We start from the raw sequence: 55,997 nt of genomic DNA on the forward strand, positions 1-55,997 counted from the left end.
CAAGGACAACCCCAAGATCCGCTTCGCGTGGAACTCCGCTATCACCAAGATCCACGGCGATGCCAAGGTCACCGGCGTGACCCTGACGGACACCCGCACCGGTGAAACCCGGGAACAGCCGGCCACCGGGGTCTTCGTCGCGATCGGCCATGTCCCGCGCACCGAACTGCTCACCGGCCAGGTGGACCTCGACGCCGAGGGCTACATCAAGGTCGACTCGCCCACCACCGTCACCAACCTTTCCGGCGTGTTTGCCTGCGGTGACGCGGTGGACCACCGCTACCGCCAGGCCATCACCGCCGCCGGGACCGGCTGCGCCGCCGCACTGGACGCCGAACGCTACCTCGCCGCGCTCGACGACGCCGGCAGCATCGCCACGGCACTGGTGGAAGAACCCACGCACTCCTGACCCCGAACGGAGAGGGGGTGAGCTGAATGAAGACAGGATGCTGCAGTGACTCCGGTTGCTGCGACGACTGCCCTGATGACATGCAGGGCTGCTGCTAACACCCTCCCGCCTGCCGGCCCCACCGGGGCCGGTAGGCACCTCCCAACAGAACCACCACACCTACGGATGAAACAGAGGACACCATGGATTCAGCGAAGAACCTCCCCGTTGCCGTGATCGGCGCCGGGCCCGTCGGCCTGGCCTCGGCGGCCCACCTGATCGAACGCGGACTCGAACCGCTGATCCTCGAGGCCGGCCCGACGGCGGGCGCCGCCATCGAGCAGTGGCGCCACATCCGTCTGTTTTCCCCGTGGCAGTACAACACCGACGCCGCCGCGGTCCGCCTGCTCGCCGCGACCGGCTGGGAAGCCCCTGAGCCGACGGCGCTGCCCACGGGCGGGGACCTCATCGACCAGTACCTCAGCCCGCTCGCCGCGGTGCCGGCGATCGCGTCCCGCCTGCACACCGGCGCCCGAGTCGTCGCGGTTACCCGGCAGGGCATGGACAAGACCCACAGCCGGAACCGTGACATCACGCCCTTCGTGGTTCGTGTCGAACACGCCGACGGAGAAATCCGCGACTACCAGGCCGCAGCTGTCATCGACGCGTCCGGCACCTGGTCCACCCGCAACCCGCTCGGCACCTCGGGCCTGCCCGCCGTGGGCGAAGCCGCCGCCGCCGACAGGATTTCCGCACCGCTGCCGGACGTGCTGGGTCGCGACCGCGAAGCGTTCGCCGCGCGCACCGCCGTCGTGGTCGGCGCGGGCCACTCGGCAGCCAACACTCTGCTGAATCTCTCCGAGCTCGCACCCCAGGCGCCGGGGACCAAGATCGTCTGGGCGATCCGCGGCGCGTCGGCGGCCAAGGTCTACGGCGGCGGCGACGCCGATCGGCTGGCCGCCCGCGGCCAGCTCGGCAGCAGGCTGCGCAGCCTCGTCGAGTCCGGTGCCGTGGAACTGCACACCGGCTTCGGGATCGCCTCTCTCGCAGCGTCCGACGGCGCCGTCACCCTGACCTCCACGGACGGCCGCACCCTCGACGCCGACGTCGTCGTTCCGGCCACCGGGTTCCGCCCCGACCTGGACATCCTCCGGGAACTTCGGCTGGAACTGGACCCGGGCGTGGAAGCCCCGCGTGAGCTCGGCCCGCTGATCGACCCCGAATTCCACTCCTGCGGCACCGTGGCACCGCACGGCGCCAAAATGTTGGCCCACCCTGAACAGGACTTCTACATCGTCGGCATGAAGTCCTACGGCCGGGCCCCGACCTTCCTGCTCGCCACCGGCTACGAACAGGTCCGCTCCGTTGCCGCGGCGCTGGCCGGGGACCGGGAAGCGGCCGACGCCGTCCGGCTCGAACTCCCCGAGACCGGTGTCTGCTCCTCGGACATCGGCACCAGCTGCGACGTCCCCGCGGCCGTGCCCGCAGGTTTTGTGGCCGAAAGCTCCGGCGGATGCTGCGGAGCCCCTGAACCGGTCCTCGTGGGCTTTCCCACCGGACTGGCCCACGGTCGCTCCGGCGAGAACTGACCTCGATCACCTGCCTTCGTCACCCAACCACATTGGAGTGCTGACATGACTGACCACCCTGAACACGGACTGAGCCTGCAGGACAACACCGAACTCCTGCACCGGATCAGCGCGCGCCTGGCAGACCGGTTCGCCGGCGTCTTTGCCGCAGAAACGGTCGAACGCTACGTCTTCGAGTCGTACACCGCACTGGCCCGGACCGCGAAGATCAAAACGCATCTGCCCTCCACCACTGAGCACTTCGCCAACGACCGGCTCAACGCCCTGGCCAAATCCAAGGGCGCCGTCACCAGCGACGTCCCGGAGGTGCTGTTTGTCTGCGTGCAGAACGCCGGCCGCTCCCAGATGGCCGCAGCACTCCTGAATGTCGAGGCCAAGGGCAGGATCCGCGTCCGGTCCGCGGGCTCCCTGCCGGCGGCCGAGCTGGACCCGGCCGTCGTCGCGGCGATGTCCGAAATGGGCCTGGACGTGACCAGGGACTATCCCAAACCCCTCACCGACGATGTCGTGCGTGCCTCGGACGTGGTGATCACGATGGGGTGCGGGGACTCCTGCCCGATCTACCCTGGCAAACGCTACGAGGACTGGGAACTGGCAGATCCGGCCGGCCTTCCCGTGGCGGCCGTGCGGATCATCCGGGACGAGATCCACGATCGGGTCAAGGCACTCGCCGCATCCCTGCTCCACGACCCCAGCTCAGACAAGGAAGTATCCAACGCATGACCGAGACCACGAAAACACCCGGCGTCCTGTTCGTCTGCAGCAAGAACGGCGGAAAATCCCAGCTCGCCGCAGGGCTGATGAACCAGCTCGCCGGCGGGGCCGTCACCGTCCACTCCGCCGGAACCAAACCCGGGAAGTCACTGAACCCCCAGGCCGTGGATTCCTTGGCCGAACTTGGTATCGCCATCACCGGCGAACACCCCAAACCCGTCACCGACGAAGTGCTGGAAGCGGTCGACGTCGTGATCGTCCTGGGCAACGAGGCAAAAGTCGAAGCCCCCGAGGGCAAGCGGCTCGAGGTCTGGGATACGGACGAGCCCTCCGAGCGCGGCATCGAGGGCATGGAACGCATGCGCCTGGTTCGGGACGACATCAAGGCCCGGGTCCAGAAGCTGCATGCGGAGCTCACCGGGAACTAGACCGTGCCTGCCCAGGCGCTATCCCGGACACTGGTCGCGGAGGGTTCACCGCGCGGCGGCCTCGCCGCGCTGTGCATCACCCAGACCACCGGGTGGGGCGTGCTCTACTACGCATTGATCGCGGCGGTCCGCCCCATCAGCGAGGACACCGGCTGGGACCCGGCCCTCGTGACCGGAGCGTTTTCGGCCGGCCTGATGGTCTCCGCGGCGGCCGGCATCTTCGTCGGCAGGATTCTCGACCGGACCGGGCCTCGTAGGCTGATGATCGGCGGTTCCCTCGTCGGAATACTGGCCCTGGCCATGGTGGCGACGGCAGCAACCCTGCCGGTGTTTTTCGCGGCCTGGCTGCTCGCCGGCACAGCGCAGGCCGCCGTGCTTTATCAGCCGGCCTTCACGGTGATCAGCCGCTGGTACGGACCCGCCCGCATCCGGCCGCTGACGGTTTTGACCCTCGTCGCAGGGTTCGCTTCCACCATCTTCGCGCCCCTTACCGCAACCCTGACATCCGCGTTCGGCTGGCGAGGCGCCTTCCTCATCCTCGCCGGGATCATGGGACTCATCACCGTCCCGTTGCACGCCCGATACCTGAACCGGACCTGGGCCCAGACTGCCCCCGGCGCTGCCGCGACAGACCACCGGGAGACGGTGCGGGCCGTCCGGCGAAGCCCGGAATTCCTTGGCCTGCAGGCGCTCATGGTCCTGCTCTGCCTCGGGCTGTACACCGTGACGCTGAACATCATTCCTGTGCTGATGGAAAAAGGTTCCGACTACACCACGGCCGCGGTCGGGCTCGGCCTCATCGGAGCCGGACAGGTCGGCGGCCGCCTGCTGTTCGGCGCCATCCCGCCCGGCGCCCGGCTGTCGGTCATTGCCGGAACGGCAGCCGTTGCCGTCCTGTTACTGGCGGCGCTGCCCGGCCCGGTCCCGCTGCTTATCGCGGCAGGAATGCTCGCTGGGGCGGTCCGTGGGTGCCAGACGCTGTTGCAGGCCACGATCGTAGGCGACCGGTGGGGAAGCCGGAACCTGGGCACTCTGCAAGGCATCTTCGCGGCCCCGCTGACAGCTGTTACCGCCCTCGCCCCCGCAGCCGGCCCGGCAATCGCAGCCTGGCTCGGCAGTTACACCGCCATGGCCTACGCCGCGGGGGCCGCCACCGGGACAGCCGCACTCATCGCCGTCGCCGGGAGGCTCTCCGGAGGCCCCCATTCCGGGTGAAGCTGCATCGGAATCTGGCAGCCGTGCTCGGCAGGCTAGGTGGCCGGACCCTGCGTGGGAACGGTCTTGAGCAAAGGAATGAAGGCGATCAGTGCCACTAGCTGAGTGCCAACGGTGAAGAGGATGAGGCCGGTGAGGGAGGCTGAGTAGAGGGCCCCGATGATGGTGGAGCCCGTCAGCCAGGCGATGCCGTAGATGGCGGTAAAGATGCCGTATCCGGTGCCTCGCGTGGCGGCGGGGACGAGGTCTGCGACGGCGGCGCGGAGGGTGGATTCGTGGATTCCCAGGGCTGCTCCCCAGACGACGGCGCCGGCCCAGACCAAGACAGGGGTGGTGCTGAATGACAGGAACGGGACCGCCGCGGTCAGCGGCAGGGCGATGAGCAGTCCGCGCAGCCCGATGCGGTCATAAAGGACCCCGGATGCCAGGGCTGCGAGGGCGGCTGCTCCCATGGAGACGGCGTAGGTGACCGGAATCAGCGCCGAGGGCATCACGCTCTGGACTTCCAGATGGTATGAGATGACCCCGAAGGTGGAGAAGCCGAACATCGACACGGCCGTGAACGCGCTGTACCACCAAAACCGTGCTGGCAGCGGGACCCGGACGCGTGCCCGCCCAGGTGCGGGGGCCGCTTCGTTGACAGAATGTGTGTCATAGCGTCCAGGATCGGGTGCGGACCGGCGGAGCAGGATTACGGCGACGAGGGCCGCTGCGCCCGGGATGGCGAGGACACCGAATCCGAGCTGGAAACCAGACACGGCGACCATCAAGCCCACGAGCAGCGGGCCCAGGAGCGCGCCGGACTGGTCGAGGGCTTCGTGGATGGCGAAGGCCTTTCCGCGGCCCATGTCGGCCCCTGCGTGGGAGAGCATGGTGTCCCTGGCGGGGGTGCGGACGGCTTTGCCGAACCGCTCCATGATCACCAGCGCCGACGCCTGCCAAAGTGAGCTGGCCAGGGCCATGAGTGGGACGGCGATCACGGTCAGGGCGTATCCGGCGATGGTCAGCGGCCAGTATTTGCGGGTTCTGTCGGCCAGGGGTCCGGTCCCCAGGCGCAGGACCAGGGCCACGGCTTCCCCGAATCCGGTGATGAAGCCAACCATGACCGCGGACGCGCCAAGGGTGGCCAGGAACGGTCCCGTGATGGACCTGGCTCCTTCGTAGACGACGTCGGCGAGCATGCTCACTACGCCGAAGGCCAGTACGAAGCCCATGGGTCCGAGCCTGTTCGGGCGGGTTTTCTTCGTCCCGTCCGTCGTGACGTGTTCTCGATTCATGTCCGGCACTGCCGCTCCCTGGTCTGGTTCGTGGGTGTGGTTCGGTGGCTGGCCCGTCTCATAGGAGGCTAGCCAGGGCGAGGCCTGCGGCTGCGGCGCCGATCGCGGCCGCGGCGGTGCCGATCCCATTCAGGAGGGCAAGACCGGTTCGGCGGGCCTGGATGAGCCGGACGGTCTCGAAGCTGGCCGTGCTGAAGGTCGTGTACCCGCCCAGGAAACCGGTCCCAGCGATGGCCTGCAGCTCTGCGGGTGCGGCGTGGACGATCACGGCCCCGGCGACCAGTCCCAGGAGGAACGAGCCAGTGATGTTGATGGCCATGGTGCCCAGGGGCAGGGCGGTGCGGAGTTTGGAGCGGACCAGCCCGTCGACGACGAACCGGGTTCCGGCACCGAGGCCGCCGGCGAGTCCCAGCAGCAGAACGGTCAGTGGGTTCACTTCTTGTCCTCCTGCCGTTCGGAACGGAGCGTCGCATCGCGACGCCGAACGGTCCTCCGGGTGTGGTGCCCGGCGGCAGCCCGGATCCCTGCCACTGTTGCGATAGCGCCGCCAACCAGTGTGGCGGCAACATAGATCAGCGCGTCCGTGGTCCGTCCGGCCCCGAGCAGGGTGTTCGTTTCCAGGGCCAGGGTGCTGTAAGTGGTGAAGGCGCCCATGAAACCGGTCCCGGCGAGCAGGCGGACCACCCTGAGCCGTCCGGCGTCGGGGCCGCGGCGGACCAGGGCCTCCAGCAGGAACCCGAGTAGGAACGCCCCGGTCAGGTTGATGATCAGGGTCGGTGCCGGCCATCCGGCCGGGGCCGGCAGGACTCTGCTGAGGCCGTAGCGGGCCAGAGCACCGAACACACCTCCGGTGACAACAACCAGTACAAACCCGGGGTGCAGGTGCACCGGGCGGGGCGCGCGGGCTGCGCCGAGCGTCCCCGCGTCCGTGTCCGCCGAGGCCTGTGCCTGGTTGCCGTCGCGGAAGAGGCGGTCCGTTCCCGCGGTGTCGGGTCTTGCCGAAGGGGGGATGCCTGGTGTGGCCGTCTGGGGGGTGGGCGGTTCCATCAGTGGCCCTCCTTCGGATGGTGTTTGGCAAGAGGGACGACAAGGACCGGCCGGTGCTGGCGGTGGGTGAGATGGACCGCGACGGACCCGACCAGCAGTTCTTCGAAGCGGGCTCCGAGGCCGCGTTCGCGTGTGCCGACGACGATGACGGAGGCGTCCGTAGACTCGGCCAGCCGTCCCAGTGCCCGGGCCGGTTCCCCGGCCAGGGTTACGAAAGACCAGCGGATCGGGGTGCTGTCCAGGGCATCCCGGAGGCGCTCCTTGATGTCGGCGCTGATTCCTTCGATGTCGTCATCGATGCCGTCCGGATCAATCGGCCGGGCCTCGGTCCGTCCGTCGGGCTCTTTGGCGGGGTAGGTGGTGACGTCCACGTAGGCGCAGATCAGTTTCACGTTCAGGCTGTAGGCCAGTTCCGCGGCACGGTGGGCCACGGCCAGGGGCTGGCCGGGCACCACCCCCATGAGCACCGGCCCGGTGATCTTCCGGGGGACGTAGACGACAGGCCCTGTAGCGGGCCGGGTTTCCTTCGCGGGCTCATTCATGGGCGCTCCTGTCATGTCGCTTCTCTACTGGTCGTTGAGGTGGGTGCCGGTGGGCCCGTAGGGCAGTTCCGGATGCTCGTCGGTGATCTCGAGGAGCCGGTTGTATTTGGCGACACGTTCCCCACGGGCCGGAGCCCCGGATTTCAGCTGCCCGCAACCGGAGCCGACGGCGAGGTCCGCGACGAAAGTATCATCGGTTTCCCCGGATCGGTGCGAGACCATCGCCCCGAAGCCTCCGGCGGAGGCGACGGTGAGGGTGTCGAAGGTTTCGCTCACGGTTCCGGCCTGGTTGGGTTTGATCAGCACCGCGGTCGCGGACGCGGTCCGGATGCCGTCCCGGACCCGGTCCGCGGAGGTGACGAACAGGTCGTCCCCGACCACCTGTACCCGGCCCGCGAGCGCCGCGGTCAGAGCCGGCCACCCTTCCGTGTCTTCTTCGGCCAGGGGGTCTTCCAGGCTCCAGACCGGGTAGTCGGTGATGAGCTTGTCGTAGTAGGAGATCATCTGCTCCGGGGTGTAGGCGCGGCCCGCGACCGTGTAGGTCCCATCTGCGAAGAACGAGTTCGCGGCCGGGTCCAGGGCGATCGCGATCCCGTGCCGTCCCGGGGTGTAGCCTGCGTCCTCGATGGCGGCCACAATCAGGTCCAGGGCCTCCTCGGGACGGGCGATGGCGGGAGCGTAGCCGCCTTCATCGCCCAGGCCGGTCGCGAGGCCTTGTTTGTGCAGCCGCCGGGACAGGGCGTGGTAGACATCCGATCCCCAGCGAACCCCTTCGGCAAAGGACGGGGCGCCGGCAGGGGCGATCATGAATTCCTGGAACTCCAGCGGGTTCGCGGCGTGCTGGCCGCCGTTGAGGACATTGAAGTGTGGGACGGGCAGGCGTCCGCCCCGGCCCAGGGTCTGGCCGATCCAGACATGTAGCGGCGTTCCGACCGCGGCGGCGAACGCCCGCGCGGCGGCCATGGACACCGCAACGATCGCGTTCGCCCCCAGCCGGGAGCGCCCGGGGGTGCCGTCCAGGGACACGAGCGCATGGTCCAGATCTGCCAGGGTGGCCCAGGTCCGGGAGGTCAGCAGCCCGGCGATTTCGCCGCGGACGTTGGCCACCGCCTTCTGAACACCGCGGCCGGAGTATTCCTGGCCGCCGTCGCGAAGCTCGACCGCCTCGTGAGCCCCGGTGGATGCCCCGGACGGGGCGGAAGCGACCGAGACCGTGCCGTCAGCTGATGTGAGCCAGACTTTCACCGTGGGGTAGCCTCGGGAGTCCAGGATCTGCAGGGCGCGCACCCCGGTGATCTGAAGTTCATTCATGATGACTTTCTCCATTTCCTCGTCCTCATCTCAGGTCCCGCCGGCGGCAGCGACCAGGGCGGCGGCGGTCCGCGCCGCCAGCGGATTCAGATACTCCCCGCCCGAATCCTGCGCCGGAGATGCTGGTGCCAGAAGATACGGACCCGTTTGACCACCCCGCTGAGGGATTCGGTGGCCTTGACCGCTTCATGAGTCAGACCGGCGAAGGCCGGACTGCGCCGAAGTGCGGCCAGCTGGGATGATGGCATCGGCGGGGGCGCCCCGTAGTAGGAGCGCCGCCAGAAGTGAAGAACCTCCGGCCCGAGCTCGCTCAGCAGTTCCTGCCGCGATCCTCCGGTGAAGGAACCGTAACTGCGCTCCTTCAACTCCCAGGCAGGTATGGCCGGCACGTCGGGGCGTCCAAGCCCGTCCAGGACGATGCGGGCGGTGTCCCGGGTGCGAGAGAGGGTGGAGGTGAAAACGACGGCCGGGAAAGAGGAAGCTGAAGCTAACAGCGCCCCTGCCTCAGCGGCCTCGTTTTCACCGGTCCCGGTCAGGGGCGGGTCCAACAGGCCGGTGAACCGGTCCTGAGCATTCAGGACGCTCTGGCCGTGGCGGAGCAGGAGGAGCGTGCCGGGTGCGGGCATGAGTAACCTACCTTCGGATCAGCAAAGGTAGGAACCATTAGCCAGGAGGCGGTTCGAACGTCCCGCACCTTAGGTGCGGGTTGTTCCGGCGGGATCCATCACCGTGAACAGAGACTACAGGCACAGCGGCGAGGGACGCCACCATATGACGGAGTCATTCGGCGGGCTCTGCACCTTGGACGTCCGGTTCGGACTCAGTTTCGGTGGCCGTCGCCGCCAGGTACAGGGGCGGGCCCCAGCCGGCGAAAAAGCCAACCGCCTCAATCCAGGACGCATTCTCCTCATCTCCGACCGGGGCGCCATAGTCCGTCATGGATTCGGTCAGGCGCCTCATTCGTCCCCTGATCTCCCGCAAGCGCGAGGCCACCCCATGCCGCAGCGGCTCCGGCAACGGGCGCCGCGACACGAGGTGGAAACGACACAACAGCACCGGATCCCCGGCTCCCTCCGGCGTGTCAGGATCACAGGCGGGGCAGACCCTGACTCGCCACAGCTGGGTTGTCTCCCTGCACCAGGCTGTGGTGTGTGCCAGCCCGTTTGCTTCAATCGTGAGGGCCTCGGTGTTGGAGTTCGCGTAGCCCATCCGCAGACCCGTTAGGGACGGGGAAGCCATGTCCTGACAGATCCGGCACGGCCCCGCCGGCAGGAGCACATCGTCCGGATGGCGGTGCAGCAACGAGCCTTTCCGGTCGAGCCCGTCGGCGACGTGTTCGAGGAGGTCCTCGTAGAGGACCGTGACGTCGAAGGGCTGGTGCCCTCCCCGGGCGCCGGCACCGGCCTGCCACAGCTCAATCTCCACGACCGCGTAGGCCCAGGAGTGCCGGGGACACAACCCGAGGGAAGCCCGCAGAAGACGGCGCATGCTCCCGTCCATGATGTCCCCGTGGATGAAAGACCAGAGCTGGCGCACTTCCTCCGCTGAAAGTTCCAGTGGGCCAACCGGTAGCAAGACGCCGGTGAGCCTATCCTGTGCGCGCGGCCCCGGGGTGCCGGGCCCGTTTCGATGTCCAGTCATGGTCATTCCTGCCCTTCACAGTCGGGGCAGGACCCATCAGCCACCTCGGCGGTCCGGACCGGCTCGTCGGCCGGCCCCGGTGGGATCCATCACCGTTAGAACAAGGCTAAACCCGCCGGCTTCGTCCGGCACCAGGTCAGGGCGGCATTCTTCTGCCCGGCGTCCACGCACAGGCATGGCAGTCATCCGGGGTCATTTGTGAGTGTGTGGAGGACGTATTCGAGCTGCTCGGCGCTGAAGGTTCCCGGGTGTCGGACCGCCAGTGTGCCGTCCGGGGCAATGATGCCGGCGAAGGGCAGGCCGGGGATCCGGCGGGCCCCGGCAGTGGTGGCATTGGTGTCGGTCAGTAACGGGTGCGTTTTCGTGGTGCGCCCCGTGCGGTGGCTCCTGGATTAGGCGGCTTTGACGAGCGGGAGTTCGTCCCAGTGGGTGGTGTAGCGGGGGGGGAGAGCATGTCCCGTTTCATGGTCCAGTCCGGCCCGCCCCGGATTCCCGCGTGGCCCAGGCCGATGGAGCCGCGCCCGTACCGGCGGGTGACGTCTTCCAAGAGAGTGCCGATGTGGCGTTCCTCGTGCGGGTTTTCGAACAGGGTCAGGGGTGCCTGGTTGCCGGCGGGCCGGAGGTCGGTGACCATGATGCCGGCCTTGGCGTACCTGATGCCTTCGTGGATGTGGGGGAGGAGGGCATGGGCAGCCCGGGTCAGCAGCACGGGATCTGCGGTGGGCATCGGCAGCGCCACGCAGACCGAGGGGTAGGCGGTGTCGTACGGGTTGAAGTGTGAGGTGCCGGCGAACGCGGTGAGGACCTTGGCCTGGAGCCCGTGTTTGGCCAGACGCGCCGCGGCCTGCTGGCCGTAGACGCTCATGACCTGCCGCATCCCGCCCGCCGTGGTGATGGGGGTGGCGAAGGAACGGGAAAAGATGAACTGGTCCCGGCCGATCCGCTCTTCCTCCATCGGGATGCAGGGGGTGCCCTGCAGTTCCAGGACGGTGCGCATCATCACCACGGAGAAGCGGTCCCGGATCATGACCGGATCGGCCCGGGACAGGTCAAGAATCGAATGGACGCCTAAGGCGTTGAGCCGTTTGGTCAGCCGGGTGGCGACGCCCCAGATCTCAATCACCGACAGGCGGCGCATGAGCGACTCCCGGTCCGCGGCCGGCACGGAGTCCCAGTGGCAGACGCCGTCGAAGGCGGGGTTGTTCTTGGCCCATTTGTTGGCCAGCTTCGCCAGGGTCTTGGTCCCGGCGATCCCGACGCAGACCGGAACCCCGACGTTGCGCCGCACGGCGGCCTTCATGCTCCGGCCCAGGGCCAGCAGCTCATTCGGGGTGCCTTTGACGCCGAGGAACGCCTCGTCGATGCTATAAACCTCCAGCCACGCCGAATACCGGCCCAGCAGTGCCATGACCCGTGCGCTGATGTCCCCGTAGAGCTCGTAGTTGCTGGACAAGGCAACGAGTCCCCATTCCTTGGCCCGCGGGGCGAGTTTGAACCACGGCTCGCCCAGGGGGATGCCGAGGGCTTTGGCTTCGGGGGACCGGGTGACGGCGCAGCCGTCGTTATTGGACAGGACAACGACGGGCCGGCCCTCCAGGGAGGGGTCGAATGCCCGTTCGGCCGACGCGTAGAAGCAGTTCACATCCACGTGCGCGATCTGGGGCATGTGTCGCATCGGGGCGGGATTAGACATGGCGGTTCTCAGATATGGTGCAGGCACCGGTTCGCGACACCCCAGATGACCAGATCCGACAGGGACGGGACCCGGATGTCCGGGTACGCGGGGTTCTCCGCCTGCAGCACGACGCCGGTTCCGGTGACCCGCAGCCGTTTGATGGTCAGTTCCCCGTCCAGGACGGCAATGACCACGGACCCGTCCTTGGGTTCCAGCGCACGGTTGACGATCAACTCGTCGCCGTCGCTGATGCCGGCGCGTTCCATCGAGTCCCCGGACACCCGCACGACGTAGGTGCTGGTGATGTCCTTGATCAGGTGCTCGTTCAGGTCGATCCGGCCGTCAAAATAGTCCTGCGCGGGCGACGGATACCCGGCCGCGACGGGGACGGGGGAGACCAGCACCGACAACAACGACATGCCCGCATCGATCACCCGGGGACCCACAACAACGCCCACAACACACCCTCATTCGAATATATGTTCGATTCATTCAGTGTAGCGGTGTGGGCGGACAAAAGAACGGCCGTGCTGAGGTGCCTGGCCGGCGAGGCCCCCGCCGGCCGGGCCGGGAGCGGTGACGCCGTCGATGTCGACAGGGAGGTGGGAGGGGCCGCGAAGGAACGGGCTCGGGCGGTACGGGGGCGGGTCGGAGACCAGCCGCGGATTCTCCAGCCTCGTGGCGAACGCGGTGAGCGCGATCTGGGCTTCCAGCCGGGCCAAGGGCGCCCCGAAGCACAGATGGACCCCGCCGCCAAAGCCGAGGTGTTGGTTGTTCTGCCGGTCGGGAATGAAGAGGCCGGGGTCAGTGACGTGCGCGGGGTCCCGGTTGCCCGCGGCCAGGACCAGGGTGAGGGAGGCGCCGGCGGGGATGGTGGTCCCGGCGATGTCGATGTCGTCGAGGGCCGTGCGGAACGGGATGAAATGCACGGGCGGCTCGTAACGCAGCAGCTCCTCGACCATCGGGATGACAAGGTCGGGATCGTTGCGCAGCCTTTGCAGCTCCGCCGGGTGGCGGAGCAAGGTCAGCGCACCATTGGAGATGAGGTTCACGGTGGTTTCATGTCCGGCAATGAGCAGAAGGAGCCCGGTGCCCACCAGCTGCTCATCCGGCATCCGGCCTTCCGGGCCGTCGTCGGTGGCCAACGCTGAGAGGAGGTCACCGCCCGGCGCTCGCCGGTGGGCTTCAACCAGTTCTTCCATGAAAGCGCGCAGCTCCCTGCCGGCTTCAGCACGCTTTTGTTGTTGTGTTTCGGGATCAAGGCCGGGATCCGTGGATTGCAGGGCGACGTCGACCCAGACCCGGAAGCGTTGTTCGTCGCCCGGGGGCACGCCAAGCAGTTCGCAGATCACCGTGACGGGCAGCGGATACGCCAGATCATCGACGACGTCGATCCGGCTGCGGTCCGCCATCTCGTCGACCAGGCCGGTGACAATTTCCGCCATCCTCGCCTCCATCCCGGCCACCCTGCCAGGCGTCGTGGGTGGTCCGAAGTGCCGCATGGTGATCCGTCGAAACTTGTCGTGATCAGGAGGATCCATGCTGAGGAAGGTGGGAGTCATCCCTGCTCCGTCCCCCTCCTCGCCGGCAGCGGCGCGCATCGCGGCGGCCGCCGGGTTCCGCTCAATGTCGGAACTGACCCTCGGGTCGTGCAGCAGGGCGGCAATCTCCGCATAGGTGCTCACGAGGTAGCTGCCGTCCTCGAGGCGTGTCACCGGGGTCTTGCGCAGCTCGTCGTAAAACGGGTATGGGTTTGCCCGGTTGGAGTAGTCGAGGATCTGCTCCCAAGTGCTGGGCTGGGCCATGGTGAAGGCTCCTTGGGTCGTGGGGCCGGCTGCCGCCGGGCTCCCGGACGGCGCGTTATGGCAGGCGGCGATCGGTCAATCTGGCGCGCCGCTCATTGGGATAGTGACCGGTCACGACGACGGTCGCGTCCTGCGTGGGGCTCACGGCGGGCTGGAACCCGGCCGGAACCGGCTGGGCGTCGGCCGGTTCGTCGACACGCTGGAAGGACGGCGGGAAAGGCGCCGCCTGGTCGATCAGCGCTTCATAGTAATCAAGCCATTTGTTCTGGTTGAAGGCCACCGCAGCCACGATGCGGCCCTTGTAGCCGTAGACCGCGAGGAACCTCCGCAGGGCCACCGATCCTTGCACGATGGCGACCTGGTCGGCGACCGAGGGCACGCCCACGCTCTTGATTTCTGTGCCGAACTGGACGGACCAGAATTTCGGCACACCAAGATGCGGCCATCGCTCCGTCTCGCCGCTGACCATGTTGTGCGCTGCAACCTCGGCCTGGGAGACCGCGTTGCCCCAGTGCTCAGTGGCGAGGAATTGGTAGCCGAACATCGGCTGCGGGGCGCGGGCCACGTCCCCGGCGACGAAGACGTCGTCGGTGACCAGCCCGTTCACGTCAAAAGCCCGGCAGCCGGCGTCGCACGCGACGCCCCATATGCCGCTTGCGAGCCCGGAACCGGCGAGCCATTCGACGTTGCGAACGGCCCCCAGGGCGGCGACCGCCACGTCCACGTCAAGTCTTGTGCCGTCGGAGAGGAGGGCGCTGCGGAGCTTTCCGGTGGCGTCGCCGTCGAGCGAAACCACCCGGACGCCGCAGCGCAGGTCCACGCCGTTCTCAATCTGCAGCTCACCGGCGATGGCGCCGATCACCCCGCCCAGCGCCGCGCCGAGCGGCGCCGGTCCACCCTCCGCGACGGTGACCGCCAGGCCGAGTTCCCGGCAGACCGAAGCAACTTCGCAGCCGATAAACCCGGCGCCGATGACCAGGACCCGCCGAGGATGGCCCGCCAGGAGCCGCCGAAGCGTTGCCGCGTCCTCCCGGGTACGCAGTGTCAGGACTCCGGCGAGCGCCGCCTCCGCGGCGTTGGGCCAGGACCGGGCCCGCGCACCGGTGGCGATCAGCAACTTGTCGAATCCGATCCTGCTGCCGTCCGCCAAGTGGACCTGCTTCGCGGCCAGATCCAGACCCGTGGCCGCGACGCCCAGGCGCCAGTCGGCGTCGATTGCCCGGCGGCGCGGCAGCGACGTGTCCTCGGACGGTACCGATCCTGCCAGGACCTGTTTCGACAGCGGCGGCCGGTCGTACGGCGCATGCGGTTCCTCTCCGATGAGCGTCAGCGGGCCGGTAAACCCTTCCTCCCGCAACCGCTCCGCTGCGCTGAGCCCGGTCAATGACGCGCCCACGACGACGATCCGGCCGGTTTGTTTGAACGTGTCCCCGTTGAGCGAGAAAGCGCCGGCCGTTCCCCGAGCGTCTTTCGGATGCCGCGAGCCGTCCGGGCCGTCCCGCCGGTCGAGCTGGATGGCCTGCACCGGACATGCGGCGGCGGCCCGCCGGATCCTCGTGCGCTGCGCCTCGTCCGGGTCCGGATCGTACGTGAGGGCCTCGTCCCCCTGGATCGTGAAGACGTCCGGGGCGAGGAAGGCGCACTGGGCGTAGCCTTGGCATTTGGTGAGATCCACGACGAGCCGCATGCCGAACTTCTCCCGGGTTGAGGGACCCTGACGGGCTGAACCCACCCTCCGCCGGTGAGCTGGCGGCCCGTTCGTGAACCGGGCGGCTCCGCGCATGGCCGGACTTCCGGGCCGGCGCGCGGGCATCGATTCTTGCTCAAGCGAATCGAGTCTAGGCCTCGGGCGCGGGCCGCGGAAGAGGCTTTCTGCCGGATCAGGCGAGGCTGGGACTGGCGACGCAGGCTGCTGTGCGGGGAATACGGCGGACTTTGGCCGTCTGGGTGCATGAGCTGCGATTTCGTGCAGAAGAACCCTCAGACCGTGCAAAAGGTCGTCAACGCCTTCGTGGGTGCGCTCCGCTTCATCAACAGCCACACCGCCGCGGAGATCGCTGCCAAGATGCCGAAGGAATACGCCAACGCGGGCCGGGCCCTGTACGAGAAATCCATCAACGACACCGAGACCGCGTTCAACAAGGACGGCATGATGAACGCCGAGGGTGCCAAGAGCGTCCTCAGCATCCTCGACAAGTACTCAACAAACGTCAAGGGCAACGCCTCGACGATTGATCTGTCAAAGACCCGCCGTCCCCTCCGACGGCGGCGCTCGTTTTAGCGTGACGACAGCGTCACGACCGCTTCGCGAATCGCTGGGCGCCTTGCTCTGTCGAAGAATAAATCCAGTGTCTATTCTGTTGGTAAAGACCGCCAGGAACGCGGTCCACAGGCCGCCGGCACATCCCGGGAAGCCTTCCCGCTCCGGGGCCGTCTCGATGAGGAGGCGTCGATGTCCAGTCCCGATGTACCCACGCGCGGTCCAGCCCGATCCGGTCCGTATGTCATCACGGGAATCCTCTTGGCCATCGCCATTGTGGTTCCGTTGTTTGTGCCTGCGTACTCGCACGATGAGCCGCGCCTGGCCGGTATGCCGTTCTTCTACTGGTATCAGATGATGTGGATTCCGATCACCTCGGGGCTAGTGGGGATCTCCTTCTGGTTGGTCAGCAAGGAGGACCGCCGCCGGCGCGAATCCGTGCGCGGCCTCACGAGCCCCGAGGAGGAGCCATGAGCGCCGGCGCCCTTCCGTTGGCGGCTCCGGACCGACCCATTAACGGCGTCGCACTCAGCATTGTGATCATCCTGTTCATCCTGGTGGCAGTCTTGGGGTTCTTTGCTGCGCGGTGGCGCAGGGGAGAGGCGACAGGACTGCACAGCCTGGACGAGTGGGGCCTCGGGGGCCGGGGGTTTGGAACATGGGTGACCTGGTTCCTGCTGGGCGGTGATCTCTACACGGCCTACACGTTCGTGGCCGTCCCGGCGGCAATGTGGGCCACCGGAGCGGTGACAGGTTTCTTCGCGGTTCCCTACACGATTGTGCTGTACCCGATTGTCTTCCTGCTGATGAGCCGGCTGTGGTCTGTCTCGCACCGGCATGGGTTCGTTACGCCGGCGGACTTTGTTGGCGGCCGCTATGGCAGCAGGGCTCTTACCCTTGCCGTGGCGGTCACCGGCATCGTTGCGACCATGCCTTACATCGCGCTACAACTGGTCGGCATCAAGGCCGTGCTCACGGTGCTGGGCCTGGGCAGTCCAGAGAACGTGCTGCTGACGGACCTGCCGCTGATCATCGCCTTCGTGGTCCTGGCCGCCTACACGTATACGTCCGGCCTGCGGGCTCCGGCCCTGATCGCCGTGGTGAAGGATCTGCTGATCTATCTGGCAGTGATCGTTGCGGTCATCTACCTGCCGATCAAGTTCGGGGGCTGGGGGAATATCTTCGACTCGGCTGAGACAAAAATGGGTGCGATCAACCCGGCCACCGGCAAACCGACGGGGATCTTCATACCGGGCGCGGGCAGTTACTCCGCGTACTGGACGCTGGCTCTGGGATCGGCCCTGGCGTTGTTCATGTATCCACACTCCATCACCGGAGTCCTGGCGACCAAGAGCAGAAACACCATCCGGAGGAACGCGGCCGTGCTGCCGCTTTATTCGCTGATGCTGGGGTTCCTGGCGCTGCTGGGCTACGCCGCCATCTACGCAGGGACCAAGCCCATCGACCTGAATGGCGCCGTGAACCCGCAGCTGGTGGTGCCGCAACTGTTCCTGGACTATTTCCCGGCCTGGTTTGCCGGCATCGCCCTTGCTGCCATCGCCATCGGGGCTCTGGTCCCGGCCGCGATCATGTCGATCGCGGCGGCGAACCTGTTTACCCGCAACATTTACCGCGATCTGATCAGGCCTGAGGCCACACCCCGGCAGGAAGCAAAGGTCTCCAAGATCGCGTCGCTTGTGGTGAAGTTCGGCGCACTGATATTCGTCATTGCCATGGACCAGTCGGCGGCCATCAACATGCAGCTTCTGGGCGGTATCTGGATCCTGCAGACGTTCCCGGCGATCGTGGGCGGGCTGTACACCCGGTGGTTTCACCGGTGGGCCCTGTTCGGCGGTTGGGCAGCCGGGATCATCTACGGGACCGTCGCGGCCTACAACGTGGTCAACCCGGTCACGAAAGCCAACTTCGGCGGTTCCATCGCAGCCATCCCGGGAACCGACATTCCGGTCTATATCGCCGTTGTGGCGTTTGCGATAAACCTGATCGTTGCGGCAGCTTTGTCTCTGCTCTTCCGTGCCATCAAGCTCCCTGGTGGCACGGACATCACCCGCACTTCGGACTACGGGGCAGACGAGAACGATCCCAAGGTAGCCCAAATCCAACGCGAACTCCCTGTCGCCGAACCCGGAGGACCCACATTTTAGGCACGTAGGATGATGTCCGGCACGGACTGGCCGTGTCCGGGGCGTTTGGCCAGGGAGCGGGATTCCGTTGAGCGGATTTGTGGACAACATCTTGAACGTCAGTCCGCTGCTGGCGCTGCTTATCGTGGGCCTGCTGGTGTTCGCCGAGGATGCCCTTTTCATTGGCTTCATTGTTCCCGGCGAGACGGCGGCGATCCTCGGCGGGGTCGTGGCGAGCCGCGGGAACGTGCCCGTGTCGTCAATGATCGTTCTCGTGGTCCTCGCCGCGGTCATCGGGGACACGGTCGGTTACGAGGTGGGCAAGCACCTCGGGCCCAGGTTCTTGGATCTCAACGTCCTTAGCAAGCGTCGGGCAAAACTTCAGCGGGCGCAGGACTTCCTGCGTCGCCGCGGCGGCATGGCGGTTTTCCTGGGGCGGTTCGTCGCGTTTTTCCGCGCCGTCATGCCCGCTCTGGCGGGGACCTCCGGCATGCACTATCCGAAATTTCTGGCCTTCAACGTCGCCGGCGGTCTGGTGTGGGGTGCAGGATGTGTCCTTCTCGGATTTGTCGCCGGGAACTCCTACCAAGCGGCAGCCAAAACCGTAGGGCGCGACGTGACCGCCGTCGTCGTCGTGGCAGCGCTGGTTGTGGTGATCACCTGGCGCATCCGCAAGGCCCGCGCCGCACGCGCCGCGGGCACGGGGCCCGGTACTGGCCGGGCCGAGGGCAGGGCGGAACCCTGACCGAAGAACCCCGAACGGAGGGAAGCGGCGGGCGGGCAGCGCGACGTCGGCGGTCCCCGCAACTTCCCCGGCTGGCTAATTCGGAGCAGGATGGCATGTCCGTCGGGTGCAGGGAAACGCGCGCAATGGTGTACGTTGGCTTCCCATCAGAAAAAACATTAGGAATGAGAGTCACCGCAGTGGCAACCGATTACGACGAAGTCCGATCCGACGTCAAGGAGTCCCAGGAGCATTCCCTGCAGGCTTTGCAGTCTGCCAACGCTCCGGACGCCCGCAGCGTTGTCCGTGAGCTGGATGAAGCTGATGCTTTTGACGATGCCATCGTGCCGGGCGGGGAATTCGTCTCCGAGGAACTCGTTGTACAGGTCATCCCGCAGGCTCAGGACGAGTTCACGTGTCACTCGTGTTTCCTGGTCCGGCACCGGTCCCAGCTGGCGCTCGAGAAGAACGGCCACGCTTACTGCGTCGATTGTGAAGGCTGAGACCATGGCCTCCCTCATGTCCGGCCCCGGCGCGCTATTTCATGTGCCCCGCGACGGGCGGTTCACCAACGCCCAGGGCGGGTCCGCCTAGTCCATGCTCCGCGTGAAACGCCTCGCTGTGCTCGGCCTGTTCGTGTTTTGCGTGATCACCGGGTTTATCTTTTGGGCCCTGCCCTTGTCCGGCGCTGAAGCCCGCGGTGCCACGCCGCCCCCGCCGCGCGCGGAGGCGAAACTCCACACGCTGTCCAGCGGCATCACCTCCGCCGTGAACATCACACGAAGCACGGACGCCCAGTGGCTTACCCATGCCGCCGCGCAGACCGGCATTCCGGCCCGCGCCCTTGAGGCCTACGTGGCTGCGGCCGGTGCGGCCAACAACTCCGCGCCCGCGTGCGGGATCGGCTGGAATACCGTCGCCGCCGTCGGCTTCGTCGAATCCGGCCACGGGACTCATGGCGGGGGAGGCCTGACGCCTACCGGCCAGGCGAGCCGGCCGATTGTCGGTCCGAGCCTCAACGGCGACGGTTTCGCTGCCATCCCCGATACCGACGCCGGCGCCCTGGACGGCGACGCACATTGGGACCACGCCGTCGGCCCCATGCAATTCATTCCGTCCACCTGGCGGCTCTTCGGGCGGGACGGAAACGGGGACGGGAAGGCCGACCCGTTTAACATCGACGACGCCGCGCTGACTGCCGCCTCCTACCTGTGCGCCCACGGCCGTGACCTCACCACCGCAGAAGGCTGGACGGACGCCGTCTACTCCTACAACCAGTCTGATTCCTATGTGGGCCACGTACGCGACCGGGCCACCGCCTACGCCGCGCAGGCGGGCCCGGGGGGATAACTCCTTGTGCTGACCTTGCTGGTGGCAGGCAGTCCACCAGAAGGGGCAGACCGGCGGTGAGGCCGTCGGCTCCCATCTAGCCTTGTTTGGCGCCTGCCGCCGGTTTGTCGTCCCCGGCGGCTTCCCCGCGGTTGACCGGGAGGCCCAGGGCCAGGTCTGGGGCCGTGGTGTATCGGCGCAACCGGCGCTGTCCGGCCTCCTGGCTCCCGGCCTCGGCGGCCACCTCCGCGCCGGAACTGGTTCCGGGCATGCCGCGGGACTCGCTGTAGGTCTGCAGGCCGCCGTCGCGCTGGTAATGGCGGTAAAGGCGGTCTTGTTCGTCAGGTTCGAGTTCGCCTTCGGGTTCGATGCGGGGCGCGTCCTTGACGAGGGCCTTGTTGTACGGGATGACGAGGTCGGAGCCGTCGATCCGCGCTCCTTCGAGCGGGAAAAAGGATTCATGGGTGCCAAAGAGACCGGTGGCCACGGTTGCCCAGCTAGGCCGCTCTGTCGCGTCGTCGACGTAGATCTGGCCGATGCCGCCGATCGTGTCGCCGTCGACGCTTATGACATTGCCTTTGCTCTGGATCAAACCGTTAATATCTTCCCTGTTCAGCATGGTCGTATTTCCTTGGGTTCCGGAGGGCGGATGGTGAGTGTCGGCTGCCGCCTGCGACTCGTTGCCTGGCGTTGGGCTCCCCGTCGCGGCCTCGAGGTCGCGGGCCGCTTCGGTGTTCTCGTTTGCCGGCCGATTCCAGGTGGCGCGGATGCTGACCCCGCCCCGGTCATCCCGTTCGGTCTCGACGGTGATCTGCCCAGACGGCGCTCCCATCCGCAGCAGCTCTTCCCGGAAGTTCGCCGCGAGCGCGGGCAGAGTATCCTCTGTCCATTCCCCTGGCCTTATTCGGGTGGAAATTTCAACGGGCTCTGGCTGATAAAGCGTCACCGAAGTGACCTCCTTGTCGGGACGGCGGCCGTCGGATTGTTCCTTTGCTGTCGTTCGCCGATCACCGTTTGAGGTTCGCGGCGTTAACGATTCCAGAATTATCAGCTTGCTTACAGATAGTCCAGAGCAAGGCCCACCTCTCCAGCCCTCCTGCGGGTGCTCCGCGGTCTCAGCTTCCGCGGGGACCTTGCTTAGTCGACCTGTGCCAGCGTCTGCGTGAGACGCGGGAGTATCTGCCCCCGCCAGCCGCCGCCCATAATGCGGTGGGCGATCACGTGGCTGGGCTCCTGCGGGTCGAATCCTTCGTGAGCGAGGAACAAGCGTGTACCCGCGCCCTCGGGGACGAGCGTCCAGGTGACGGTACTGCTCAAGTTATTGCCGGCGTTGGCGTCCCGCCAGGAGATCCGGAGGAGTCTTTCCGGTTCGATTTCGAGCACTTCGCTGGCGACCAGGCCGCTGAAACCGGCGGCCGGCACCGGCGTTCCCTGCATCGTGTAGCGGTGACCGACAACCGGCTGGAAGTCGTTGTCCATGAGCCATTTTGCGATCAGTTCCGGCTCCGTGAGCGCACGCCACACCTTCGAAGGCGGGTGGGGGAGAAATTCGTCGAGTTCGATGGCGGTCAATGTCGTTGACATCAGGAGTCCTTGAGGTTGTCGAGAGTGGTGTTGAGGTCTTTGAGACGTCCGCGCCAGAAGGTTTCAAACGGAGACAGCCAGGACGCGACGTCGGCCAGGGGCTCGGGCGTCAGTGTGTACCGGATCGTCCGGCCATCGCGTTGCTCGGCAACTAGGCGCCGGTCCAGGAGGACCCTCAAGTGTTCGGAAACGCTGGGCCGTGCCATGTCGAACTGCTCCGCGATTTCGCCGGCAGTGCGCGGGCCACCGAGCAGGAGGAACAAAATGTCCCGCCGGGTCGGGTTGGCCAGCGCTCCAAAGAGCAGATCGGCAGGGGAGTCTTTCGTTCGGACGGGCACGCGGACAGCATATGTAGGATAAATCCTACGCGTCAAGTTCTGCTTCTCGCCTTCCCCACGACGCCCAAGACGAGGGTGCTCACCCAGCCGCCGCCGCACAGCACGATGCCGCCCTTCATGCGTTATTTCCAGACCAGCCAGCCTGTCAGCCCGCCACGGTCAGGGCCTGCGGGGCTGCCTGCTTCATGCGGGTCTGGAGCCAGCGCAGCTCAATGGACGTTTCGCCCTCGCGCTTGGAGACGACGTCGAGCAGTTCACGGTTCCATCACCCAGTTCCGGATCTCCTCGGGGTCCTCACCGTGCTGACGGGTGTGCTCCCGCGCCCGGATCCTGCGGTCTTGAAGGGATTGGCGCAGCAGCGAATAACGTTCCTGCTGCCCAGGGAGCCGGTCGAGAACGTCGAGGGCCAGCTGAAAGCGGTCTATGCCGTTGAGCATGGCCATATCGAACGGCGTGGTGGTGGTGCCCTCCTCCTTGTAGCCGCGCACATGCAGCCGGTCTTGGGTGCCGTGCCGGTAGGTGAGCCGGTGAATCAACGCGGGATAGCCGTGGTAGGCGAAGACGATCGGCACCTCCGCCGCAAAGATTTCCTCGAAGTCCGGCGTTGATAGCCCATGCGGGTGCTCGGCCGCTCCCTGGAGGCGCATGAGGTCCACCACGTTGACCACCCTGATCTTGAGCCCGGGCAATTCATCGGCGAGGAACCTGGCCGCGGCAACCGTTTCGATCGTGGGAACGTCCCCGGCGCAGGCCATCACGACGTCGGGTTCTTCGCCCGGTACTTCCGAACCTGCGAAGTCCCAAATACCCAGACCTCGCCGGCAGTGCCGGGCCGCCTCATCCGGGCCGAGCCAGGTGGGGGATGGCTGTTTGCCGCTAATCACGATGTTGATGTAATCCCTGGATTCCAGGCAGTGTTGCATGACGGCGAGGAGGGTATTCACGTCCGGTGGCAGGTAGACACGGATGACTTCGGCCTTCTTGTTCACGGCATGATCGATGAATCCGGGATCTTGGTGAGAGAAGCCGTTGTGGTCCTGCTGCCAGACATGGGAGGAGAGCAGATAGTTCAGTGACGCGACGGGCTGCCGCCACGGCAGGTCCCGGTGCACCTTCAGCCATTTCGCGTGCTGGTTGAACATCGAGTCAACTATGTGGACGAATGCTTCGTAGCAGTTGAAGATTCCGTGCCGGCCCGTGAGGAGGTAGCCCTCCAGCCAGCCTTGGCACAAGTGTTCGCTGAGGACTTCAAGGACCCGGCCCGCCCGGGCCAGGTGCTCGTCGACGTCGTCGATCCTGGACTGCCACACCTTGTCCGTCACGTCGAAAACATTCTGGAGACGGTTTGACGCTGTCTCGTCCGGGCCGAAGAGGAGGAAGTTGTCCGGGTTGCCGGCAATGACGTCTCCGAGCCAGCTTCCCAGGGTAGTCATGGGGCTGACGAGCTCAGCGCCTGGCCGGGGCACCTTGACGGCGTGATCGGCGTAGTCGGGCAACGCCAGCGGACACAGCAGTTCGCCGCCGTTCGCGTGGGCCGTGGCGCTCATGCGGAGCCGGCCGGAGGGAGCGTTGGCAGAGACCTCCGGACGGAGCCGGCCGCCGTCGTCGAAGAGTTCATCCGGTCGGTAGGACTTCAGCCAGCTTTCGAGTTGGGCGAGGTGCTCCGGGTTGGCACGGACTTCGGACAGCGGCACCTGGTGGCTTCGCCAGGTGCCTTCGACCGGCAGACCGTCCACCGTCCGGGGGCCCGTCCAGCCTTTGGGTGAACGCAGGACGATCATTGGCCAGCCCGTAGTGCCACCGGACGTTTCTCCGGTAGCGGCGCCGGTAGCGTCGCCGGCGGCCCCGCCGCGGTGCCGGTCTTGAATGGCCCGGATTTCAGTGAGGCACTCGTCGAGTGCTGCGGCAAAATCCTGGTGCGCGTCGGCGGTCGCCGCCGGGTCGGTCACTGTCACGAAGTGCGGCACGTGGCCGTAGCCCCGCAGGAGCTGGTCGAGCTGGGCCTCCGGCATGCGGGCCAGGATGGTGGGGTTGGCAATCTTGTAGCCGTTCAGGTGCAGGACGGGAAGCACGGCGCCGTCCGCCACGGGGTCCAGGAACGTGTGCGAGTGCCAGCTCGCGGCAAGAGGCCCGGTTTCCGCTTCGCCATCACCGATCACGACGGCGGTGATCAGCTTGGGGTTGTCAAAGACCGAGCCGTAGGCGTGGGCCAGCGAGTAGCCAAGTTCGCCGCCCTCATTGATGGACCCCGGGGTTTCCGGCGCAGCGTGGCTCGGGATCCCGCCCGGATAGGAAAACTGCCGGAACAGTTCAGCCATGCCGGCTTCGTCGGGCCCCACGTGCTCATAGATTTCGGTATACGTGCCCTCCAGCCAGCCGTTGGCCACCACCGCCGGGCCGCCATGACCGGGGCCCGCGATGAACAGCATCTCCTGCTCATCCCTGCGGATGACGCGGTTGAGGTGGGCGTAGATGAAGTTCAGCCCCGGGGTTGTTCCCCAGTGCCCCAGCAGCCGCGGCTTGGTGTCCTCCGCCCGAAGGGGCCGGCGCAGGAGCGGGTTGCTGCGCAAGTAGATCTGGCCGACGGAGAGGTAATTGGCAGCCCGCCACCAGCGGTCCACCAGGCCCAGGCCCTCATCGCAAACCGGGTTCCCGGGGTAGTGACCTGCGGTGGATCCGTGAATTTGAGCGTTCGGGCCCTGGTCCGGATGCTTCATGGGCAGAACTCCGCTTCGTCGAGGCTAGTTCGGGACATGGTCAGTGAGCTTAGCAAGTCCGGTCGCGTTTCTGGGTGCCCCCACGCGTACCTCAGCTACCGTTTCACCGTGTCTGCTTAGTCCTTGTCCAGCTCCCGGAGGAGCGACTTCGCTGCGTTGGCGATGTCATCGTGGTCGTTCTGGGCGGCCCGGCTCTCGATGGCAAGGATTGCGCAGCGGTGCAGCCGGCGGAAGTCTCCGAAGGGAAAGCTGTAGCGCCCCTTCGTCTCGGGAGTCTTCTCGCTGTCCTCGCCGAGATGCCACTGGCCGTATTCCGCGTAACGGTGCTTGTCGATGAAGGCGTTTTCCTGGTCGGGGTCCGGGGCATGCTCGCTCCAGTCATCCCGGGTATCCCGGGCGATCCTGGCGTCCTTGATCATTTTCCGGGCATGACGCAACGCGGCGTCGTTGATTTTGATCGTCATGGATTGCCTCCCTGTCGTTGTCAGGTTCGGGGCGACCTCAAGAGTCGCGTTCGTGACCTCCTCCACCTGTCCTGGCGACAGGAACAGGCGTGTGCTTCGTTGCCCGATGCTACAACTGCCGGGTTTCCCGCACCAGCGCTGCGCCTTGGATGGCAGACGTGCAGGGCTGACCCGAGCTGTCGCTACCGGGTGGTTTTGAGCATCTCCAGGATTTCCTGCGTCGTTCCGGTCTCGCCTAGGCGGGGGAATATTGTTGTGACGGAGTTTTCGTGGGCGTTCAACGTCAAGTCAGTCATTGCGTCGAGGGCCAAAGTGACGTTCAGGCCAGCTTCATGGGCGCTCCGTGCAGTGGATTCCACGCCAATGCTGGTGGCGACGCCGCACAGCACCACCTGGGTTACGGCCAGGTCTTCCAGGAGGGCGCCCAGGCCGGTCCCGGTGAACGCCCCCCACGTTTTCTTTGTCACAAGGTGGTCCGCTGGCTGCTGGTTCAGTTCAGGCAGCAGTTCGGCAAAATCGGCGGGATATTCCCTGGCGCCGCTGTTGCCTTGATCCGTCCGGCCGGGAGCGCCGCCGGTGACGTTGACCAGGACCACTGGCAGTCCGCGACGACGGAAGGCGTCGGCCAACAGGGCAGCATTCCGCACGACAGGCTCGATTGGATGGGCTTTCGGGGAGGCAACAATTCCCCGCTGCAGGTCAACAACGATCAGGGCGGTCTTCGCGTCCAGCGTGGTGATGGTCATGATGTCAGGGCTCCCAAAGACGATTGAGTAGGCGAGGGCGCCAAGGAGTCTTTCCCGCTCCCGTGGCGTAAGTACTCTATCGCCGGCCACGCCCCCGGCGGCGTCCACGGGCTCGGCTGCGGGGCGCTCCCGTTGTCGTCGCCTCCTGCATGGGAGGCACGGCCCGCGACCGGGAACAATTTGCCCCTGCTGTGCGTTGCAGTTCCGTCAGACAAAGAACACCAGAAAAGAGATTAGAGCCCAGTGGCTACCGATTACGACGAAGTACGTTCCGACGTCAAGGAATCACAGGACCGTTCCCTGGAGGCTCTGCAGTCCGCGAACGCCCCGGACGCCCGCAGCGTCGTCCGCGAGCTGGACGAATCCGACGCCCTGGATGAGGCGATGACCCCCGGCGGCGAGTTTGTCGCCGAAGAACTCATTGTCCAAGTCATTCCCCAGGCCGAGGACGAGTTCACCTGCTACTCCTGTTTCCTGGTCCGGCACCGGTCCCAGCTCGCGCGCGAAAAGAACGGTCACTCGTACTGCATCGAGTGCGAGGGCTGAGGCGCAGGGATATAAGGAAAGCAGGGCCGGGCCTGGGCGCCGCGCCGCGTTCATGGAGGGCCACGTTGCTGCGCAGGCTCCAGGGTGTCCGGCCGGATATCGAGCGGGAAATCGGCTACAGTGAAATTCACCAGGTTCACAGAATACACAACCGTTCACAGGAGCCGCAGTGGAGAATCCTTTTCGGCCGACAGCGGGAGCGACGCCGCCTGACCTGATCGGCCGCGGGGGAGTCCTCGACGAGTTTGCCTACGGCTTACGCATTGGATCAGGCGCGCCAGGATTGCTCACCATCTTCACCGGCGCCAGGGGCATCGGCAAGACTGTCATGCTGGGGGCCGCAGAGGATCTGGCGCTCAGCAGCGGTTGGGCGGTAGTTTCCGAAACGGCCACCGGGGGATTCGTGGGGCGGATCGGCGAGTCAATGCGCCTGCTCACGAATAATCTGGGGGAAGGGCCCACCGGCCGCAAAGTCACGGCCGTGTCCGTTGCCGGATTCTCCGTCACCACCCAGCTCGCCCCTGAAGAGCAGGTCGACTGGCGGGTCCGCGGTGCAGCACTTCTGCGCCTGCTGGCTCAGGGCGGCACCGGACTGGTCATTACGGTCGACGAAATTCATGCGGCAGACCGGGCAGAGTTGTCCCGGCTTGCCGCAGACGTGCAGCATTTCATTCGCGAAGGGCTACCCATCGGCCTGATTTTCGCCGGTTTGCCCGCCGCGGTGTCCGACTTGCTCAACGAAGGCGTGGCCACTTTTCTGCGGAGAGCCGACCGCATTGATCTCCATGCCGCTTCCATCGTTGAAGTGGAGCGCTCCTTCTCGGAGACATTCGCCGACGCCGGGATCACCCTGAGCGCTGAGCTTGCCGGAGAGGCGGCGCAGGCCACCGGGGGATACCCGTTCCTGATCCAGCTGGTCGGCTACTATCTGTGGCGCGAGGCGGAAATCGCCTCTGACAACTTGGACGCCGAAGCGGTGGCCCGGGCAGTCACGGCAGCTCGACGCCGGAACGAACGAGTGGTCATCGAAGCGGCACTGTCAACGACTTCCGGCAGGGACCGGGACTTCCTTCACGCCATGGCCGAGGACCGGGGACCGTCGTCGACCGCGAATATCGGAACGCGCACAGGAATGCGGCCGAATGCGGTGGGCAACTACCGCACGCGCCTCATCGACGCCGGGCTCATCGAGCCGGCCGGGCACGGAGTGGTGGACTTCGCCATCCCGGGACTCCGCGAATACCTGGCATCCCATCGGGCGGGCAGCTAGATCCCAGCTAAAAAAACGTGGCGGCCTCCAGCGCGGCTCGTGCTCGGGATGAATGGATGGCTGGCGCTACTTGGCAGGGTCCACGATTTTCGGCGTCCCGGTGCCGATCGGACCGGGCGTCGCGAATCCGGTCGTGGGGCGGTTCCTGGACGTCCCCAGGACCAGGCCCCAGTGGTCGTCGGTCCAGGAGATGTCGTATCTGATCGTGGACGGCTTCCCGGGCTGTGCCACGTGCACAATCGCGTATTCGGGGACGTCGTCGCGGATGCCGACCCTCCAGGCCGCCGGGTTCCAGCCGTGGGCCTGATCGACGAGCTGCTGCGCGCCGGCACGGACATCGATCCGGTCTACGGGCACCAGCTTCTCGACCTGCTCCACTGACCCCGAAGAGGCAGCCATCATGACACTCTTGGCGAACGCTTCGCGGGTGGACACGTCAGGATCCCGCGGCCCGGGAGAACAGGCGGCGGCGAAGAGCGGAACAACGAGGGCCAACACAGCGAGCTTAGGTGCGGGGTGCATACCAGGTTCCTGACGGGCTGTTGTTGGAATGGGTCCGGATCGAAATGTCCCGGGTGTCACGTGGATGGTAAATCACCCGCTCACACGGTCGGGCCGGTGCCGTTGGCTGCCCTGCCGCCGCGAGGCGCCACACTCATGGCGACCGTCACCGTGTCACCGTCGCCGAACCGCTCCTGCGTGCGGACGTCCTTCTTTACAGGCAGCAGGTACACCCCGTTGCGCGGCAGGAGCGAAGTCTCCCATCCGGTTCCACCGATCCGCACGGACACCGGGATGGCACCCCACCCGTAGGTGGCCGCCGATGCTTCGGCCCGGACGTAGTCACACACGTCTGCGGGCAACGACAACCAGTAGAAGGGCGCCGGCCCACGCCATTCGAACAATTCCGCGCTGAAGATTGTGTCCACGTGACGGAACGCTAATGGTCGAACGTCGCTTTATCAACGGTCTTTGCCGGCGATGCGGCTTCCACTCTTGGGCACCACGCGTCCGGCAGTTCGGTATCCAGGACACCACGGACGTGATGCCACGCCCCGGGGGTGTAGGTGATGGACCCGGCCGCCATCCACTTATGGTGATTATTCCGACCTGAAGGTGAGCGAGTCGGCGCCGCTCACCCAGAGCAGCTTGCCGTTTGCGTATGTCATTGCAATGGGCCGTTTCAGGAATTCCTGAACCCAGTTTCGCTGGAAACCGGCAGCGCCTATACATCCCTCAGCACCTGCCGCGATCTTCCCGGCGACGGTGAGGATGTTCCCCTTGATGACCACTGGGGCACCCAGGGGGCCACATGGGGTCCGCACGGTCAACAGCAGGGCACCGTTGATGGAGGTGAGCTGAGCCTTGACGGCTCCGTTCGCCGCCCAGGGGAGGGCTTTGCCGTTCGATGTCGCTGAGACGCTGTCGTAGGTGGCGCACGGCGCCCCGGGCAGGAACGGTGCGCACACTTCCTGCGGCTGGGATGTGATGGCCGGGAGGGGAGTGGGTGCACTCTTGTCAGCTTGAGCGGATGCTGAGAGGGGCGTCGGCGTGGACTGCCCGCCAGGTGGCGTCGCTGCACATGAGGTCATGAGCAATGACGCTAATAGAACGGAAGTTTTGATTGGCAGGAGCCTGGTGCGGCCCATTGTTTCCCCTTGAGAATGAATGCTGACCTGAGCCTAGACGTAGGACCTTCGATTGTCATTAGGTTTGGGGGGATCAATTTTTTGGTGCCACGTTTTTCCATAGGCAAAAGCGATGGGGGCGAAAAATTGACGACGAATTACCGGGTAGATCCAGCGGTAACTATCACCACTTGGCCGGGGGATGAGGAGGATAACGAAGCCATGGACACAGTTCAGGCAGTATTCGCGGCCTTTATGATCGCGGCTCCCTGGCTGACGAGGACGGCAAAGGGGAGTGCCACGAAGGTGACCGACAAACTTATCAACTCTTTTTACTGGTACCAATGAATATTTCCCTTTGGAATAAATCTGCCCACGGCTATGGAGTTCGCTTCGGCACTCTACGGGCATGGCAAAAGTGCAGCGTGAGGCAATGGGCCGCCGGGGTCAGCGGCCTGACGCGGCGCGATCGGTGAGGGCCCCTGAAATGGCGAAGAGAAAGATTCCAGCTCCCATCACCGCCAGACCGAAAAAGGTTCCGGGCGCCATGTGTGCTCCCTAACGCTTTTTGATGAGCGCACCGTCAGTGTGCAGCATATCGAGGCCACGGATCCGCTGCCGCAGTGGCGTGCTTCTGTTGCGCTTGGTCGCTGTAGCCGAGCATTTCGGCCACGAGCGGGGGAGGAACTTCGGTGACGAGCGCGGAGGGATGCGTTCCGTGTGTCAAGGAGGTGATCGTGCTTCAGATGCAATAATCGTCTTCTACTTGACATAATGTTGATTATCGGCGCTTCATCCCATCCGAACTAATTGCCACCCCCAGGACTGCTGCACGCACCCGGCCGGCCCCCGGCGCGCCCCAGGGACCATGCAGGCGCGTAGGGAGCCACCCGATGGGCACTGCCGTGGTAGTTGCCAGAAGTCCCGGACATCAGCACGGCCCATGGGCTGTCGATGAGCTGACACAGAGCCATCAGGAGGACCACGCCGCTTGCCGTCGTTTCCGGTCCCGGACAGTCCAAGCGATGAGAGCGGCAAAAACGATCACTGCCAGGGCGCCAGAGACTCCCACCATGACGTCAATAGGCAGCACATAGACCAGGACGGCCCGCGCGCTGGCCTCAGCAATCAGTACCGCACCCCAAACGGCAGAAATCTTCAGGTGCCAGCGGCGCACGGCCGGGTTGCGGTGGAATTCCCGGTCCATTTCCCCGGCGCGCTCCGGGCTCCAAGTCTTGGCTGCGTCCAAAGTCAGGGGATGTCCCAGAGCAGCCAAAACCAGGAACGAAACACCAATACCGCCGGTGATGGCCGAGTCCTTGAGCAGCAGAAACCGCGGGTCACCGGTAAGGAAAGACAGGCCCAGACCGAGTCCGAAGACGATGACCATCAGCATCGCAAACGGGTTCAGGAAATGTGCCTTGATTGCGGTCCACGACAGCCGGCAGGCAGCGGCTCCCGTCGCCGCCAACAGCGCGGCCCAGTCCGTGGCACCGGCCAGGTGCAGGACATAATAAGCAGCCAGCGGCACCCCCACGTCCCAAGCCAGACCGCGAACCAGCGCACGCGTCACCAGACCCGGACGCTCCTGTCCCGAAGACTGCTCAGTGTTCATCGGGGTACTCCATCCCTCTTCCGGATGCGGGTTCAAGATCTTGATCTGCCCATTATGGATGGATCCGACCGCCACACCAGCGGCGACGACCCTCGTCAGAATCTACTTTGCATGGGGGTAATCAATCCCTGGGGCAGGTCAAGGAGTCAAGCAAACCCGGGGCAGTCCCCGCTGCTTCCCAACGATGCGCTTGCTGATCACCTGGTGATGCGTGCATTCGCAGTAGGCTGAACCTCGAACGTGATGGAGAGGAGGGCTTGGGATGGCCGAGATCGTGGCCGAGGTGATGGCCGAGCTGGCCTCCCTCGAGGACCCGAAGGCGCGTGAAGTGAACGAGAAACACGGTGACGATCACGGTGTGAACCTCGGCAAACTGCGCGCACTCGCGAAACAGCTGAAGACACAGCCGGAACTCGCACGCCAGCTCTGGGAGACGGATAACACCGCGGCGAGACTGCTGGCGATCCTGATCTGCCGCCCGAAGGCGTTCGAGCGTGACGAGCTGGACGTTATGTTGCGCCAGGCGCGAACCCCCAAGGTCCACGACTGGCTCGTGAACTACGTGGTGAAGAAGAATCCGCACTCGGAGGAACTGCGCCTGGCTTGGTCCGCCGATCCGGATGCCGTGGTCGCCAGTGCCGGCTGGGCGCTGACGACGGAACGCGTGGCGAAGAATCCCGAGGGCCTCGACCTTGCGGGACTGCTCGACATCATCGAGGCGGAGATGAAGGACGCTCCGGATCGCTTGCAGTGGGCGATGAATCACTGCCTGGCTCAGATCGGGATCGAGCACGCCGAGCACCGCACCCGGGCAATCGACGTCGGTGAGCGCCTGGAGGTGCTCAAGGACTACCCGACTCCCCCAAACTGCACGTCTCCGTTCGCGCCTATCTGGATCACCGAGATGGTTCGCCGACAGCAAGATAGGTAGGCAGGTCCGCGCTCACGTTCGAGCCGCTAGTCCCCAAAACTTGGCACCCGATACGAACCGGCTGAAGGCGCGGCAGGTTACGAAACCCAATCGTCGTCGTCGTACGGGCGGCCGCGGAAATGAGCGCGGAGGTACTCCCCCACGACGGCAGCTCCCAGCTCCCCGGTCTCGGGTGCGACGACCCGGCCGTCGATTCGGCGGACCAGACGCTCGACGAACCGCTCCAGGCCGGGATCATCGCCGAGCCGGAAGAACGTAGCCTGGGTACCGGCACGCCCAAGCCGGTCGAGCTCGGCGACCGTGACGCGGATGGTCTCCGTGTCCGGCGGCCAGGAGAACCACGACTCGCCGTCGGCCAGCAGGTGCGCAGTGGGCTCGCCGTCGGTCACCACGAGCAGAACCGGCTGCATCGACGGGTGCTGCCTGAAGAAGCGGCCCGCCAGCAGCAGGCCGTGATGGAGATTGGTTCCCTGTTCCCGTAAAGCCGGCAGGGCCGTGAGCTCGCCGATGTCCATGGTCTGCGCGTACCGGCCGAACGTGATCAGCTGCAGACGGTCGCCGCGGAACCGGGTTGAGATGAGGTGATGCAGGGCGAGTGCAGTCCGTTTCATCGGCACCCACCGGCCCTCGGCGGCCATTGAGAATGACACATCAGCCAGCAGGACGACGGCGGCCTGGGTGCGCGCTTCTGTCTCCGTCACCTCAATGTCGCCGACACCGAGGCGCACCCCGCGGCTCGGGTCGCCGCCGTCGGCCACCGTCCGGCGGATCGCGTTTGTCATGGTGCGCGTGACGTCCCAGGGCTCGGCGTCGCCGAACTCCCACGGGCGGCTGGAACCGGTCTGCTCCCCGGCTGCGCCGGCGACGCGCGTATCGCGGCCCCCTTGCCGGCCGGAAAGTTGCTTGGCGGTGTCCCGCAACAGGGACCTGCCCAGCCGCCGCATGGCCTGCGGGGACAACCTGAGGTCGTTGTCGGCACCGCGGCGCAGGTAGCCGCCGTCCTGCATGGCCCGCTCGATCTCCCCGAGGGTACGGGCCGTCACTGAGGCATTCCGCCCGAGCTGGCGCGCCAGGGCGTCCAGATCCAGGTCATCGAGGCTTGAGCCGTTATAGGCCTGGGAGAGCTGTTCGGCCAGTTCGTCGAGTTCGGCGAGGTCTTGGAGCACGCCGGTGCCATCGCCTAGCCCGAGTCCCTCCTCACCCTCGAAGCGTTCGGACCCCGTCCAGTCCTCGCCGGGGCGCAGGGCACGCAGGCTGTCATCGAGTTGGCCGAGCTGGGCCATGAGTTCCGGCGAACCGAACGCCTGGGCGGAGAGCCGCATCAGTTCATCGCGCTGCTCGGGGGACATGGATTGCAGGAGCCGCTGGGCGGCGGCCGCGCGCTGGGCAAGCGCGTCCACCAGCTCCTCGACAGATTGCGGATTCTCTGGAAAAAAGGCGCCGTGCCGGGCCATGAACTCCTGGAAGTCCGCGTCGGTGTCCTCGCCGCGCCGGTGTTTGCCGAGGAGCTCGTTGAGATCACCCAGCATCTCGCTCACGGCCGCGCGGTCCTCCTCCGTGGCGTTCTCGAGCGCCTGTTTCATCCCGGCGAACCTCTGGTCCAGGACCTCCCGGCCCAGCAGGTCCTTGATCCGGTCGTAGGCTTCCCGGGCGGTGCTGGACTGCCAGTCATAGGAGGCGAGTTCATTGACCGCGGCTGCCGTAGAACGGGGCAGGTTCTGCAGCTGCATCTCCCGGATGGCGCGGTCGGTGTTGTCCATCGAGACGTCGCGGGCGAGTTGCTTGCGCTCCTCCAGCACCGCGGTGTCGAGTAGCTTCTGGACCTCCGTGAGGGTGCCGTCCAGCCGGTGCCGGCTCAGCAGTTCACTGCGGCGCTGTTGAACGCGGCCGGCGAGGTCGTCGAGCCCTTCATGGCTGCGGCCGCCGCGGCGCAGGAACTCCTGCAGGGCGCGCCGGGGTGAATAACCGGTCATGACGTCCTCTGCGATCGCGGCGAGCGCCTCCGCCAGGTCCACCGGCGGCGCAAGCGGATCGGGCCCTCCCCGGTACCGGCCATACCTGGACCGGTTGTGAACGCTCATTGGCCCTCCTGTACTCAGTCGTAGAACCACCACCTGGCCGCAGAACTACTCAGCCATTGATGTCACTAGCCGTAGATCGTTTCCTCGTCGTCGGACTCCTTGGAGATCCGCCGGGCGAGGTATAGACCTTCCAGCGCCAGTTCGACGGCGGCGGCGCGCTGCCCGTCGTTCGTGGCGCCCAGGCGCACACTGATTTCCTCGTAGAGGCTTGATCCGTTGAGGGGCGGGAGGTTTTGGAGGAATTCGCGCGCCGTGACCAGTTCCCCGGTGGTCACGGTGGAGTGACCGTCGAGTGCGGCCACGAGCGGACCCATGTCGATGCCTTGGAAGTGCGCCCGCACCGCTTCCGCGGTGGCCATGCGCAGGAGGTGCTCCAGGATGTCCTGCTCCCGTCCTTCCTCGCCGGACTCGAACTCAATCTTCCCGCCGAGAACCTCCACGGCCGCCTCCAGGTCGATGATCCGGGCGACGGCCTCGTCCTCTCCGCGCACGCTGGCGCGGCGCAGCGCCGCCGCCGCGACGGTTTCGGCGCCCGCAATGGCGAACCGCGCGGAGACCCCGGAGGTCTGGTTGATCGCCGGGGACTGCCGCAGCGCTCGGGTGTAGCGGGCCAGGATCTCGAGGATGACGGGCGGGACGCCCGCCACCAGCTGCCCCTCCTGCCGGATAACCGCGACCTCGTCGTCGAGTTCAATCGGGTAATGGGTGCGGATCTCGGCACCGAAGCGGTCCCTCAGCGGCGTGATGATCCGTCCGCGGTTTGTGTAGTCCTCCGGGTTGGCGGACGCGACGACGAGGACGTCGAGCGGCAGTCGGAGCACGTAGCCGCGGATCTGGATGTCGCGTTCCTCCATCACGTTGAGCATCGAGACCTGGATCCGCTCGGCGAGGTCGGGCAGCTCGTTGATGGCGATGATTCCTCGGTTGGAGCGCGGGACCAGGCCGTAGTGGATGGTTTCCGGGTCCCCTAGCCGGCGGCCCTCGGCCACCCGCATCGGGTCAACGTCGCCAATCAGGTCGGCGACGGAGGTGTCCGGCGTCGCGAGCTTTTCGACGTACCGTTCCGAGCGGTGGCGCCACGCCACCCGCAGCCGGTCCCCCTCGGTGAGGGCCCGGGCTCGGGAGTGCTCCGTGATCGGTTCGTACGGGTGTTCGTTCAGTTCCGATTCCTCGATCACGGGCGACCACTCGTCCAGCAGCCCGGCCAGGGTGCGGAGGAGCCGGGTCTTGCCCTGTCCCCGTTCGCCGAGCAGGACGACGTCGTGCCCGGCGAGCAGGGCCCGCTCGAGCTGGGGCAGGACGGTCCGGCTGAAGCCGTACATCCCGGGCCAGGGATCGCGGCCGGCAGCAAGCGCGGCGAGCAGGTTGTCGCGGATTTCGCGGCGCAGGTCCTTGTGAACGTGGCCGGAGGCACGCAGTTCACCAACAGTGAAGATTTCGGGGCGATCACTCACCCCTCTAAGGTAGTCCTCGCGCCCGGCCATGGCACCCCCTAGCGCTCCGCGGCTTTCTCCATCGCTCGCAAGCTCGGGCGGGGCCCCTGCCGCTACCGCTCCGCGGCTCCCCACCCCTCGCAAGCTCGGGCGGGGCCCCTGCCGCTACCGCTCCGCGGCTCCCCCATCCCTCGCAAGCTCGGGCGGGGCCCCTGCCGCTACGCTTAGATCCTGATGACTGCAGCAATGCCTGGACCTTCATCGGAGCCCCCACAACAGGGCACGCTCCTGCTTCTGGTGCGCCACGGGGAAACGCCGACGACGGGCACGGTGCTGCCGGGGCGGGCCGCGGGGCTGCATCTTTCCGATCGGGGCCGGGCCCAGGCAGAACGGGTCGCGGAACGGCTTACGGGCCTGTCGGTCAGCGCCATTTATTCGTCGCCGCTGGAGCGCGCCCGCGAGACAGCGGAGCCGACGGCGGAGCGTACGGGACTGGACGTAATCCACGACGACGGCCTGCTCGAATGCGACTTCGGCGACTGGACCGGCGCCGCGATCGCCGACCTGGCAGCCCTGCCCCAGTGGCACACCGTCCAGCACAGCCCGTCCGAATTCCGTTTTCCGAACGGCGAGAGCTTCACGGAGATGCAGGCGCGGATCGTCGGGGCGCTGGAGGTCCTGTGCACCGCCCGCGGCGGCGGCGTTCTCGTGTGCTTCTCCCACGCCGATCCCATCAAGGCCGCCGTCGCCCACGCCCTGGGCACGCCTCTGGATCTTTTCCAGCGGATCGTCATCAGCCCGGGTTCGGTGTCGGCCATCTCGGTTGTGGAAGACCACGCACCCACCGTGCTCACGGTGAATTCGACGTCGGAGCCTCTCAGTGGGCTGTGGGCGCCGTGAGGTTGCCGCTGAGTGTGTTGGGACCTTCGGCGAAAGGTGCCAGACTGTGTCCGGCAGGGAGCTGACGCTGCTCGCCGAGGGCCGCGTCGAGCTGCTCGGCCGACTCCCTCGCAGCAGCAACGAGACGTTCCTGGTCCAGGTCTCCCGCGGCGACGACGCAGCCTATGCGGTCTACAAGCCGGAGGCCGGGGAGCGGCCGCTGTCCGATTTCGCGCCCGGGCTCTACCGCCGGGAACGTGCAGCCTACCTGCTCAGCGAGTCCCTGGCGTGGGGGCTCGTGCCGCCGACGGTGATCCGCGAGGAGGCGCCGTTGGGGGTCGGCTCGCTGCAGTGGTTCATCGAGTGCGACTTCAGTGAGCACTATTTCACCCTCTATGAGGACGCCCCGGAGGTCCACCGGGACCTGGCCCGGATCGCCCTGTTCGACTACATCGCCAACAACACCGACCGCAAGAGCGGCCACGTGCTGCGCGGCCACGACGGACGGGTCTGGGGCATCGACCACGGGCTGTGCTTCTCGGCAGGCTTTAAGCTGCGCACCGTGATCTGGGACTTCGCCGGTGACCCCATCCCCGATGCCCTCCTGCGGGACATCGCTCCGCTCGCGGAGGCCGTGCCGCCAGACGTGGCGGAGCTCCTCGACGGCGGCGAGGTCACCGCCCTGCAGCGCCGGGTGCGGCGTTTGCTGCACGAGACGGTGCTGCCGGTTGACCGAACCGGCATGCGGTACCCGTGGCCGCTGGTCTAGGAGGTCCGCCGCCAGCGGAACGGCGTTCACGCCCGCCGGTACGCGCCGCGGGCCGGCTCCCTGGGGAGCCGGCCCGCGGCGCGTGACGAGTCATCCGATGACGGGACCCCGAGTGCTGGGGCAGGTCAGGCGGACATCCGCTCCGCGAGAATGGACTGGGCCTCGCGGACTGCCGGCACGCCGTCGCCGTCCTGGCCGTACAGCCAGTCGTTGTACTGGAAATCGTTGTCCTTCCGACTCTTGAAGAGCAGGTTGCGCAGCGTCCGGGCCAGGCCGGAGACGTGCCAGGATTCGCCCCAGACGCGGGCGGTGCGCTGGACCCGGGCGGTGCGGGCGGCGCGGATGCTGTTGAACTCCTTGATCGCACCGTCCCAGGCTTCAGGGTTCACGCCGTGATCGGTGAAGACCGTGCCCACGGTGGCGTCCTGCAGCGCGGCCGCGTCCTCGAGCGCCTGGCAGGCGCCTTGGGCGAGGTACTGGAGCATCGGGTGCGCGGCGTCGCCCATCAGCACCATCCGGCCGGCGACCCAGTTTTCGATCGGGTCACGGTCGTACATGGGCCAGCGGATGCCGGTGGCCAGGTTCTTCAGCGCCTCCTGGACGGCAGGGACGCAGTCCTTGTACGCAGCCTCGAGCTCGTCCACTCCCCCGTACTGTTCTTCGCCGCGCTCGAAGGAGGGCGACTTGAAGACGGCCACGGTGTTCAGCAGCTTGCCCTTGCGCAGCGGGTACTGCACCAGGTGGCAGTCCGGGCCGAGGTAGACAATGACGTCTTCGAGGTCGGCTTTGGGGGTGTTTTCGGTGATCGGGACCGTGCCGCGGTAGGCGACGTATGCCGAGGAGACGGGCTCGTCGCTGGTCACGAGCGGGCGCAGGGTGGACCGGAGCCCGTCGGCGCCGATCACGACGTCTGCCTCGAAGTCCACGCCCGCTGCGGTGTGGGCGACGCCGCGGCCGTTGACGGTTTCAACGTTCTCGACCATGACGTCGTTGACGAGCTTGACGCCGGCGGCTTCGCAGCCTTCGAGCAGGACCCGGTGCAGGTCGCTGCGGTGGATCACGACGTAGGGTGCGCCGTAGCGCTCCGCGAACTCCCCGCCTAGGGTCTGGCGGGTGAGCTCCTCGCCGGTGACGGCGTCGCGGAACACGAGGTGCTTGGGCTGGACACCGATTTCCAGCGCCTTTTCCAGCAGGCCCCAGCGCTTCAGGACGCGGGAGGCGTTGGGGGCCATCTGCAGCCCGGCGCCGACCTCGCCGAATTCGGGGGCCCGCTCCACCAGGGTGACGTTGGCGCCGTTTTCACGCAGCGCGAGGGCTCCGGCCAGTCCGGCCATTCCCCCGCCGATGACCAGGACGTCGGTGGACAGACCGTCGGTGGACAGGAAACTGGTGGACGGGACGTGCTTAGACATTGCTAGCTCCTGTTGATGAGGTTGACGTTGAGAGTTTGGAGTTGAGTTTGAGGCCGACGGCGGCCAGCAGGACCGCGGCGATGGCGGCTGCAGCGGCGAAGGCTAGGAAATTGGAATTGACGCCCAGTCCGGCGGCCAGCAGGAGGCCACCGATCTGGGGTGCGGCGACGGCGCCGATGCGGCCCGTGCCCAGCGCCCAGCCCAGCGCCGTGCCGCGCAGGTGTCCGGGATAGTGGCTCGCGACGGCGGCGATAATGAGGCACTGCGTGCCGTGGGTGCCGACGCCGGCGAGGACCAGCATGACGTAGACGACGCCGACGGGCGGCCCGGACACAAGGACCACGAGGGCACCGGCGGCGACGGCGGCCGCGGCGATCGCCGTCGGGATCGGCCCGAAGCGGGTTCCCGCCCAGGCTGTGATGACCGAGCCGGCCACCGCGCCCAGGTTGAGGGCCAGGGCGAAGGTCAGTGCGGAGCCCAGGTTGTAGCCGGCCAGCTGCATGAGGTTCGGCAGCCAGGTGCCCAGGCCGTACCAGGCGAACAGGGTGGCGATCGTGGCCACGGCGAACAGCACACTCACCCCCAGGTACGGGGCGCGGAGCAGGGACGAGAAGCCGGACGGCTCGTTGACCGCGGGCCGTTGCCCGGCTGCGTTACGGGCGTCCCTGCCTGCGTCGCTGGCCGGGGCCAGGGTCTCCGGAAGGTATTTCACCCCGAGCGGCACCACGACCATCAGGGCAACCGCCGCGACCAGGAACATGGACTCCCAGCCGAAGGCGGGGATCAGGTTGATCCCGATGAGGGCCGCGAGGGATCCGCCAATCGGGACACCGGACATCATCAGCGTGGCGACGGTGGACCGCCATTTGGCCGTGACGAGTTCTGCCACGAGCGCATTGGCCGAGGGCACCAGGCCGCCGAGACCGATGCCCGCGAGGAGACGCAGGGCGCCGAAGACGGGGGCGCTGGGGGCGAAAGCGCAGAGGACCGTGAAGACGGAAAAGACGATGGCACAGCCCAGGATGGTCCGGCGGCGGCCCCAGGAGTCGGCCATCCGCCCGGCGAAGATCGCCCCGAGCATCATGCCGACGAAGGCCATGGAGCCGATCGTTCCGGCGGTCGCTTTGTTCAGGCCCCAGCCGGTCTCAGAGATCAGCGAGGACTGGACGGTGCCGTAGACGATGAGGTCGTAGCCATCGAAGACCACGAAGAGCCAGCAGACGAGGACGGCCGCGGCCGAGCCTTTGGAAAACCGTGATGCAGGCCCATCAGCGGAAGTGGGGCCCGGAAGGCCCAGTGTTGGCCGCTCCGGCGCTGCAGCGGAAGGTGTGTGATTCATGCCACTACTGTCGTGGAGATTTCAGGCGAACAACAATACAATTCTGATGTGCAGAACAACCCGCCAGCCAAGTCCACCCGGAAACCCGTCCAGAAGCGGCCGACCTATTCCATCGAGGCGGTGGACAACGCGCTGCAACTCCTGCAACTGCTCCGCGACGGCGGCGCGCTGCGGCTCAAGGACGCCGCCGTGGAGCTCGGCGTAGCCCCCTCCACGGCCCACCGGCTCCTGGCGATGCTGGTCTACCGGGGCTTCGCCGTGCAGGATGAAACCCGCCGCTATGTGCCCGGGCCGGCCATGGGAGTCGGCCCGGCGGGTCTGAGCTGGACCAGGATGCTCCGCTCGCTCGCCCAGCCGCACATGGAGCTGCTCTCCGCGCAACTGAACGAGACTGTCAACCTCATGGTGCGGGTGGGCACGAAAGTGCGCTTCCTGGCCACGGTGGAAGGGAACAATGTCCTGCGGGTGGGCGACCGGCAGGGGACGGTAATGCCCGCCAGCCGGACGTCCGGCGGCAAGGCCATGCTCGCCGAACTGGAACCCCACATGATCGACCAGCTGTTCCGCAGCCACAATGCCGAAATTGGCGGCGACACTATCCCGGACGGCGAGTATCCGGCGTTCCTGCGCGAGCTCGAGTCCATCCGCGGCAACGGCTTCGCGGCCAACTTCGAAGGCACGGAGGAGGGCGTGAGCGCCCTCGGAATGGCCTTGCACAACCGGCACGGGCACGTGGTCGGCGCACTCAGCGTCGCCACGCCCGCGACCCGCTTCCGCCGGGTGTTCGACGCCGGCCTGGTCCCCGCCCTGCGGGAAACCTGCCGGCAACTGGAGATCGACATCGCCGCGAATCCGGCCGAGCCGGACTGAGCCCGGATGGAGCAGGGACTGAGCAATTCTGACTAGCAGAATATGCTGGATGTCACACTGCCGGCTCCGTATGGTCGAACTACGCCAAGAAGCTTTTCCGACCTACCGAGGAGGCCCACGTGTCCATCAGCGCCGAGAACACGACCCATGAATCAGTGGCCGCGGGACACACCGCTCCGGAGCCCACGCCCGAAGAGGCCGCCCAGCTGCAGGAGCTGTACCGCGACTTTGACCGGGAGAACCTGATCCCGCTCTGGACCGAGATCGCGGACCTGATGCCGATGGTCCCGAGCCCGAAGGCGGTCCCGCACGTCTGGCGGTGGAGTGATCTGTACCCGCTCGCGGCCCGCGCCGGCGACCTCGTCCCGGTGGGCCGCGGCGGCGAACGCCGCGCCATTGCCCTGGCGAACCCGGGCCTGGCCGGGACGCCGTATGCGACCCCGACGCTGTGGGCGGCCATCCAGTACCTCGGTGCCCGCGAGACCGCCCCGGAACACCGCCACTCGCAGAACGCGTTCCGCTTCGTGGTCGAGGGCGAGGGCGTCTGGACGGTCGTGAACGGGGACCCGGTGCGGATGTCCCGCGGCGATTTCCTGCTGACCCCGGGCTGGAATTTCCATGGCCATCACAACGACACCGATGAGCCGATGGCCTGGATCGACGGGCTGGACATCCCGTTCGTGCACTATGCCGACGCCGGGTTCTTCGAGTTCGGCACCGAGCGCGTCACCGACGAGGCCACCCCGGACATCTCCCGCTCCGAGCGGCTCTGGGCCCACCCGGGCCTGCGCCCGCTCTCCGGGCTCGATGACACCACGAGCTCCCCGATCGCGGCCTACCGCTGGGAATACACGGACCGCGCACTGCGCGAGCAGCTGCTGCTCGAGGACGAGGGACACCCGGCCACGGTGTCCCAGGGCCACGCCGCGGTCCGGTACACCAACCCCACCACCGGCGGCGACGTGATGCCGACCATCCGGGCAGAGTTCCACCGCCTGCGTGCCGGCGCCACCACCGAAACCGTCCGCGAAGTCGGCTCCAGCGTCTGGCAGGTGTTCGAAGGGACCGGCTCCGTGGTCCTGGGCGGCGAAACCCGGACCCTGGAGAAGGGCGACCTCTTCGTGGTCCCGTCCTGGGCAGCCTGGTCCCTGCAGGCCGAGGCTGGCTCCCAAACGGAGTTTGACCTGTTCCGCTTCAGCGACGCCCCCATTTTCGAACGACTGAACTTCAACCGCACCTACACCGAAGGACGCAAGAACGCATGAGACTTCTCACCCTCCGTACCGGAAACGGCACCGGCACCGGCACTTCCACCGTGGCTGTCCGCCAGGACGGCGACACCCTGACCGAGATCGACGGCTTCGCCAACGTCGGAGAGCTGCTGAAGGATGCCGGCTGGGAGGCCACGGCTAAAGCTGCCCGCGGCGCCACTCACCCGCTCGAGGGCGCCGACCTCGACGCCGTCGTCCCCTCCCCCGGCAAGATCATCTGCGTGGGCCACAATTACCGCAACCACATCAAGGAAATGGGCCGGGAAGTCCCCGAGTTCCCCACCCTGTTCGCCAAATACGCCGAGTCCCTGATCGGCCCGAACGATGACCTGGCCCTCCCGCAGGAATCCGACACCGTCGACTGGGAAGCCGAACTCGCCGTCGTGATCGGCAAGAAGGGCCGCCGGATCAGCGAGGCCGACGCCCCGGACCACATCGCCGGCTACGCCGTGCTGAACGACGTGTCCATGCGCGACTACCAGTTCCGCACCATCCAGTGGCTGCAGGGCAAGACCTGGGAAAAGTCCACCCCGTTCGGCCCGGCCCTGGTCACCCCGGATGAATTCACCGCCGGACCGCTGATGACCTCCGCAGTCGACGGCGACATCCAGCAGAGCACCCCGACCGGCGACCTGGTCTTCACCCCGGAGTTCCTGGTCTCCTACATCTCCACCATCATCACGCTGAACCCCGGCGACGTGATCGCTACCGGCACCCCGGGCGGTGTGGGCCATGCCCAGGACCCGAAGCGTTACCTGCAGGAGGGCCAGCTCCTGGTCACCACCATCGAGGGACTGGGACAGCTGAAAAACCGCGTGGTCAAGGAAGCCTGATGGTCGCCCGCCACGACCAGACGAGCGACCCGGAGCTGCTGGCGGCCTTGCTGCAGGCGCGGCGGGGCACGGCGTTCTTCGCCCGCAAGCTTAACGAGCTTAGTGACGCGGAGCTCGACGGCGACTCGCTGCTGCCGGGCTGGACCCGCCGCCACATCACCGCGCACATCGGCTACAACGCCCGCGCCATCGCCCGGCTCATCGAGTGGGCCGCCACCGGCGTCGAGACCCCAATGTATGCCTCCACCGCGGTCCGGGACCACGAGATCGACTTCGGCGCCACCCTGTCCCCGATCGCGCTGCGGCACCTCTTCGACCACTCCGCCGTGCACCTGAACGTCGAATGGCGGGACCTCCCGGAGGAGGCTTGGCACCACACAGTCCGCACCATCCAGGGCCGGGAAGTGCCGGCCACGGAAACGGTCTGGATGCGCAGCCGCGAAGTCTGGATCCACGCCGTGGACCTGGACAACGGGGCCGTCTTCCGGGACATCCCGGTACCCGTCCTGGAAAGGCTGCTGGCGGACATCACCGGAGCCTGGCACACCCGCGGCACGGATGCGGGCCTGCTGGTCAACGTCACGGACCGCGGCATCACGTTCGGGGACACGACGTCGGCGACCCCCACCGTCGTCTCCGGACCCCTGGCCGCCGTCGTCGAATGGGCCGCCGGCCGCGGCAACGGCGGCGTCACCGCTGCAGACCAGGATGGCGCAGCCCTCCGCCAAGTCCCGCCCGCACCCAAATGGATTTGAGCACCGGCTAAGCGGCCATAAAAGCGGTGGGCCCCCTCGGCGACGGGGCCTACCGCTTTCGTGCTCGGGTGCCTCCGTCCGGGGGCACTTTGGGGGCACTGTTCGACGCCGGCGCCCTGGTTCGCGGCGTGTCCGCGTCAAAGTGCCTCCGGACCGCAGCACCGGCCACACCGGAGTCATCCTTGGCCACGCCGAACAGGGCGAGGTTCTGCTTCAGCCTTCGTCGCAGAGCAGGTGGTACCAGTTGTCGGCCAGTACCTCCAGTGCGTGGTCGCGGTTGGGTTCCAACTTGCGTCGCGTCCAGAGGGTGGCAACGTAGTCCAGGGACGTGAAGGCGAGGGTCCCGCGGATGTGGCGCGTCTCCTCCCGGAAACGCCCGGCCAGCTCCATTCCGCGGACCAGGTCGGAAATGACCTCCTCGTGCCACCCCTCAACCATCGCGCGTACGTCACGGTCGACGGCGGCGGCCTCGTCGAGGACGTCCAGGTAGGGCCGGAAAACCGGCCAGAGCGCCGCCCTCGACTCGAGCCAGGCCAGGATCCCCGGCAATTCGCCTGCACGCACCACGTCAACCAGGTCGGCCGCGGTGGAACCGCTCTCCGGTCCGTCGGCACGGTCCAGCACCGCGTTGACTCGCGCCATGAAGTCCCGCATCAAATCGGCCCGTGAGGGGTAGTAGGCGTAAAAGGTCACCCTGGTGGTGCCGGCCGCCGCCGCGATCTCGTCGATGGTGGTCGCGGCGTAGCCCTTTTCGGTGAAGAGCTCAAGCGCCCGTTCCACGATCATGTCGCGAGTGAGCTTCTTCTGGGCTTCCCGCAACGACGACATGGATCAATCCTAACGCTGGTGTGGGATCAAACCCGGGCAGACGCCGCCGGGCGGAGCGCGGCCGGACCGGCGTCGGCCAGCCGGCGCAGTTTGGGCATCGGGATCCGGTAATTGATCGCGGCAGCGGTCCCCGAACCGTCCGGGTTGTCCCAGCGCAGGAGCGCCGACCCGTCCTCCCGGCCGGGCTCACTATAACCGGGTGCGCCCACAACCGGCGTGAAACCGACCGCCTTGAGCGACAGTCCGAAGCCTTCCGTCCAGAAATACGGCTGGAAGTTGAACTCGGGTGCGCCGTCGCCCTGCAGCAGGCCGACGGCGGCGACCTTGGCCTGGTCGATCGCACTCGTCCATAGGGGAACCCGCTGCACGCCGCGAAGGGTGGGGAAGAAGGCCACGTCGCCGGCGGCGACGATCTCCGGCCGCAGCCGGCCGCGCGAGTCCACGCGCAGCGACCCCTCGCTGAGCAGACCTGAGCCGGCCAGCCAGTCAATGTTCGGCTCATCGCCGACGGCGGTCACCACGAGATCCGCTTCGAGTTCCGTGCCGTCGGCCAGGACAACCGTTGCCCCGTCACCGTGATCGACCAGACGGGCCTTCCCGCCGCGGATCAACCGCAGGCCGCCCAGGATGGCGGCGGAGGTGAAAATGCCGGACAGATGGTCGCCGAGCTGGCGCGACAGCGGCCTGACATCTGAGACGAGGGTGACCTCGCAGCCCATGTGCAGGCAACCGGACGCGACCTCCATGCCGAGCGGTCCGCCGCCGATCACGATGACCGAAGGGCGCGAGGCGACACGCTCCTTGAGCAAGACCGCGTCCTCGATGGTGCGCAGGGTGAACTCGCGGAGGGGGCCGTCCTGGTCCGGCCCTGCAGCTCCGTACCCGGCGGCGAGGCGCTTCGCCCGGGAGCCGGAGGCGATGACGAGGCCGTCATACGGCAGCTCACCGCCCCCGTCCAGGCGGACCAGCCGGGCGTCGACGTCCAGGCTAGTGGCGCTCTCGCCGAGCAGCTCGGTTGCTTCGTGGGTCGGCGCGGGCAGCTCGTGCGCGTGGAGCGCATCACCGCTCGTGCCATCAACACTCTTCCCATCGGCACTCTTCCCATCGACACCGTGCAGGAGCGCTTTGGACAGGGCCGGGCGACTGTAGGGATGGTGGCGTTCGGCGCCAACGACAGTGAGTTCACCGTCGAAGCCGGCCGAGCGCAGCGAGTCGCAGGCCGTCAGCCCAGCAATGCCGTTGCCAACCACGACGATCCTGCGCATCATCAGGCCGCGGCCAGTCGCAGTGCGGCAACCGGGCAGACCCGCACCGCTGCTTTGGCGGCGTCGAGCTCGGCCCCGTCCACCTCAGCGACGTCGATCACCAGTTCGCCGTCGTCATCGAGGTGCATCAGCTTCGGTGCGGCTTCCTCGCACAGGCCGTGTCCTTCGCAGCGCGGCCGGTCCAGTTCGATCCTCATGCTGCCACCACCTTTTCGACCTGGAGCAGTTCGAAGCTCCGGGTGATGTTGCTTGGCTCCCGGACCTCCTCGGAGACCGTCAGGGATTTCACCCTGCGGGCAAGTGCCTCGATGATCGCATGTGCTTCAAGTCTCGCCAGGCCCTGGCCGGCGCACCCGTGAGGTCCGTAGCCGAAGGAGAGATGATCCACCGGGTTGCGCATGACGTCGAAGACGTCCGGGTTCTCATAATGCCGCGGGTCCCTGTTTCCGGCGCCAAAGAGGATGCCCATCTGGGCGCCCGCAGGAATGGTGACTCCGTCGATTTCCACGTCCCGGGTTGCCTTGCGGCCCCAGATGTGGACCGGTGCCCAATAGCGCAGCACTTCGGCGAAGGCTGCCGGAACAAGGTCCGGGTTCTCCCGGACCAGGTCGAACTGTTCGGGGTGGTGGCCGAACAACGCAATGATATTGCCGATGGATGCGATGGTCGTGTCGACGCCCGCCCCCAGGTACTGGTGGATGATGTGCCCCGCAGAGCCTTGCGGGATGTCCCCGCGGGTCTCGGCGTCGAAGATTCCGCGGCCGATGGAGCCGGGCGTGAGGTCCTCGGCGGTGACCGACGAGCACCAGCCGTAGAGCTCGCCGGCGATCGGGAAGCTCTCCTGGGTGCGCTGGTTCAGCGGGCCGATGACCTGCATTGCGGCCTGCCCCCAGCGCAGCATGTTGTCCTTGACGTGGCCGCTGAAGCCAATGAGGTCGGCAACGATTTCGATCGGGAACGCCCGGGCCAGCGCATCGATGGCCTCGAAGCTGCCGCTGCCGGCGAGTTCCGCGACGAGCTTGTCCGCCTTTTCGTCGATGACGACTTTCAGGCCGCGCAGTGCGCGGGGGGTGAGGTTCTGTGACAGCGTGGCGCGGAGCTGGGTGTGGACGGGCGGGTCCGAGGCAAGCGAGGTGCCCTGAAGCGCCTCGTTAACCATCGGGTTGAAGCCGATGCTGGCGGACGAAAACGTCGCGGGATCGCCCAGCGCTTCGCGGATGATGTCGTAGCGGGTCAGAACGTACAGGTCGTTCTTGGGCAGGTGGACCACGCCGGCCTGCTCGCGCAGCGCGGCATACGTCGGGTAGGGGTCGACCAGGATGTCGTCATCCCAGATATCGATGGTGGATTCGGTGGGTGCAGTCACGGTGTTCTCCTTGCGGATGATGGGTCGGTGAAGGGAGGGCCGTCAGCCTAGACAATCGCCTCGGCGTTGGCTTCGGTAGTCTCCGCGATGTCGTCGGTCGTGGGCGCCGAGGATCGTGCGGAGATGAATAGGGTAAGAACAGCGGAGAGGGCCGCAGCGAGGCCCGCGGCAAGGTAGACGGTCTGGAAGCCCTGGCCCAAGGACGTCCCCGCCACGCCCTGGATCTGCGGCTTGGCGGAGGTGAGGGCCCTGACCATGGCGTCGACCGCCTCGGCCGGTGCGCCGCTGGCGGCTGCCTGGCCGGAGAACTGCGCGATGACGCCTTCCCAGCCTGAAAGGTAACCCAGCGGTGGCACGTTCGACAGCCCGGCCACGGCGTCGGCGGGCAGCCCTGCTCCGCCGAGGATGCCGGCGAGGGGCCCGGCGAAGACGGTGGCTCCGACTCCGAACGCGATGGCTGAGCCGATGACGGGGCCGAGGGCGAAACCGAGGTCGCGCAAGAGGTTGGTCGTGGCAGAGGCCATGCCGATGTGCTGCGGCTGGACGGTGTTGATGGCAACGGCGGTGATGGAGCCGACCGTGAGCGCGAACCCGATACCCAACAGCAGGAGCGGGGTAATGAACGCCGTCCAGGGAGTTCCGCCGAAGGCCTCCGGCGTGCCCAGTGCGAATGTCGAGAGCCAGAAGGCCGAGACAGCCATGAAGGCGAAGCCCGCCGTGAGCACCCAGCGCGGGGCCACATGGTGGATCAACCAGCCCACCACCGGTATGAACGCGAAGGCCGGCCCCTGGATGAAGACGAACAACACGCCGACCTTCCAGGCTTCGGCGAGGGCGAGCCCGCCGACCGCGACGCTGGTGCTGTAGCAGACCGCGAGGAAGGCGAACATGCCGGTTACCGCAACAATGCCGGTGATGGAATAGGCGCTGTTCCGGAACAGCGTCAGGTGGATGAGCGGCTGGCTGGTGCGCATTTCGATGACGACGAAAGCGACCAGGAGGAGGCCGCCGGCCACGTAGCTGGCGATCACCTCGGCGCTGCCGAAGCCGGCGTCGACAGCCTGCACGGTGGCGAAGAGGACCGCGATCAGGCCGAGCGCGAGCGTCACCTGTCCGGGCAGGTCCAGCCTGCGTCCCTCGGCGGCTGCGGAATCCTTCGCCCGGACCGCCACGAGGAGGACGGCGACGGCGATCGCGGCGGCGATGAAGTAGGCAACGCGCCAACCGCTAAAGACGTTGGGCGCGCCTGCCGCGGCACCCGGAACGGTGAAGGCCGCAGCCGTCAGGCCTGCCAGCATGGGAGAAATGACCGCCCCCAGGGAGAGGAACCCGGCCCAGGTGGCGATGACCTTCGCCCGGGCGCGGTGGTCCGGGGTGATCGCCGCGATCATGGACAGCGAAATGGGGAACAGAATTCCGGCCCCGATGCCGCCGACCGCCTGCGCCGCGATCATCATCTCGGTGGTGGACGCCAGTGCCGCCAGGACGGAGCCTGCGACGCTGACCACAGCGCCCGCGTACAGAAGCTTCCTGCGCCCGAACATGTCGCCCAGGAGCCCCCAGCTGAGTTCAAACACCACGATGCCCATCATGAACATACCGGCAATCCAGGTCAGCCCTGCGCCCGAGGTATGGAATTCCACGGCGAAGGTGCCGTTGAGGGCGCCCGGCAGGGCATTGGTGATTTGGGCCAGCGCGACCGCACTGTAGGCGGCGACGAAAGTGGCCCGTACCGAGCCGCGGCTCGATAGCGAGGGGGTCTGACTCATCGATGAAACTCCTTTGTTTCAAGAGTGGGTGTGGCGTTCACCACAGTTTGGAGTCAAACTTTACAGACTGTCAAGAGGACATACGCAACGTTGGCTTCATAAACGCTTCGATTCCAATTTCGGCTCGACGTACGCTCCGACTATTTCCTTGACACGGTGTAAAGCATTGTGTGATGCTGGCTACACCGCAACGGAGCGACGGCCTGGCCAGACTCCGCGGCGCTCCTGCACTCAGCACCCATAACTTCAAGGGAGAAGCCACGTGAGTTACCCCCCACCCCCCGGCTCCGGCGAGGCGATTGCCGCCACCGCCGGGCTAACCGTGAACACGGTCCTGGGTCCCGTCCCTGCTTCCGAACTGGGCGTTGTCGCGGTCCATGAGGCCTTGTTGTCGGTACTCCCCGGCGCGCAGTACGCCCCGGACATCTCCATGGACCGGGCCGAGATCTTCGAGGTCCTTGCCGGCAAGCTAGCCGACTTCCGCAACCACGGCGGCAGCACCATCGTCGATAGCACCGGCATGTTCCACGGCCGCGACCTCAAGCTCTACGAGGCACTGTCCCGCTCCACCGGTGTCCACATCATCGCCTCCACGGGCCTGGGCCCGGAGGAAGAACTCGGCGGGTACTTCCTGACCCCGCAGACCAGCCCGCCCACTCCGTGGCCGGCCGAGAAGTTCGCCGAACTCTTCGGCAACGAGGTCACCGAGGGGATGGTGGTGCCCCGCATTGAGCGTCGCGCCGCCGCCGGAATCGTCGCCACCGTCGCAGACCGCGCCGGCATGACCCCGACCGAGGAGAGCCTGTTCCGAGGCGCCGCCCGCGCCGCCAAGAACACCGGCGTCCCGGCCTCCATCCGTTTTGGCGCCGATGCCTTGCGCGACCTGGACATTGTCCTGGACGAACAGATCGCGGCCGACCGGGTGCTCGTCGGCGACCTGGACCGCAGTGACGCAAAAGGTGCCGCCATCGAGGTCGCCGGCCGCGGAGCCTTCGTCGGCCTCGACCACGTGGGCCTGAACGACCATGCGGACTACCTCACCGACCACGAGCGCGCCGAACTGGTCCTCGAGCTCCTCCAGGCCGGCCACGCGGACAAGATCATCCTTTCGGGCAACTCCATCGGCGTGGCCAAAGGCCTGCCGGACTACAACCTGCCCTACAGCCACGTCCTGACCACGTTCGTGCCGTTCCTCAAGTCCCGCGGCCTGAGCGAAGAAGACGCCCAGCGGATCCTCGTGGACAACCCGCGCACGCTGCTGACCGTCCGCTAAGCACGCTTCCGCTCCAAGACAACAACCTTTCGAACCCCTGAGGTGAACGCATGACCAAGGTCAACACAGTGCTGGGAACCATCCCGGCCGAAGAACTGGAAATCGTGGCGGTCCACGAACATATCGGCTACGGGATGCCCGGCTCCGAACTGGACACCAAGTGGTGGAAGTCGCCGGAACAGGCCTACGAGGAAACCGTGCCCAAGCTGCGCAAATTCCGCGAATACGGCGGCGGCACCTTCGTGGACGCCACAGGCATCTGCAACGGCCGCGACGTGGACTACTACAAGTCCCTGGCCCGGAAGACGGGCGTGCACATCGTGGCCTGCACCGGCTTCGTCGGCGGCGACACCGCCCTGCCGCACTTCTCCCGCGCCACGGTGGACTACCTCGCGAAGGTCTTCATCCACGAGATCACCGTCGGCATCGGCAACACCGGCGCCAAGGCCGGCGTCATCAAGGTCGGCGTGAGCCGCGGCGGACGCATGACGGACCTGGACAAGCGCATCTACCGGGCCGCAGCCCGCGCCGCCGTCGTCACCGGCGCGCCGATCCTGACCCACCTGGCGATCGACCCGGAACCGGCCGTGACCATCTTCAACGAAGAAGGCCTGGCGCTGGACCGTGTGCTGTTCGGCCACGCCGACGACGGCCTGAACGCGCCGATCACTCCGCACGACTGGATCTACGCGCAGGGCGGCAGGATCGGCTTCGATACCTTCGGCTACGACCTGGAACTGCCGGACCCGCCGTTTTGGGGACGCAAGCGCGCCGAACGGATGGAGCACTTCGTCAAGCTCGTTAACAAGGGCTATGCGGACAAACTCCTCGTCTCGGCCGACGCCAACTGCAGCCCCCTGGGCTGGCCCGGCGTGAAGGGCCACACCATCAACTACATCTTCGAGGACATGATCCCCGACATGCGGGCGGCCGGCATCGATGACGCCACCCTCAAACTCCTGCTCGAGGACAACCCGGCAGACTTCCTGTCGCTGCACGCCTGACCCGCGGACAGACCCCCACAACTTGCCCGTTTCCGCCAGACATGGCCCGGGCCACGAAAGAGTCAAGAAAGAGATGAAACCATGAAGGCTGAAGACCTCAAGAACCTCAAGATCGCCATCGTCGGCGCAGGCTACGGCGGGGCCGCGGCGGCCAAGGCCCTGAGCCTGCTCGGTGCGGACGTCAAAGTCTACGAGCAGGCTCCCCAGATGGGAGAGGTCGGCGCCGGCATCGGCCTACGTCCCGCGACCATGGCCCGGTTCCGTCAGTGGGGGATCTTCGACGCGATCGCCAACGTGAGCTCGGCGAGCGACTACTTCGAAATCCTCACGGCCACCGGCGAACCGATCATGAAGGACACCTGGCCGGAGTTCGGCGAAGAGAAGCAGACGTACCTCATCCACCGCCGTGACTTCATCGAGGCCCTGCTCGGCGTGCTTCCCGAAGGCATGGTGCAGCTTGGCCACAGGTTGGAAACCATCGAGGACAAGGGCGGCCGCTCCGTTCTGACCTTTGCCAACGGTGAGACGGTCGAGGCCGACCTGGTGGTCGGCGCCGACGGCATCAAGTCGGCGGTGCGCGAGCATCTCTTCAGCGACAAGGGCCCGGTGTTCTCCGGCGAGCACGCCTACCGGGTGGTGATCTCCGCCGACGACTCCCACGGCCTGGTGGTCGACGACAACCTCCGGATGTACATCGGCAAGGGCACCAAGGTCTACCTGCTGCCGCTGCGCCAGCGCAACCAGATGTCCTTCGATATCACCGCCCTGAACCCGGACGGAACCTGGGCACCTGCGATCACGAAGGAAGAACTCCTGAAGACGGTAGAAGGATTCGACGAGCGGATCGTGGCGATCGCCCGCGGCCTGGACATGGACGCCGTCAACATCCGCGCGGTCTACGACATCGACCCGGTTGACACCTGGCACACCGACTCGGTTGTCCTCATGGGCGATGCGGCCCACTCCATGCTGCACCACCAGGGCCAGGGTGCGAACTCTGCCATCGAGGACGCCGGAGCGCTGGCCGACGCCCTCGCCCAGGCCAGCTCGGTCAAGGAGGCGCTGGCCCTGTTCCAGGCGACGCGCAAGCCGGTGACAGATGAGCTGCAGCGCATCTCCCGCCAGGGGTGGAGCGAGGAAGAGGTCAATGACGTCTTCCCCGGCCAGAAACCCGCATCCCAGAAGCCCGCCGCCCGCGCAGCAGCACCGGCGAAGGCCTGAACGCCATGACCATTCACCCCGAAATCGCCAAAATCATCAGCACCCTGCCGGCACCCGACGGTTCCCCCCTGGACCCCGGCGTCATGCGCGCCGGCGAGGCCGCACAGGTCCCACCGCCGGCGGACCGGCTGCCGCTGCACGCCGTCGAGGACGCGACGGCTGTGACGCCGTTTGGCGAGGTTCCCGTCCGGATCTACACGCCGTCCGAGGCCGACGCCTATGGCCTGCTGGTGTACTTCCACGGCGGCGCCTTCTTCCTGGGCAGCCTTGACACGCACGACCACGTCGCGCGGGCCCTCGCCAAGGAAACCGGCCACAAGGTCATCTCCGTCGGCTACCGGCTGGCTCCCGAGGCCGCGTTCCCGGCCGGCCTTGACGACTGCTACGGCGTGGTCCGCTGGGCCGCGGAGCAGGGTGCCAGCCTTGGCTGGGACGGGAAGAACCTCGCCATTGCGGGCGACAGCTCGGGCGGCAACTTCGTCGCCGCCGTCGCCGCACGGGGCCATGACGACGGGTTCACGGCGCTCACCCACCAGGTCCTGTTCTACCCGTCGCTGGACCTGGACTTCGACGTCGAACGCTACGCGTCGCTGCGGGAGAACGCTGAAGGGTACGGGCTGGAGACCGCGGGCCTGCTGCCGTTCAACTCCTTCTACCTCAACAGCGGCGCAGATCCCGCGGATCCCCTCGTCTCCCCCATCAAGCGCCAGGACCTCTCCGGACTGCCGCCGGCCCTGGTCGTCACCGCCGAGTATGACCCGCTGCGGGACGAGGGCGAGCTCTACGGCCGGCGCCTCAGGGAAGCCGGTGTGGAAACGTCAGTCAGCCGCTATTCGGGCGCCAACCACGGCTTTGTCGCCAACTTCTCCTGGATTCCGGAGTTCTACCGGGCATTCGAGGAGACAGGTGAATTCCTGAACGCGAGGGCCCCCCGATGACCACGCCAGTCGCTGTTCATCCTATGGTCTCCCCGTGGGGGCGGTTCGGTCTCTACAGCTTTTTCATCGACGCCCCGGAGCCCGCGATCGTTGACACGGGCATCTCCTCCTCGCCGGCCGAAGGCATGGTGCCGGCACTGGAGGCGATCGGCCGCCGGATTGAGGATGTCCGCTGGATTCTGCTGACGCACGGGCACATCGACCACATCGGCGGCGCCTACGCCCTGTGGGAGCTCACCGGACGGCGTGCGCAGGTGGTCATCCACGAAGCTGACGCCCCGATGCTGCGCTCGCGCCGCGCCCATGTGGACGAATACCTTGCCGGACGGGCGCAGTATCTGCACGACTCTGGCGGCGAGGCAAAGCTGGCCGCGGCCACCAGCGCCGTCATCTCGGGCGAGATGGAGCCGACCCTGGTGGTGAGCGGCGGCGAGACCATTTCACTGGGCGGCGACGTCACCGTCTCCGTCCATTCGATTCCCGGCCATACCCCCGGATCCGTGGCATACGTCATCGACGGGCAAAACGACGTCTTCGTCGGCGACGCCGTGCAGGTCCACGGTGCGGCCAACGGTTTCCCCGGCTTCGTGGACCCGGCCGCTTACCGCGCCAGCCTGCAGTACCTTCGCGATGAGATCCGTCCGCAGCACCTCTACCTGGGGCACCCGTACCGGCGCGCGGACGGCACACCCTACGGCGTGCAACTCGACGCCGGCCAGGCGGCGGAAGCACTCCAGGGGAGCCTGGAGATCGAGGCCCGTGTCAACAGTGCGGCCTGCGGCTGCCTGGCTGCCGGACTGCGGGATTCAGACTCGCCGTACTCGCCCTTCGCATCCGTGGCCGAGGACCTTGGCTACGAGGGAGACCCCAGCCTGGAGCCGTCCCCGTTCTTCACGACGCTCAACGGCTACCGCGCGGCGTTCGACCATTTGACCGAAGATGAGGAGATAAGTACTCATGGATGACTTCCAGCTACTGAACGCCGGCGGGGAGAAAATCGCCGTCCGCAAGGACCTCCGGGTCCCGATGCGGGACGGCGTCGAACTCGCCGCCGACGCGTACCAGGGCCAGGAGGATAAGCCGCGGCCCGCACTGGTGGCCTTGAGCCCCTACGGCAAGGAACTGCAGGCCCTCGCCTTGACCACCCCGCCGCAGCGGCGCCCCAGCCCGATGTGGGACGGCTGCATCGAAGCCGGCGACATTGCCCGCATCGTCAAGGAGGACTACGTCCACGTCATCGGCGACCTGCGCGGCTCCGGCCACTCCGGCGGCGAGCACATCGGCAACTACAACGCCGGCGGTGTCTCACTTGGCCAGGACGCGTACGACTTCATCGAGTGGGTCGCAGCGCAGCCATGGTGCGACGGCAACGTCGGCATGGTGGGCATCTCCTACTTCGGGTCCATGCAGGTGCTGGCCGCGGCCGAGCGGCCGCCGCACCTGAAGGCGATCTTTGTCTCCGGCGGACATTACGACTTCTACGAGACCACCTACCACGGCGGCATCATGTGGTTCATGCCGCGTGCCGCCCGGGAGGGCCGCGGCGGTGATTCCGGCTGGGCGTTCACCGATAACGTCAAGTCCCGCATGATCGAGAAGTACTCCCCCGGGGAGCTAAAGGAGCTCGTCGCCAAGCGTCTTGAGGATCCGGACGTCGCCGCCTGGCCGAACCTGGTCCATGTCCTGCACTACCCGAAGAACCACGAAGCCTGGTTCGACATCGTCATGAACGAGCTGGACGGAGACTGGTACGAGGAGCGCAATCCCATCACCCTGGCCCCGACCATCGACATCCCGGTGTGGCTGCAGATCGACCAGGGACGAGGCTGGACCATGGACGGCACGATCGAGCTGTTCAAGGAGCTGAAGGGGCCCAAGAAGCTGGACATCGGCCCGTACCCGCCAATGCAGTCGCGCCCCTTCATCGAGGAACACGACAAGATGTTCCGCTGGTACGACTACTGGATCAAGGGCATCGACAACGGCGTCATGGACGAGCCGGCCGTTAGCGTCTTCGTGGAGGGTTCCCGCGAGCTCGTGACCGCCGAGCAGTGGCCGCCGAAGGACGTCGAGTACAGGTCACTTTACCTGCGCCCGCGGCGCAAGCTGTCGACCGAGCCGGAGACGATGGGATCGGAACACGCGGCGCCGGACGGTTTCTACCAGGCGCCGCTGACGGTGACGGACAAGGTGGAGATCATCAGCTGGTCCACCCCCGCCTTCGAAGAGGACACCGCGATGATCGGCACCGGCGCAGCGCACATCTTCGCCGAGATTGACCAGCCGGATACCAACTTCATCCTGCGCCTTTGGGACTACGCGCCCAACGGCAAGCGCCAGCTCATTACAAGTGGTTACCTCAAGGCCTCACACCGCGAGCTCGACGAACGGAGCGCCGAGGGCAGCCCGGTCCACCCGCACACCCGCTCGGTTCCGGTGGAACCCGGGGCGATCGAGGAATACGTGCTACGGCTGTACCCCTTCGCGAACACGTTCAAGCCGGGCCACACGCTGACCGTGGAGCTGTCGAACGACGAGCCCCTGGCGGACGAGCACAACGCGCTGCTGCCGCCGGACGCTTTCCACCTGCCGGTGGGCCGGCCCGTCACCCACAAGATCTACCGCGACGCGGCCCATCCGTCCCGGCTGGTGCTGCCGTTCACCACCCGCCAGCCGGCGGAGCAGAAGACCGACTGACCCCTCCGGGCAACTGGTGCTTCCTGCTCAATCAGCGAGCAGGAAGTACCAGTTCTCACCCATCAA

Annotated in this window: 56 protein-coding genes, 1 pseudogene and 1 riboswitch (2 of these 58 cut by a window edge); of the genes and pseudogenes, 26 read left to right on the forward strand and 31 right to left on the reverse strand. The window is 66.7% G+C overall.

Annotated elements, in window-relative coordinates; genetic code table 11:
* The 5 genes from trxB to AB4Y72_RS01105 form a co-directional block, all read left to right on the forward strand.
* Positions 1–409: the final stretch of a thioredoxin-disulfide reductase gene (gene trxB, locus AB4Y72_RS01085; RefSeq protein WP_441424327.1), read on the forward strand. 566 nt of this gene lie to the left of the window's left edge; only the last 409 of its 975 coding nucleotides appear in the window; its start codon lies beyond the left edge, outside the window; it ends in the stop codon at positions 407–409.
* Between the two features lie 182 nt (positions 410–591).
* Positions 592–1,977: an NAD(P)-binding domain-containing protein gene (locus AB4Y72_RS01090; RefSeq protein ID WP_441424328.1), complete on the forward strand. Its 1,386-nt coding sequence runs from the start codon at positions 592–594 to the stop codon at positions 1,975–1,977.
* Between the two features lie 45 nt (positions 1,978–2,022).
* The gene (locus tag AB4Y72_RS01095; RefSeq protein ID WP_441424329.1) at positions 2,023–2,700 is read left to right on the forward strand and encodes an arsenate reductase ArsC; all 678 of its coding nucleotides are present in this window, start codon (positions 2,023–2,025) and stop codon (positions 2,698–2,700) included.
* Positions 2,697–3,119 carry an arsenate-mycothiol transferase ArsC gene (locus tag AB4Y72_RS01100; protein ID WP_441424330.1) on the forward strand — a complete coding sequence of 141 codons (423 nt, stop codon included), beginning with the start codon at positions 2,697–2,699 and terminating at the stop codon, positions 3,117–3,119. The genes AB4Y72_RS01095 and AB4Y72_RS01100 overlap by 4 nt, the downstream gene beginning before the upstream one ends.
* 3 nt (positions 3,120–3,122) lie before the next feature.
* A complete protein-coding gene (locus AB4Y72_RS01105; protein WP_441424331.1) occupies positions 3,123–4,334 on the forward strand; it encodes an MFS transporter in 1,212 nt (403 codons plus the stop codon).
* Positions 4,335–4,369: 35 nt separating this feature from the next.
* On the opposite strand, the gene AB4Y72_RS01110 is transcribed toward AB4Y72_RS01105, so the two are convergent.
* The 11 genes and pseudogenes from AB4Y72_RS01110 to AB4Y72_RS01160 all read right to left on the reverse strand — a co-directional run bounded on the left by AB4Y72_RS01110 (position 4,370) and on the right by AB4Y72_RS01160 (position 15,319).
* Complete coding sequence (locus tag AB4Y72_RS01110; RefSeq protein WP_441424332.1) at positions 4,370–5,548, reverse strand: MFS transporter; 1,179 nt, start codon at positions 5,546–5,548, stop codon at positions 4,370–4,372.
* A gap of 121 nt (positions 5,549–5,669) precedes the next feature.
* Entirely contained in the window at positions 5,670–6,038 is a 369-nt protein-coding gene (gene crcB / locus AB4Y72_RS01115) for a fluoride efflux transporter CrcB (RefSeq protein WP_441424574.1), read from the reverse strand.
* Between the two features lie 5 nt (positions 6,039–6,043).
* The gene (locus tag AB4Y72_RS01120) at positions 6,044–6,658 is read right to left on the reverse strand and encodes a fluoride efflux transporter FluC (protein ID WP_441424333.1); all 615 of its coding nucleotides are present in this window, start codon (positions 6,656–6,658) and stop codon (positions 6,044–6,046) included.
* Positions 6,658–7,200 (reverse strand): universal stress protein, encoded by a 543-nt coding sequence (locus tag AB4Y72_RS01125; protein ID WP_441424334.1) that lies wholly within the window; start codon positions 7,198–7,200, stop codon positions 6,658–6,660. Before AB4Y72_RS01125 ends, AB4Y72_RS01120 begins: the two co-directional genes overlap by 1 nt.
* Positions 7,201–7,224: 24 nt before the next feature.
* Positions 7,225–8,511 (reverse strand): phosphopyruvate hydratase, encoded by a 1,287-nt coding sequence (gene eno, locus AB4Y72_RS01130; RefSeq protein WP_441424335.1) that lies wholly within the window; start codon positions 8,509–8,511, stop codon positions 7,225–7,227.
* Positions 8,512–8,597: 86 nt separating this feature from the next.
* Positions 8,598–9,137: a 2,3-bisphosphoglycerate-dependent phosphoglycerate mutase gene (locus AB4Y72_RS01135; protein ID WP_441424336.1), complete on the reverse strand. Its 540-nt coding sequence runs from the start codon at positions 9,135–9,137 to the stop codon at positions 8,598–8,600.
* A gap of 21 nt (positions 9,138–9,158) precedes the next feature.
* Positions 9,159–9,249: riboswitch (Fluoride riboswitch) on the reverse strand.
* 42 nt (positions 9,250–9,291) lie between these two features.
* Positions 9,292–9,999 carry a hypothetical protein gene (locus AB4Y72_RS01140; protein ID WP_441424337.1) on the reverse strand — a complete coding sequence of 236 codons (708 nt, stop codon included), beginning with the start codon at positions 9,997–9,999 and terminating at the stop codon, positions 9,292–9,294.
* Positions 10,000–10,544: 545 nt separating this feature from the next.
* Positions 10,545–11,845 (reverse strand): annotated as a pseudogene (locus AB4Y72_RS01145) (Y-family DNA polymerase).
* An 8-nt stretch (positions 11,846–11,853) separates the two neighbouring features.
* Complete coding sequence (locus AB4Y72_RS01150; protein WP_441424338.1) at positions 11,854–12,285, reverse strand: LexA family protein; 432 nt, start codon at positions 12,283–12,285, stop codon at positions 11,854–11,856.
* 30 nt (positions 12,286–12,315) lie between these two features.
* A complete protein-coding gene (locus tag AB4Y72_RS01155) occupies positions 12,316–13,632 on the reverse strand; it encodes a cytochrome P450 (RefSeq protein ID WP_441424339.1) in 1,317 nt (438 codons plus the stop codon).
* A gap of 55 nt (positions 13,633–13,687) precedes the next feature.
* Positions 13,688–15,319, reverse strand: coding sequence for an FAD-dependent oxidoreductase (locus AB4Y72_RS01160; RefSeq protein ID WP_441424340.1), 1,632 nt, complete (start codon positions 15,317–15,319; stop codon positions 13,688–13,690).
* A 264-nt stretch (positions 15,320–15,583) separates the two neighbouring features.
* Here AB4Y72_RS01160 and AB4Y72_RS01165 point away from each other — a divergent pair, with 264 nt between their 5' ends.
* From AB4Y72_RS01165 to AB4Y72_RS01190, 6 genes are all read left to right on the forward strand, one after another.
* On the forward strand, positions 15,584–15,913 hold the full coding sequence (locus AB4Y72_RS01165; RefSeq protein ID WP_441424341.1) for a hypothetical protein: 330 nt from the start codon (positions 15,584–15,586) through the stop codon (positions 15,911–15,913).
* Positions 15,914–16,084: 171 nt separating this feature from the next.
* A complete protein-coding gene (locus AB4Y72_RS01170) occupies positions 16,085–16,366 on the forward strand; it encodes a DUF3311 domain-containing protein (RefSeq protein WP_441424342.1) in 282 nt (93 codons plus the stop codon).
* Complete coding sequence (gene mctP / locus AB4Y72_RS01175; RefSeq protein WP_441424343.1) at positions 16,363–18,057, forward strand: monocarboxylate uptake permease MctP; 1,695 nt, start codon at positions 16,363–16,365, stop codon at positions 18,055–18,057. The genes AB4Y72_RS01170 and mctP overlap by 4 nt, the downstream gene beginning before the upstream one ends.
* A 67-nt stretch (positions 18,058–18,124) precedes the next feature.
* Positions 18,125–18,781 (forward strand): DedA family protein, encoded by a 657-nt coding sequence (locus AB4Y72_RS01180; protein WP_441424344.1) that lies wholly within the window; start codon positions 18,125–18,127, stop codon positions 18,779–18,781.
* Between the two features lie 179 nt (positions 18,782–18,960).
* Entirely contained in the window at positions 18,961–19,263 is a 303-nt protein-coding gene (locus tag AB4Y72_RS01185; protein ID WP_441424575.1) for a DUF4193 domain-containing protein, read from the forward strand.
* Positions 19,264–19,357: 94 nt separating this feature from the next.
* Positions 19,358–20,110 carry a lytic transglycosylase domain-containing protein gene (locus tag AB4Y72_RS01190; protein WP_441424345.1) on the forward strand — a complete coding sequence of 251 codons (753 nt, stop codon included), beginning with the start codon at positions 19,358–19,360 and terminating at the stop codon, positions 20,108–20,110.
* Positions 20,111–20,186: 76 nt separating this feature from the next.
* On the opposite strand, the gene AB4Y72_RS01195 is transcribed toward AB4Y72_RS01190, so the two are convergent.
* The 6 genes from AB4Y72_RS01195 to AB4Y72_RS01220 form a co-directional block, all read right to left on the reverse strand.
* A complete protein-coding gene (locus tag AB4Y72_RS01195) occupies positions 20,187–20,921 on the reverse strand; it encodes a PRC-barrel domain-containing protein (RefSeq protein ID WP_441424346.1) in 735 nt (244 codons plus the stop codon).
* A 305-nt stretch (positions 20,922–21,226) separates the two neighbouring features.
* A complete protein-coding gene (locus AB4Y72_RS01200; RefSeq protein ID WP_441424347.1) occupies positions 21,227–21,673 on the reverse strand; it encodes an SRPBCC family protein in 447 nt (148 codons plus the stop codon).
* Positions 21,673–22,011, reverse strand: a complete 339-nt coding sequence (locus AB4Y72_RS01205; protein ID WP_441424348.1) for an ArsR/SmtB family transcription factor — start codon at positions 22,009–22,011, stop codon at positions 21,673–21,675. The genes AB4Y72_RS01200 and AB4Y72_RS01205 overlap by 1 nt, the downstream gene beginning before the upstream one ends.
* A gap of 254 nt (positions 22,012–22,265) precedes the next feature.
* Positions 22,266–24,728 (reverse strand): phosphoketolase family protein, encoded by a 2,463-nt coding sequence (locus tag AB4Y72_RS01210; RefSeq protein WP_441424349.1) that lies wholly within the window; start codon positions 24,726–24,728, stop codon positions 22,266–22,268.
* A gap of 116 nt (positions 24,729–24,844) precedes the next feature.
* Positions 24,845–25,192 (reverse strand): hypothetical protein, encoded by a 348-nt coding sequence (locus AB4Y72_RS01215; RefSeq protein ID WP_441424350.1) that lies wholly within the window; start codon positions 25,190–25,192, stop codon positions 24,845–24,847.
* A 182-nt stretch (positions 25,193–25,374) separates the two neighbouring features.
* On the reverse strand, positions 25,375–25,938 hold the full coding sequence (locus AB4Y72_RS01220; RefSeq protein ID WP_441424351.1) for an isochorismatase family protein: 564 nt from the start codon (positions 25,936–25,938) through the stop codon (positions 25,375–25,377).
* A 243-nt stretch (positions 25,939–26,181) separates the two neighbouring features.
* On the opposite strand from AB4Y72_RS01220, the gene AB4Y72_RS01225 reads away from it, so the two are divergent.
* Both AB4Y72_RS01225 and AB4Y72_RS01230 read left to right on the forward strand, forming a co-directional pair.
* Positions 26,182–26,484 carry a DUF4193 domain-containing protein gene (locus AB4Y72_RS01225; RefSeq protein ID WP_441424352.1) on the forward strand — a complete coding sequence of 101 codons (303 nt, stop codon included), beginning with the start codon at positions 26,182–26,184 and terminating at the stop codon, positions 26,482–26,484.
* Positions 26,485–26,653: 169 nt separating this feature from the next.
* Positions 26,654–27,754, forward strand: coding sequence for an AAA family ATPase (locus AB4Y72_RS01230; RefSeq protein ID WP_441424353.1), 1,101 nt, complete (start codon positions 26,654–26,656; stop codon positions 27,752–27,754).
* A 66-nt stretch (positions 27,755–27,820) separates the two neighbouring features.
* Here the strand turns inward: AB4Y72_RS01230 and AB4Y72_RS01235 are convergent, their stop codons facing one another.
* From AB4Y72_RS01235 to AB4Y72_RS01250, 4 genes are all read right to left on the reverse strand, one after another.
* The gene (locus AB4Y72_RS01235) at positions 27,821–28,276 is read right to left on the reverse strand and encodes a hypothetical protein (protein ID WP_441424354.1); all 456 of its coding nucleotides are present in this window, start codon (positions 28,274–28,276) and stop codon (positions 27,821–27,823) included.
* Between the two features lie 80 nt (positions 28,277–28,356).
* A complete protein-coding gene (locus AB4Y72_RS01240) occupies positions 28,357–28,683 on the reverse strand; it encodes a DUF1905 domain-containing protein (protein ID WP_441424355.1) in 327 nt (108 codons plus the stop codon).
* 171 nt (positions 28,684–28,854) lie between these two features.
* The gene (locus AB4Y72_RS01245; protein ID WP_441424356.1) at positions 28,855–29,346 is read right to left on the reverse strand and encodes a hypothetical protein; all 492 of its coding nucleotides are present in this window, start codon (positions 29,344–29,346) and stop codon (positions 28,855–28,857) included.
* A gap of 1,009 nt (positions 29,347–30,355) precedes the next feature.
* Positions 30,356–30,997 (reverse strand): VC0807 family protein, encoded by a 642-nt coding sequence (locus tag AB4Y72_RS01250; protein ID WP_441424357.1) that lies wholly within the window; start codon positions 30,995–30,997, stop codon positions 30,356–30,358.
* Between the two features lie 262 nt (positions 30,998–31,259).
* Between AB4Y72_RS01250 and AB4Y72_RS01255 the strand changes: the two genes are divergently transcribed.
* Positions 31,260–31,928 carry a DNA alkylation repair protein gene (locus tag AB4Y72_RS01255; protein ID WP_441424358.1) on the forward strand — a complete coding sequence of 223 codons (669 nt, stop codon included), beginning with the start codon at positions 31,260–31,262 and terminating at the stop codon, positions 31,926–31,928.
* A 77-nt stretch (positions 31,929–32,005) separates the two neighbouring features.
* Here AB4Y72_RS01255 and AB4Y72_RS01260 read toward each other — a convergent pair whose 3' ends face one another.
* Entirely contained in the window at positions 32,006–34,009 is a 2,004-nt protein-coding gene (locus AB4Y72_RS01260) for a vWA domain-containing protein (RefSeq protein ID WP_441424359.1), read from the reverse strand.
* Between the two features lie 65 nt (positions 34,010–34,074).
* Positions 34,075–35,463, reverse strand: coding sequence for a sigma 54-interacting transcriptional regulator (locus tag AB4Y72_RS01265; protein ID WP_441424360.1), 1,389 nt, complete (start codon positions 35,461–35,463; stop codon positions 34,075–34,077).
* A gap of 225 nt (positions 35,464–35,688) precedes the next feature.
* Between AB4Y72_RS01265 and AB4Y72_RS01270 the strand changes: the two genes are divergently transcribed.
* Together AB4Y72_RS01270 and AB4Y72_RS01275 are read left to right on the forward strand one after the other, a co-directional pair.
* A complete protein-coding gene (locus tag AB4Y72_RS01270; protein WP_441424361.1) occupies positions 35,689–36,342 on the forward strand; it encodes an MSMEG_4193 family putative phosphomutase in 654 nt (217 codons plus the stop codon).
* 46 nt (positions 36,343–36,388) lie between these two features.
* On the forward strand, positions 36,389–37,090 hold the full coding sequence (locus AB4Y72_RS01275) for an SCO1664 family protein (protein ID WP_441424362.1): 702 nt from the start codon (positions 36,389–36,391) through the stop codon (positions 37,088–37,090).
* 125 nt (positions 37,091–37,215) lie between these two features.
* Here AB4Y72_RS01275 and AB4Y72_RS01280 read toward each other — a convergent pair whose 3' ends face one another.
* Both AB4Y72_RS01280 and AB4Y72_RS01285 read right to left on the reverse strand, forming a co-directional pair.
* Positions 37,216–38,502, reverse strand: coding sequence for an FAD-dependent oxidoreductase (locus tag AB4Y72_RS01280; protein WP_441424363.1), 1,287 nt, complete (start codon positions 38,500–38,502; stop codon positions 37,216–37,218).
* Positions 38,495–39,841: an MFS transporter gene (locus tag AB4Y72_RS01285; RefSeq protein WP_441424364.1), complete on the reverse strand. Its 1,347-nt coding sequence runs from the start codon at positions 39,839–39,841 to the stop codon at positions 38,495–38,497. Before AB4Y72_RS01285 ends, AB4Y72_RS01280 begins: the two co-directional genes overlap by 8 nt.
* A gap of 48 nt (positions 39,842–39,889) precedes the next feature.
* On the opposite strand from AB4Y72_RS01285, the gene AB4Y72_RS01290 reads away from it, so the two are divergent.
* From AB4Y72_RS01290 to AB4Y72_RS01305, 4 genes are all read left to right on the forward strand, one after another.
* Entirely contained in the window at positions 39,890–40,711 is an 822-nt protein-coding gene (locus tag AB4Y72_RS01290) for an IclR family transcriptional regulator (protein WP_441424365.1), read from the forward strand.
* Between the two features lie 119 nt (positions 40,712–40,830).
* The gene (locus AB4Y72_RS01295) at positions 40,831–41,976 is read left to right on the forward strand and encodes a cupin domain-containing protein (protein WP_441424366.1); all 1,146 of its coding nucleotides are present in this window, start codon (positions 40,831–40,833) and stop codon (positions 41,974–41,976) included.
* Complete coding sequence (locus tag AB4Y72_RS01300; protein WP_441424367.1) at positions 41,973–42,815, forward strand: fumarylacetoacetate hydrolase family protein; 843 nt, start codon at positions 41,973–41,975, stop codon at positions 42,813–42,815. Before AB4Y72_RS01295 ends, AB4Y72_RS01300 begins: the two co-directional genes overlap by 4 nt.
* Positions 42,815–43,570 carry a maleylpyruvate isomerase family mycothiol-dependent enzyme gene (locus tag AB4Y72_RS01305; protein ID WP_441424368.1) on the forward strand — a complete coding sequence of 252 codons (756 nt, stop codon included), beginning with the start codon at positions 42,815–42,817 and terminating at the stop codon, positions 43,568–43,570. The genes AB4Y72_RS01300 and AB4Y72_RS01305 overlap by 1 nt, the downstream gene beginning before the upstream one ends.
* A 213-nt stretch (positions 43,571–43,783) precedes the next feature.
* Here AB4Y72_RS01305 and AB4Y72_RS01310 read toward each other — a convergent pair whose 3' ends face one another.
* From AB4Y72_RS01310 to AB4Y72_RS01330, 5 genes are read right to left on the reverse strand one after another with little or no spacing between them, the layout of a single operon-like run.
* Positions 43,784–44,398, reverse strand: a complete 615-nt coding sequence (locus AB4Y72_RS01310; RefSeq protein WP_441424369.1) for a TetR/AcrR family transcriptional regulator — start codon at positions 44,396–44,398, stop codon at positions 43,784–43,786.
* A gap of 26 nt (positions 44,399–44,424) precedes the next feature.
* On the reverse strand, positions 44,425–45,648 hold the full coding sequence (locus AB4Y72_RS01315; RefSeq protein ID WP_441424370.1) for an NAD(P)/FAD-dependent oxidoreductase: 1,224 nt from the start codon (positions 45,646–45,648) through the stop codon (positions 44,425–44,427).
* A 17-nt stretch (positions 45,649–45,665) separates the two neighbouring features.
* Complete coding sequence (locus AB4Y72_RS01320; protein ID WP_441424371.1) at positions 45,666–45,860, reverse strand: ferredoxin; 195 nt, start codon at positions 45,858–45,860, stop codon at positions 45,666–45,668.
* The gene (locus AB4Y72_RS01325; protein WP_441424372.1) at positions 45,857–47,029 is read right to left on the reverse strand and encodes a cytochrome P450; all 1,173 of its coding nucleotides are present in this window, start codon (positions 47,027–47,029) and stop codon (positions 45,857–45,859) included. Before AB4Y72_RS01325 ends, AB4Y72_RS01320 begins: the two co-directional genes overlap by 4 nt.
* 47 nt (positions 47,030–47,076) lie before the next feature.
* Positions 47,077–48,798, reverse strand: coding sequence for an MFS transporter (locus tag AB4Y72_RS01330; protein WP_441424373.1), 1,722 nt, complete (start codon positions 48,796–48,798; stop codon positions 47,077–47,079).
* A 262-nt stretch (positions 48,799–49,060) separates the two neighbouring features.
* On the opposite strand from AB4Y72_RS01330, the gene AB4Y72_RS01335 reads away from it, so the two are divergent.
* The 6 genes from AB4Y72_RS01335 to AB4Y72_RS01360 all read left to right on the forward strand — a co-directional run bounded on the left by AB4Y72_RS01335 (position 49,061) and on the right by AB4Y72_RS01360 (position 55,931).
* On the forward strand, positions 49,061–50,071 hold the full coding sequence (locus AB4Y72_RS01335; RefSeq protein ID WP_441424374.1) for a phosphotriesterase: 1,011 nt from the start codon (positions 49,061–49,063) through the stop codon (positions 50,069–50,071).
* A 50-nt stretch (positions 50,072–50,121) separates the two neighbouring features.
* A complete protein-coding gene (locus tag AB4Y72_RS01340; protein ID WP_441424375.1) occupies positions 50,122–51,075 on the forward strand; it encodes a phosphotriesterase in 954 nt (317 codons plus the stop codon).
* A gap of 81 nt (positions 51,076–51,156) precedes the next feature.
* Entirely contained in the window at positions 51,157–52,296 is a 1,140-nt protein-coding gene (locus tag AB4Y72_RS01345) for an FAD-dependent oxidoreductase (protein ID WP_441424376.1), read from the forward strand.
* Between the two features lie 5 nt (positions 52,297–52,301).
* On the forward strand, positions 52,302–53,234 hold the full coding sequence (locus tag AB4Y72_RS01350) for an alpha/beta hydrolase (protein WP_441424377.1): 933 nt from the start codon (positions 52,302–52,304) through the stop codon (positions 53,232–53,234).
* The gene (locus tag AB4Y72_RS01355) at positions 53,231–54,199 is read left to right on the forward strand and encodes an MBL fold metallo-hydrolase (RefSeq protein ID WP_441424378.1); all 969 of its coding nucleotides are present in this window, start codon (positions 53,231–53,233) and stop codon (positions 54,197–54,199) included. Before AB4Y72_RS01350 ends, AB4Y72_RS01355 begins: the two co-directional genes overlap by 4 nt.
* Entirely contained in the window at positions 54,192–55,931 is a 1,740-nt protein-coding gene (locus tag AB4Y72_RS01360) for a CocE/NonD family hydrolase (protein ID WP_441424379.1), read from the forward strand. The genes AB4Y72_RS01355 and AB4Y72_RS01360 overlap by 8 nt, the downstream gene beginning before the upstream one ends.
* 27 nt (positions 55,932–55,958) lie before the next feature.
* Here the strand turns inward: AB4Y72_RS01360 and AB4Y72_RS01365 are convergent, their stop codons facing one another.
* On the reverse strand, positions 55,959–55,997 hold the final stretch of the coding sequence (locus AB4Y72_RS01365; RefSeq protein WP_441424380.1) for a TetR/AcrR family transcriptional regulator. 549 nt of this gene lie beyond the right edge of the window; only the last 39 of its 588 coding nucleotides appear in the window; its start codon lies beyond the right edge, outside the window; the stop codon is at positions 55,959–55,961.

Source organism: Arthrobacter sp. YAF34 (assembly GCF_052113245.1).
Taxonomy (GTDB): Bacteria; Actinomycetota; Actinomycetes; order Actinomycetales; family Micrococcaceae; genus Arthrobacter.

Excerpts from the sequence above, each read along its gene's own strand:
- AB4Y72_RS01090 (WP_441424328.1), top strand. The coding sequence starts at position 592 with ATGGATTCAGCGAAGAACCTCCCCGTTGCCGTGATCGGCGCCGGGCCC.
- AB4Y72_RS01095 (WP_441424329.1), top strand. The coding sequence starts at position 2,023 with ATGACTGACCACCCTGAACACGGACTGAGCCTGCAGGACAACACCGAA.
- AB4Y72_RS01100 (WP_441424330.1), top strand. The coding sequence starts at position 2,697 with ATGACCGAGACCACGAAAACACCCGGCGTCCTGTTCGTCTGCAGCAAG.
- AB4Y72_RS01110 (WP_441424332.1), bottom strand. The coding sequence starts at position 5,548 with ATGGGCTTCGTACTGGCCTTCGGCGTAGTGAGCATGCTCGCCGACGTC.
- AB4Y72_RS01120 (WP_441424333.1), bottom strand. The coding sequence starts at position 6,658 with ATGGAACCGCCCACCCCCCAGACGGCCACACCAGGCATCCCCCCTTCG.
- AB4Y72_RS01125 (WP_441424334.1), bottom strand. The coding sequence starts at position 7,200 with ATGAATGAGCCCGCGAAGGAAACCCGGCCCGCTACAGGGCCTGTCGTC.
- eno (WP_441424335.1), bottom strand. The coding sequence starts at position 8,511 with ATGAATGAACTTCAGATCACCGGGGTGCGCGCCCTGCAGATCCTGGAC.
- AB4Y72_RS01135 (WP_441424336.1), bottom strand. The coding sequence starts at position 9,137 with ATGCCCGCACCCGGCACGCTCCTCCTGCTCCGCCACGGCCAGAGCGTC.
- AB4Y72_RS01140 (WP_441424337.1), bottom strand. The coding sequence starts at position 9,999 with ATGCGCCGTCTTCTGCGGGCTTCCCTCGGGTTGTGTCCCCGGCACTCC.
- AB4Y72_RS01155 (WP_441424339.1), bottom strand. The coding sequence starts at position 13,632 with ATGGCCCAGCCCAGCACTTGGGAGCAGATCCTCGACTACTCCAACCGG.
- AB4Y72_RS01160 (WP_441424340.1), bottom strand. The coding sequence starts at position 15,319 with ATGCGGCTCGTCGTGGATCTCACCAAATGCCAAGGCTACGCCCAGTGC.
- AB4Y72_RS01165 (WP_441424341.1), top strand. The coding sequence starts at position 15,584 with ATGAGCTGCGATTTCGTGCAGAAGAACCCTCAGACCGTGCAAAAGGTC.
- AB4Y72_RS01170 (WP_441424342.1), top strand. The coding sequence starts at position 16,085 with ATGTCCAGTCCCGATGTACCCACGCGCGGTCCAGCCCGATCCGGTCCG.
- mctP (WP_441424343.1), top strand. The coding sequence starts at position 16,363 with ATGAGCGCCGGCGCCCTTCCGTTGGCGGCTCCGGACCGACCCATTAAC.
- AB4Y72_RS01190 (WP_441424345.1), top strand. The coding sequence starts at position 19,358 with ATGCTCCGCGTGAAACGCCTCGCTGTGCTCGGCCTGTTCGTGTTTTGC.
- AB4Y72_RS01195 (WP_441424346.1), bottom strand. The coding sequence starts at position 20,921 with ATGGGAGCGCCGTCTGGGCAGATCACCGTCGAGACCGAACGGGATGAC.
- AB4Y72_RS01200 (WP_441424347.1), bottom strand. The coding sequence starts at position 21,673 with ATGTCAACGACATTGACCGCCATCGAACTCGACGAATTTCTCCCCCAC.
- AB4Y72_RS01210 (WP_441424349.1), bottom strand. The coding sequence starts at position 24,728 with ATGAAGCATCCGGACCAGGGCCCGAACGCTCAAATTCACGGATCCACC.
- AB4Y72_RS01215 (WP_441424350.1), bottom strand. The coding sequence starts at position 25,192 with ATGACGATCAAAATCAACGACGCCGCGTTGCGTCATGCCCGGAAAATG.
- AB4Y72_RS01220 (WP_441424351.1), bottom strand. The coding sequence starts at position 25,938 with ATGACCATCACCACGCTGGACGCGAAGACCGCCCTGATCGTTGTTGAC.
- AB4Y72_RS01235 (WP_441424354.1), bottom strand. The coding sequence starts at position 28,276 with ATGCACCCCGCACCTAAGCTCGCTGTGTTGGCCCTCGTTGTTCCGCTC.
- AB4Y72_RS01245 (WP_441424356.1), bottom strand. The coding sequence starts at position 29,346 with ATGACCTCATGTGCAGCGACGCCACCTGGCGGGCAGTCCACGCCGACG.
- AB4Y72_RS01250 (WP_441424357.1), bottom strand. The coding sequence starts at position 30,997 with ATGAACACTGAGCAGTCTTCGGGACAGGAGCGTCCGGGTCTGGTGACG.
- AB4Y72_RS01255 (WP_441424358.1), top strand. The coding sequence starts at position 31,260 with ATGGCCGAGATCGTGGCCGAGGTGATGGCCGAGCTGGCCTCCCTCGAG.
- AB4Y72_RS01260 (WP_441424359.1), bottom strand. The coding sequence starts at position 34,009 with ATGAGCGTTCACAACCGGTCCAGGTATGGCCGGTACCGGGGAGGGCCC.
- AB4Y72_RS01270 (WP_441424361.1), top strand. The coding sequence starts at position 35,689 with ATGCCTGGACCTTCATCGGAGCCCCCACAACAGGGCACGCTCCTGCTT.
- AB4Y72_RS01280 (WP_441424363.1), bottom strand. The coding sequence starts at position 38,502 with ATGTCTAAGCACGTCCCGTCCACCAGTTTCCTGTCCACCGACGGTCTG.
- AB4Y72_RS01285 (WP_441424364.1), bottom strand. The coding sequence starts at position 39,841 with ATGAATCACACACCTTCCGCTGCAGCGCCGGAGCGGCCAACACTGGGC.
- AB4Y72_RS01300 (WP_441424367.1), top strand. The coding sequence starts at position 41,973 with ATGAGACTTCTCACCCTCCGTACCGGAAACGGCACCGGCACCGGCACT.
- AB4Y72_RS01305 (WP_441424368.1), top strand. The coding sequence starts at position 42,815 with ATGGTCGCCCGCCACGACCAGACGAGCGACCCGGAGCTGCTGGCGGCC.
- AB4Y72_RS01310 (WP_441424369.1), bottom strand. The coding sequence starts at position 44,398 with ATGTCGTCGTTGCGGGAAGCCCAGAAGAAGCTCACTCGCGACATGATC.
- AB4Y72_RS01320 (WP_441424371.1), bottom strand. The coding sequence starts at position 45,860 with ATGAGGATCGAACTGGACCGGCCGCGCTGCGAAGGACACGGCCTGTGC.
- AB4Y72_RS01330 (WP_441424373.1), bottom strand. The coding sequence starts at position 48,798 with ATGAGTCAGACCCCCTCGCTATCGAGCCGCGGCTCGGTACGGGCCACT.
- AB4Y72_RS01340 (WP_441424375.1), top strand. The coding sequence starts at position 50,122 with ATGACCAAGGTCAACACAGTGCTGGGAACCATCCCGGCCGAAGAACTG.
- AB4Y72_RS01345 (WP_441424376.1), top strand. The coding sequence starts at position 51,157 with ATGAAGGCTGAAGACCTCAAGAACCTCAAGATCGCCATCGTCGGCGCA.
- AB4Y72_RS01350 (WP_441424377.1), top strand. The coding sequence starts at position 52,302 with ATGACCATTCACCCCGAAATCGCCAAAATCATCAGCACCCTGCCGGCA.
- AB4Y72_RS01355 (WP_441424378.1), top strand. The coding sequence starts at position 53,231 with ATGACCACGCCAGTCGCTGTTCATCCTATGGTCTCCCCGTGGGGGCGG.
- AB4Y72_RS01360 (WP_441424379.1), top strand. The coding sequence starts at position 54,192 with ATGGATGACTTCCAGCTACTGAACGCCGGCGGGGAGAAAATCGCCGTC.